This window comes from Collinsella sp. OM07-12, from assembly GCF_003438275.1.
Taxonomy (GTDB): Bacteria; Actinomycetota; Coriobacteriia; order Coriobacteriales; family Coriobacteriaceae; genus Collinsella.
This window is the reverse complement of record NZ_QSTQ01000015.1, coordinates 1-57,671: the sequence shown is the minus strand read 5'-3', so window position 1 is coordinate 57,671 and position 57,671 is coordinate 1. Positions and strand designations below refer to the sequence as shown.

Annotated in this window: 47 protein-coding genes and 1 pseudogene (1 of these 48 running past the window's edge); 11 read left to right on the top strand and 37 right to left on the bottom strand. The window is 58.9% G+C overall.

Annotated elements, in window-relative coordinates; all coding sequences use genetic code 11:
- The 8 genes from DXB98_RS10100 to DXB98_RS06775 form a co-directional block, all read right to left on the bottom strand.
- Positions 1–1,685, bottom strand: partial view of a hypothetical protein gene (locus tag DXB98_RS10100; RefSeq protein ID WP_147330309.1) — the 5' portion only. 397 nt of this gene lie to the left of the window's left edge; only the first 1,685 of its 2,082 coding nucleotides appear in the window; the start codon lies at positions 1,683–1,685; its stop codon lies off the left edge, out of view.
- Positions 1,686–2,330: 645 nt separating this feature from the next.
- Positions 2,331–5,558 (bottom strand): RICIN domain-containing protein, encoded by a 3,228-nt coding sequence (locus tag DXB98_RS06805; RefSeq protein ID WP_158553168.1) that lies wholly within the window; start codon positions 5,556–5,558, stop codon positions 2,331–2,333.
- A gap of 305 nt (positions 5,559–5,863) precedes the next feature.
- Positions 5,864–9,337, bottom strand: coding sequence for an RICIN domain-containing protein (locus DXB98_RS06800; protein ID WP_158553167.1), 3,474 nt, complete (start codon positions 9,335–9,337; stop codon positions 5,864–5,866).
- Between the two features lie 122 nt (positions 9,338–9,459).
- A complete protein-coding gene (locus DXB98_RS06795; protein WP_158553166.1) occupies positions 9,460–13,023 on the bottom strand; it encodes an RICIN domain-containing protein in 3,564 nt (1,187 codons plus the stop codon).
- Between the two features lie 207 nt (positions 13,024–13,230).
- Positions 13,231–16,629, bottom strand: coding sequence for an RICIN domain-containing protein (locus tag DXB98_RS06790; RefSeq protein ID WP_117743589.1), 3,399 nt, complete (start codon positions 16,627–16,629; stop codon positions 13,231–13,233).
- 100 nt (positions 16,630–16,729) lie between these two features.
- Positions 16,730–17,686, bottom strand: a complete 957-nt coding sequence (gene rfbB / locus DXB98_RS06785; protein WP_117743588.1) for a dTDP-glucose 4,6-dehydratase — start codon at positions 17,684–17,686, stop codon at positions 16,730–16,732.
- Between the two features lie 34 nt (positions 17,687–17,720).
- The gene (locus tag DXB98_RS06780; RefSeq protein WP_158553165.1) at positions 17,721–18,749 is read right to left on the bottom strand and encodes a glycosyltransferase; all 1,029 of its coding nucleotides are present in this window, start codon (positions 18,747–18,749) and stop codon (positions 17,721–17,723) included.
- 7 nt (positions 18,750–18,756) lie between these two features.
- Entirely contained in the window at positions 18,757–19,860 is a 1,104-nt protein-coding gene (locus tag DXB98_RS06775) for a glycosyltransferase family 2 protein (RefSeq protein ID WP_117743586.1), read from the bottom strand.
- Between the two features lie 112 nt (positions 19,861–19,972).
- On the opposite strand from DXB98_RS06775, the gene DXB98_RS06770 reads away from it, so the two are divergent.
- Positions 19,973–21,118, top strand: a complete 1,146-nt coding sequence (locus tag DXB98_RS06770) for an acyltransferase family protein (protein ID WP_117743585.1) — start codon at positions 19,973–19,975, stop codon at positions 21,116–21,118.
- Here the strand turns inward: DXB98_RS06770 and DXB98_RS06765 are convergent.
- The gene (locus DXB98_RS06765) at positions 21,115–22,455 is read right to left on the bottom strand and encodes a hypothetical protein (RefSeq protein ID WP_117743584.1); all 1,341 of its coding nucleotides are present in this window, start codon (positions 22,453–22,455) and stop codon (positions 21,115–21,117) included. The genes DXB98_RS06770 and DXB98_RS06765 overlap by 4 nt on opposite strands.
- Before the next feature lie 237 nt (positions 22,456–22,692).
- Here DXB98_RS06765 and DXB98_RS06760 point away from each other — a divergent pair, with 237 nt between their 5' ends.
- Positions 22,693–23,712, top strand: a complete 1,020-nt coding sequence (locus DXB98_RS06760; protein ID WP_117743583.1) for a glycosyltransferase — start codon at positions 22,693–22,695, stop codon at positions 23,710–23,712.
- A gap of 24 nt (positions 23,713–23,736) precedes the next feature.
- Here the strand turns inward: DXB98_RS06760 and DXB98_RS06755 are convergent, their stop codons facing one another.
- The 3 genes from DXB98_RS06755 to DXB98_RS06745 all read right to left on the bottom strand — a co-directional run bounded on the left by DXB98_RS06755 (position 23,737) and on the right by DXB98_RS06745 (position 28,106).
- A complete protein-coding gene (locus DXB98_RS06755; protein ID WP_117743582.1) occupies positions 23,737–25,533 on the bottom strand; it encodes an AAA family ATPase in 1,797 nt (598 codons plus the stop codon).
- Between the two features lie 202 nt (positions 25,534–25,735).
- Positions 25,736–27,535 (bottom strand): hypothetical protein, encoded by a 1,800-nt coding sequence (locus DXB98_RS06750; protein ID WP_117743581.1) that lies wholly within the window; start codon positions 27,533–27,535, stop codon positions 25,736–25,738.
- Between the two features lie 139 nt (positions 27,536–27,674).
- Entirely contained in the window at positions 27,675–28,106 is a 432-nt protein-coding gene (locus DXB98_RS06745; RefSeq protein ID WP_117735619.1) for an Rrf2 family transcriptional regulator, read from the bottom strand.
- Positions 28,107–28,330: 224 nt separating this feature from the next.
- Between DXB98_RS06745 and sufC the strand changes: the two genes are divergently transcribed.
- The 5 genes from sufC to sufU are packed head-to-tail and all read left to right on the top strand — an operon-like array spanning position 28,331 to position 33,576.
- Positions 28,331–29,131: a Fe-S cluster assembly ATPase SufC gene (sufC, locus tag DXB98_RS06740; protein WP_117743580.1), complete on the top strand. Its 801-nt coding sequence runs from the start codon at positions 28,331–28,333 to the stop codon at positions 29,129–29,131.
- A gap of 12 nt (positions 29,132–29,143) precedes the next feature.
- Positions 29,144–30,556, top strand: coding sequence for a Fe-S cluster assembly protein SufB (sufB, locus tag DXB98_RS06735; RefSeq protein WP_022094821.1), 1,413 nt, complete (start codon positions 29,144–29,146; stop codon positions 30,554–30,556).
- Positions 30,556–31,827 (top strand): SufD family Fe-S cluster assembly protein, encoded by a 1,272-nt coding sequence (locus tag DXB98_RS06730; RefSeq protein ID WP_117743579.1) that lies wholly within the window; start codon positions 30,556–30,558, stop codon positions 31,825–31,827. Before sufB ends, DXB98_RS06730 begins: the two co-directional genes overlap by 1 nt.
- The gene (locus tag DXB98_RS06725) at positions 31,824–33,149 is read left to right on the top strand and encodes an aminotransferase class V-fold PLP-dependent enzyme (protein WP_199407140.1); all 1,326 of its coding nucleotides are present in this window, start codon (positions 31,824–31,826) and stop codon (positions 33,147–33,149) included. Before DXB98_RS06730 ends, DXB98_RS06725 begins: the two co-directional genes overlap by 4 nt.
- Positions 33,142–33,576 carry a Fe-S cluster assembly sulfur transfer protein SufU gene (sufU, locus tag DXB98_RS06720; RefSeq protein ID WP_117736728.1) on the top strand — a complete coding sequence of 145 codons (435 nt, stop codon included), beginning with the start codon at positions 33,142–33,144 and terminating at the stop codon, positions 33,574–33,576. Before DXB98_RS06725 ends, sufU begins: the two co-directional genes overlap by 8 nt.
- Before the next feature lie 65 nt (positions 33,577–33,641).
- On the opposite strand, the gene DXB98_RS06715 is transcribed toward sufU, so the two are convergent.
- The gene (locus DXB98_RS06715; RefSeq protein ID WP_117743578.1) at positions 33,642–34,442 is read right to left on the bottom strand and encodes a transposase; all 801 of its coding nucleotides are present in this window, start codon (positions 34,440–34,442) and stop codon (positions 33,642–33,644) included.
- A 403-nt stretch (positions 34,443–34,845) separates the two neighbouring features.
- Here DXB98_RS06715 and DXB98_RS06710 point away from each other — a divergent pair, with 403 nt between their 5' ends.
- The 4 genes from DXB98_RS06710 (at position 34,846) to DXB98_RS06695 (ending at position 38,961) form a co-directional block, all read left to right on the top strand.
- On the top strand, positions 34,846–35,580 hold the full coding sequence (locus tag DXB98_RS06710; protein WP_006235554.1) for an iron-sulfur cluster assembly scaffold protein: 735 nt from the start codon (positions 34,846–34,848) through the stop codon (positions 35,578–35,580).
- Between the two features lie 18 nt (positions 35,581–35,598).
- A complete protein-coding gene (locus tag DXB98_RS06705) occupies positions 35,599–36,603 on the top strand; it encodes a GGGtGRT protein (RefSeq protein ID WP_117640944.1) in 1,005 nt (334 codons plus the stop codon).
- A 296-nt stretch (positions 36,604–36,899) separates the two neighbouring features.
- Complete coding sequence (locus tag DXB98_RS10555) at positions 36,900–38,426, top strand: FAD-dependent oxidoreductase (RefSeq protein ID WP_117743577.1); 1,527 nt, start codon at positions 36,900–36,902, stop codon at positions 38,424–38,426.
- A gap of 160 nt (positions 38,427–38,586) precedes the next feature.
- Complete coding sequence (locus tag DXB98_RS06695) at positions 38,587–38,961, top strand: BRO family protein (protein ID WP_117743576.1); 375 nt, start codon at positions 38,587–38,589, stop codon at positions 38,959–38,961.
- Between the two features lie 395 nt (positions 38,962–39,356).
- On the opposite strand, the gene DXB98_RS06690 is transcribed toward DXB98_RS06695, so the two are convergent.
- From DXB98_RS06690 to DXB98_RS10185, 24 genes and pseudogenes are all read right to left on the bottom strand, one after another.
- Positions 39,357–40,421, bottom strand: a complete 1,065-nt coding sequence (locus tag DXB98_RS06690; RefSeq protein ID WP_158553164.1) for a peptidoglycan recognition family protein — start codon at positions 40,419–40,421, stop codon at positions 39,357–39,359.
- Positions 40,421–40,726, bottom strand: coding sequence for a hypothetical protein (locus tag DXB98_RS10190; RefSeq protein WP_158553163.1), 306 nt, complete (start codon positions 40,724–40,726; stop codon positions 40,421–40,423). Before DXB98_RS10190 ends, DXB98_RS06690 begins: the two co-directional genes overlap by 1 nt.
- Before the next feature lie 10 nt (positions 40,727–40,736).
- Positions 40,737–41,150 (bottom strand): hypothetical protein, encoded by a 414-nt coding sequence (locus DXB98_RS06685; RefSeq protein ID WP_117743574.1) that lies wholly within the window; start codon positions 41,148–41,150, stop codon positions 40,737–40,739.
- 20 nt (positions 41,151–41,170) lie between these two features.
- Complete coding sequence (locus DXB98_RS06680; protein WP_117743573.1) at positions 41,171–41,338, bottom strand: XkdX family protein; 168 nt, start codon at positions 41,336–41,338, stop codon at positions 41,171–41,173.
- Positions 41,338–41,658 carry a hypothetical protein gene (locus DXB98_RS06675; RefSeq protein ID WP_117743572.1) on the bottom strand — a complete coding sequence of 107 codons (321 nt, stop codon included), beginning with the start codon at positions 41,656–41,658 and terminating at the stop codon, positions 41,338–41,340. Before DXB98_RS06675 ends, DXB98_RS06680 begins: the two co-directional genes overlap by 1 nt.
- Positions 41,648–42,868 (bottom strand): RNA-directed DNA polymerase, encoded by a 1,221-nt coding sequence (locus DXB98_RS06670; RefSeq protein ID WP_199407139.1) that lies wholly within the window; start codon positions 42,866–42,868, stop codon positions 41,648–41,650. Before DXB98_RS06670 ends, DXB98_RS06675 begins: the two co-directional genes overlap by 11 nt.
- Positions 42,865–43,206, bottom strand: a pseudogene (locus tag DXB98_RS10595) (DUF6273 domain-containing protein); the annotation flags it as partial. The pseudogene DXB98_RS10595 and the gene DXB98_RS06670, both read right to left, overlap by 4 nt.
- 36 nt (positions 43,207–43,242) lie before the next feature.
- Positions 43,243–43,665: a hypothetical protein gene (locus tag DXB98_RS06665; protein ID WP_117743571.1), complete on the bottom strand. Its 423-nt coding sequence runs from the start codon at positions 43,663–43,665 to the stop codon at positions 43,243–43,245.
- Between the two features lie 80 nt (positions 43,666–43,745).
- The gene (locus DXB98_RS06660) at positions 43,746–44,654 is read right to left on the bottom strand and encodes a DUF6273 domain-containing protein (RefSeq protein ID WP_117743570.1); all 909 of its coding nucleotides are present in this window, start codon (positions 44,652–44,654) and stop codon (positions 43,746–43,748) included.
- A gap of 9 nt (positions 44,655–44,663) precedes the next feature.
- The gene (locus DXB98_RS06655) at positions 44,664–45,302 is read right to left on the bottom strand and encodes a hypothetical protein (protein WP_117743569.1); all 639 of its coding nucleotides are present in this window, start codon (positions 45,300–45,302) and stop codon (positions 44,664–44,666) included.
- A gap of 37 nt (positions 45,303–45,339) precedes the next feature.
- Positions 45,340–45,585, bottom strand: coding sequence for a hypothetical protein (locus DXB98_RS06650; protein WP_117743568.1), 246 nt, complete (start codon positions 45,583–45,585; stop codon positions 45,340–45,342).
- A gap of 6 nt (positions 45,586–45,591) precedes the next feature.
- Complete coding sequence (locus DXB98_RS06645; protein WP_117743567.1) at positions 45,592–46,980, bottom strand: hypothetical protein; 1,389 nt, start codon at positions 46,978–46,980, stop codon at positions 45,592–45,594.
- A gap of 166 nt (positions 46,981–47,146) precedes the next feature.
- Positions 47,147–49,474 carry a fibronectin type III domain-containing protein gene (locus DXB98_RS06640; protein WP_117743566.1) on the bottom strand — a complete coding sequence of 776 codons (2,328 nt, stop codon included), beginning with the start codon at positions 49,472–49,474 and terminating at the stop codon, positions 47,147–47,149.
- A 3-nt stretch (positions 49,475–49,477) separates the two neighbouring features.
- Positions 49,478–52,636: a tape measure protein gene (locus DXB98_RS06635; RefSeq protein WP_117743565.1), complete on the bottom strand. Its 3,159-nt coding sequence runs from the start codon at positions 52,634–52,636 to the stop codon at positions 49,478–49,480.
- A complete protein-coding gene (locus tag DXB98_RS06630) occupies positions 52,629–52,889 on the bottom strand; it encodes a hypothetical protein (protein ID WP_117743564.1) in 261 nt (86 codons plus the stop codon). Before DXB98_RS06630 ends, DXB98_RS06635 begins: the two co-directional genes overlap by 8 nt.
- A 107-nt stretch (positions 52,890–52,996) precedes the next feature.
- Positions 52,997–53,386, bottom strand: a complete 390-nt coding sequence (locus DXB98_RS06625) for a hypothetical protein (RefSeq protein WP_117563918.1) — start codon at positions 53,384–53,386, stop codon at positions 52,997–52,999.
- Between the two features lie 63 nt (positions 53,387–53,449).
- Positions 53,450–54,082 carry a hypothetical protein gene (locus DXB98_RS06620; RefSeq protein WP_117743563.1) on the bottom strand — a complete coding sequence of 211 codons (633 nt, stop codon included), beginning with the start codon at positions 54,080–54,082 and terminating at the stop codon, positions 53,450–53,452.
- Positions 54,083–54,451, bottom strand: a complete 369-nt coding sequence (locus DXB98_RS06615) for a hypothetical protein (RefSeq protein WP_117743562.1) — start codon at positions 54,449–54,451, stop codon at positions 54,083–54,085.
- A 9-nt stretch (positions 54,452–54,460) separates the two neighbouring features.
- The gene (locus DXB98_RS06610) at positions 54,461–54,784 is read right to left on the bottom strand and encodes a hypothetical protein (RefSeq protein WP_117743561.1); all 324 of its coding nucleotides are present in this window, start codon (positions 54,782–54,784) and stop codon (positions 54,461–54,463) included.
- Positions 54,777–55,127, bottom strand: a complete 351-nt coding sequence (locus DXB98_RS06605; protein WP_117743560.1) for a hypothetical protein — start codon at positions 55,125–55,127, stop codon at positions 54,777–54,779. The genes DXB98_RS06610 and DXB98_RS06605 overlap by 8 nt, the downstream gene beginning before the upstream one ends.
- Positions 55,127–55,546, bottom strand: a complete 420-nt coding sequence (locus DXB98_RS06600; protein WP_117743559.1) for a hypothetical protein — start codon at positions 55,544–55,546, stop codon at positions 55,127–55,129. The genes DXB98_RS06605 and DXB98_RS06600 overlap by 1 nt, the downstream gene beginning before the upstream one ends.
- Before the next feature lie 10 nt (positions 55,547–55,556).
- Entirely contained in the window at positions 55,557–56,495 is a 939-nt protein-coding gene (locus tag DXB98_RS06595; protein WP_117743558.1) for a hypothetical protein, read from the bottom strand.
- A gap of 13 nt (positions 56,496–56,508) precedes the next feature.
- Positions 56,509–57,069, bottom strand: a complete 561-nt coding sequence (locus DXB98_RS06590) for a hypothetical protein (RefSeq protein ID WP_117743557.1) — start codon at positions 57,067–57,069, stop codon at positions 56,509–56,511.
- A 183-nt stretch (positions 57,070–57,252) separates the two neighbouring features.
- Positions 57,253–57,671, bottom strand: a 419-nt coding sequence (locus tag DXB98_RS10185; protein WP_158553162.1) for a hypothetical protein, incomplete at its 5' end; no start/stop codon positions are given.

Here is a 57,671-nt window from a genome sequence, read left to right as displayed (position 1 = left end):
GCAAATAGCCCGCCATAGTAAGGCTCAATATGGAGCTCGCCATGATAGCTAGACAGGCCGCCAATTTCAGAGAGGAACGGAAAACTAGGTTCAACCCTCAACGGCTGACAGAAAAACATATATACACCCCCGAAAGCACGCGAAAGAGGATGCGCTTGATGAACCATATCAAAACCAGTCAAATTGTAAGAAGCACCAAATTCAGTAAAGGAATCAAAGCGCAAATAGTTATAAATCAGAGCCCCAACACCAACAACAAAGAACGGCAATATCACTGCGAAAGTATTTACAAGTCCTTTTTTAGAGAAAAATAGTCGATCTTCAGTTAACTCAGTCCAAAAGATTGGAAAGGCAAATAAGCAAACCAATACATACGCAGGGCGACATTCGAGAGTGAGGGCTATGCAAAGTGAGCCCAACACAAGCTCCGTTATTTTGAGATTATTCTCAGCAGAGTGAATCCAAAACGCCAAGCCCAAGAACGAAAAGCCTAATCCAGACAGTATGGGCAGAGAGTAAACAGTTGGATAAAAAACTTGCGTCAAAAGTCCCCCTCCAAAAGAAAGCAGAAAACAGGCGAGGAGAAAAATGCCGAATGACGCAGACTTGAAATATCGCCGGATAAGTTGATAAATTAAGCACGCAGCAGAACAAATAAAGAACACGGCATATAAAACGACAGCATAATCCGTGCGTAAATCAGAACCTGTAACCAACTTAAACGGAACAAAAGTCAATAGAGCGGGGAGCACCCCAAAATATGAATAATAATGACCATTATAGTATGCATAATCCCAATACGTTGCCTCACCAGTTTCTTGTGATAAAGCGGCTCGTGCTCCTGCATCATAAGGGTTACTCATATCGTCGAGCCAAGACGGAGGGGTTAAATCTAGATATAGATGTCCTTCCAATAGAGCGTTAGACAAATGGTTGTACTGATTCTGATCTTGAATAAAGCTACCGTTCTCTGTATAGGCATCACCAGAATACAAATTAACGCCAGGCTGAATAAGTTTGCCAGTAGCAGCCGCAAAAAGAACTACCCCTAAGATCAGAGCGACCGTGAGGCGCATTTGAATCGAATCAGAAAGGTCCAAGGGCATAGCAAACAGACGCGACTTAGAGCTAAATGCATAGACTAGATATCCAAGAACACAAAGTACGACAAATCGGATTGGTGAAAAATAAAATGGCACATGTCGATTAAAGGAAATGTTTACAATCGAAAAACTATCGCCTTTAGCAACCTGTGGATAAATGTTAACCTCATCAACCTCCCCAGCTGGATGTATTCGAATATAGTGAGATGTAGATAGCAGATTACACACTGTTTGTGCCCCCACGGGCATCGGGGTTTCAGTATTTCCAGTGTCTTTTATTGATATTTTATAATTGACACCCGTTCCAACACGCAATGAGTAGGCCTCTTGCTTCAGAGGCTGAATGTGAACATTCTGGATGTTCACAGAGTTAAAGCGAAATGAAAGACGGCCGCCTTCTTCTGTCATTTTATAGGTTTGCTCATTGATTTTTTCAATGCCATTAAGGCTCACGGACGAACAAGGAACTGTTTGAAAAGCAAATGATTCCCAAAACGGAAAATTAAACAGGAACAACTCGAGTAGAAGCACGATAAATAGTGGTCTTAATTTACGTGGTATTAAATACTTCTTACTAGTCATATCTTCTCTCACATGTAACTCGTTCGATTAATGCATCGGATCGTTAGATGAAACGCCCGAAGGAGCCGTGGGGAGCTAAAATCCAGTCAAAATCAATATCATGACAAGTTATCCCCCATCGTCAAATGTCTCTCCAACCCCTAGGCCTTACAAGCGCGACCATGATTTTCATAGATAAATCTAGAGTAACATAAGAAGGAGGATTGACCGTAGTCCCCATTTGTTTGATAGACACCGAGCACCTATTCCACCTCCCAGTTTCCAACAGACTAAGCCGTATCATTAAGAACAAAGCGCTGGCGAATCTGCCTCAAAGCAGAACCGTAATGATCCGATGCTTCGCACTCACCCCAGAACATATCGTCAATCTACGAAACAATGTGAATATCGAATGGAGCGGGTGAACATTGGCGTCTGGACTAAAATTACCGCCATTTACATCAAGCGCCTTTGAGACTTTGCATTACAGATAGCATGGTGGCCATCGCAATATTCGAAGCTGAAAAGCTGAGCAAGCGTTCTATTGCTGTTGCAGGACTAAAATATCGCTTCGTTCGAGCTTATGCTACAGGCATCGCCAATGACCTTAGCGGTGGAACTGCAAGCGCGACTTAATTTGAAATAACCCTTCGGAAGGATATCGCCTCATTTTGCGACCGACGGGGACGTACCCAACAGGGCAAAGCGAGAGGCGCCCTCATTAGAGCTCAGCTCAACGTTTACACCATTGGACGCGCCGGATCCTCTCGATCCAAGATATAAACCGGGCCTCAGAGCGCTCTCAATGAGATATGTACCATCAGGCTGCTTGGCGGCAATCCACTTTTGAGCATACGTGCCGTTGGAGGCGTACTGGGCAATGTTTGTTCCAGCGGAAGCGTTTCCTCCGGCAACATCAATCACCTTATGAGAGCCAACATTAGTAAACGTAACATAGCCCTTATCGTCATGAGAAACGACCCAGCGCTGGGCATTGCTCATGTTCGACCTATACAGCTGGATATTGGCACTATTGCCTTTTGAGCCGCCAGTGACATCCAAGACAAACGAGCAGTTCTTGCTCAAGCTTACGAGATACTCGCCGTCTGCCAAATCGGAAACGTGCGCCTTGGCCTCAGCGTCTTGCTCGGAGCGCAAGCACTTAAAGCCAGAAGGTGTAAATGCGACCGAAAGTTCACGGGAATCGCCTCTGGAAACCGTGACCAGCTTACCGGAGGCGTTTGCGCCTAGAGCACAGCCAGAAACGGCGTTAACGATACGGTACGAGCCATTACCAGCGTCTTCGATAGCCCAGTAATAATTGGACGACGAGGGCGAAGCGCTCCCCTGCTTAACAGCAGCCCCGGGAACTATATCCCCGTCCTGGGCAAATAGATAGCGATAGGATTTTGCAGACTTGATTGCGTAAAGACCCTTGGCGGCATCATATTCAAAGCCAAATCCCTGCGCAATAGTCCCGTTAGGGCCATACAGCTGGATAGCGACACCGCTATCCATGCTACCGCTGGTCACATCAAAGACTCGGCCATCAGGAGCCGTTACGACAGCAGACTGAGAATCAATTATTTGACCCTTAGAAACATCTCCGGCTGTATACAGGCGAAATCGCTGGGCATCGGTACCATTATCTTCATAAACTTGAGCATTTGCTCCATTCGAAGTGGCCCCACCGGCAAGGTCCAAGACAAAATCGGTCTTAAGCGCGGAACAGATCTTAACCGAGCCGCCGCCGCAATTTACAAGAATCCACTTCTGAGCCCAAGACCCGTTAGGCGCGTATTGCTGAACATTGGCGCCGGCTTTCTTGCTGCCGCCGGAGACGTCTAAAACCTTGCCCGAACCTACATTGGTGATGGTTACATAGCCATTCTTGTCATACGTAAACGTCCAGCGCTGAGCCGGCGTGGCGTTAGATGCATACACCTGCAGATTTGCACCGGACTTCGTAGATCCGCCGGAAATATCGAGGACCTGCCGCTCGGATATGGAACCAATGGCGTATTCGACGCCCTCCCTTACAAGCCCTCTGCTGGAAGCAGCAAGATCATCAAGCTCTTGGCGAACGGTGCGCGCCGAAGCGAGCGTCCATTTTTGAGCATCAGATCCGTTATAGGTATAAATCTGCAGCGCGGACCCACTCACGTCATTAGCGCCAGGAACGTCAATGGCTTTGCCGGACTTAGAATTTATGAATGAATACTTGCCATTACCACAGTCAATAACAGACCAATGCTGAGCGCTGGTGCCATTAGAGGAGTATTGAGAGATGGCACCGCCGTTGGAAACGGAGCCCCCTTGAGCCTCAAAAGGCTTACCTGAGTTAACGTTTACGATTTCGTACAGGCCATTACCGACCTGCTTAAAAGCAAACATCTGCGCCTGGCTGTTGTTGGCAGTGTAAATCTGGAGACGCGCGCGATCGTCAGAAGACCCACCGTTGATATCCATGACCAGCTGCGGGTTGAGCGAACTCTTAATAACAAAAGCTTTGTCGGTCTCTACGGTCGAGGAAGAGGCAAAGGTAAAACGCTGGGCATTCGATTTATTCGGAGCCCAAATCCTAACCGAAGTACCATCCGAAGTGCTACCGTTGCAAAGATCGAGCGCCCAGTTACCCAGAGCGGACTGAATATAAAATCCGCTATCGGCAACACGAATATGCCAAAGTTGACGACTGTCTTGAGCATAAGCGGCCTGAACAACCGAAGAACCACTTTGTGCATTGTCGCCGGCAACGGATAGATATTGTCCAGTAGATTCGCTCTTAATTCGATAGGCCCCGGAACCAGCCGACTCAAGACGAAAGCGCTGATTTGAAGACCCTTGAGCATGGAACAAAGAAAGCTGCCCGTCATCACCAACAGTAACGCTCGAGGAATCCTGCGCTATCGAATCGATATAGTAAATCCCGTCTGCGAGAGCATAATCGGGCAGATTAACTACGTTGACAAAATCAGCCGAGGAAAAAGCATTCATGTCAACAGTGTTGGCAGTGATGCCATCAAGTCGCTCCGACGAAGTGTACTGCCATCCGTACTGTCCGGCGCAACTAAACGAAGTTCTAAGCTTGGGGCCGTATTCCGCAATCCAAGACACGCGGGGGCGCACACTTGCAGCTTTGAGATAGGTATCCGCGTACCAACGACCAGAATAAATGGATACGTTGTTAATGCCAAAACCAGAGAGCGTATTAAAATACGCATTCACGATGCCCTCGTACGCAGAGGCGCTATTAGGCGATATCGCATTACCGTTGCTGTCATAGAACGATTCAAGGTCATAAAAAATCGGCAGCGACAGATCATACAGGCTGTACTTATTTATAATCTGTCGGGTAAAGTACGCCTCGCCTGTAGCATCATTCGAATTCTGAGCCGTACTAAAGATATACACGCCAAAAGGAATTCCCAAGCGGCGAACCTCACGCAAATTGCGCTCGAACTGTTTGTCAAAATGGGTCGCCGAATAACCAAAGCGCAAAATTACAGCATCAACGCCAGAATTTTGAACCTTATTCCAGTCAATCGACCCCTGCCACTCAGAAACGTCAATGACCTTTAGTGCCGGAGACGCAAAAACCTCGCCATACCCGTTATAGAACACTTTAGAAGCGTTCGTGCCACTCCAATAGGGAGACCCGCTTGCAGAACGATCATCGAGCGCGGCGGCAAGCGGCTCACCCTCCATCGAGCTACCGGCGGTATAGTCGTTGGAATCATCCGCGGGATGCGCCTCACCATAGGCAAGACGCTCCTCTAGAGATGCATCGACCGGGAGCGAACCATCGTCGGCAAAAACAGGGGTTGCCCCCAGGCTGCAAAGCAGACCGAGGGCAACCAATAGCGACGATGCGAGACAAGTTTTCTTGCGCATAACCATCAACCTAAATCCAAACTAACAAAGGGCGATATTACGATACCAACCCCAAAGCGGCGTATACGTGGTTCCATAATAATTGACCCAGTCATTAAGCCCGCGAACGTTAACTCGACCAATGTTCTCAATAACTTTGCCATCGCCAATATAGATTGCAATATGGCCCCAAATGAACCCTGCCCACGTATTGGAGTGAGACGGAACATCAATAATCATAACAACTATCCAATTGGTTCGATCACCATCCTGCCAACATGCCCAAAACCTGTCTCAGACATATACCTCGATTTACGAAAAGAGAATTACACAAACGGACGAGCAGCACCGATCGGGTTGCCGCGCTCGTAAACGCCGTGAACACCGACACCCTGCTTGGGCCAAGAGTCAATCATGCGCCCGCCGCCCAAATAGATGGCAATATGGCCGCGGTAGTAAACGACGTCGCCGCGTTGCATGTTACCAACACTTACGGGCATAAACGTTCCGTTGTTATACCAATTCATAGAGTTGTACGTCTGCCATGCAAGCCAACGATGGTTATAGGGGTTGTAGATACCCATATCCATACCCGTGGCATAGAGGCACTGCAGCACAAAGCCAGAGCAATCGACGGCACCACCAGGCGCGGTAGAGTAAGGCTCGATATACCTCGTACCAACATACTCATAGGCACGCTGGATAAAGGCATTGACGCAGTCATCTCGTGTGGCATCGATCGCAATACGAGACGGCGTTACATAGGTGAACTCGCCCGTACAATAACTTGGAAGCCTTACCGTCAAGCTACTTACCTGGGGGTAGTTCGCAGGGTTCTGATAACCAATCTTCGCAGGACGTTCGGCAGAAAGAGCACGCCAAGACTGAGCAGCGGAGCCACTATAAGACCAGAGCTGGACATTGGCTCCATTCGCAGTGGCCCCGTCGCTTACCTCCAGGACCTTATTGCCACAAGCGGAAACAATCTTGATTCCACGCTCCCCCATTTCGAAACGCCACTTCTGCGCGTTCGACCCATTCCACTGCCACTGCTGAACGTTCGCTCCATCCGCATCAGAACAGCTATAGACGTCAAGAGGATAGGCGGAACAACAAGCCGTAAGCGAATACCAGCCGTCGCCGACGCCACGAACCCACATACGCTGACTCAGCGTACCGTTAGAAGCATAAATCTGAACGTTTGCACCATTTGCACGAGAGCCACCGGCGACATCGAGCCGCTGGTCGGTAGCATGCATGGGAGCAAACTCATAGAAACCGTCAGAAATAAGGGGGGCAGACGCGATGGTCCACCCTTGCGCCGCGGACCCATTCTCGTCGACGCAGACAACTGATCCACCAGAACCAGAGATGGACAGCACCTTACCGGTCTTTTTATTCTTAAGCTCAATCCCCTTCCCAAAGCAGATTTCAATCGACCATTTGGCCTCGTCGGCTTCATTATCAGAGATTTGAAGAATGGCACCGTCGGACTCTCGAGCCGAAAGATACTTGGCAGAATTGGCACATTGGAAGGAATAGCAGCCCTGGTCATCCTTACGAGCCCAGAATTTCTGAGCCAGGGTACCGTTTCCCGTATAAACCTGCAGCGGAGCTTCGTCTGCATAGGAACCACCGGTAACGTCGAGATATTTACCCGTAGAATCCGAACAGATGGAGTAGCAGCCCTCATCGAGCGAAACGGTAAAGACTTCGAAAGTCCAATGCTGTGCGGCACTGCCGGACTCATAGGCAGTCATCACGGAACCATCAGGTTTACGTTCCAGCACCAGATTGCTCGCAACGGAACGGATTACATAACTATCTCCATCGGGCTCAATTCGCCACTGCTGATTTGAGCCAATGCCGGGGAAATCCCACTGTTGAACTTTTGCGCCCGGGAAAATGTCGCCACTATCAAGATCAAGCCCCTTGGTAGACTTCGCCGAACGAATCGAGTAGAAACCCGTAGCGGAATCGAACGAGAGCTTAAAACACTGAGCCATTGTGCCATTTGTGGCATACGTTTGAATACGGGCGCCGTTGGAGAAGGAGCCACCCGCAACGTCAAGGCATGTGGAAGGATCGGAAACGGAATTAATCTGATACATGCCATCCGCAACCGATTGAGTGCCTGCCCCGACATGAGGATGCGCATCGATGGCAATGAAACGCTGCGCCGCAGAGCCATTTGCTGTCCAAATTTGAACATTTGCGCCATTAGAGACGCTTCCGCCGCTTACGTCTAAAACAAGGTTTCGTCCAAGGCCGGAATAAAACACGAATGACCCATTTGTCTGCTTAACAGGAATCCAACGCTGCGCGGCGGTGCCATTCACGGCATATTGCTGAACGTTGTTGCCGGACTTTTTGCCACCACCCGTAACATCGAGGGCTGAAGAGGTTCCTGCATGAGCAATCGTCACATAGCCGGTAGGCTGACCATTTGAGTCGAGCACATTCTTGATAACCCAGCGTTGAGCCGCGGTGTTGTTGGAGGCATAGATTTGGATGTTGGCGCCATTCGAAGCAGAGCCACCAGAAACATCGACAACACTTCGCGGTGATGAGTCCATACCGAGGGCGTAAGTTCCATCGGAGATCTGCAAGCCCTGCGCAGCAGCAAAGGCATCGACATCAGCCTGCGTCCAGGTAAAGCCCTTCGTCTGCGTCAAAGTCCAGGTAGCGGCATCAGTAGAGGTAACGGCAACGCCACTTTCAAACGAAAGATATAACCCATTAGCAGCGTTTTTAATGGCAAAACCCTCTCCAGAAGGCTCAAGGATCCAAAAACGATTCTTTGTATACGAACCGGTGTCATCAAGAGATCCGTAGAGGTGGGCGGCGCCGCGGGGTACGACGCTACCGTAATCGGCGTCAATCAACTTGCCCGAAACAAGCGAAGCAATCGTGTAATAACCGGATGCACTGTCATACGTAAGACGGAACGCCTGTGCAACGGTATCGTTCTTTGCATACGACTGAAGAGTCGCACCGGACTCAGCAGAAGCGCCTTTCACATCGAGCGCCAAGCCAGAAGATTCAAAACAATAAACACCGTCGGTGACATTCTTTCCTAAAGAGTCAACGACCGGATTGGAGTCAATTGCAAAAAACAGCTGCGCGGCGGTCTGATTGGCCTTATATAGCTGGACATTAGCTCCATCAGCAGAGCTACCGCCCGCGATATCGAGCACGTAATCAAAGTTGAGGGCGGAATGTATCGTCAAGCCTCCATCGGCGTCCTTAACGGCAATCCACTTTTGCGCGCGCGTACCGTTAGCCACATACTGCTGAACGTTACGACCCGATTCGGCTATACCACCAGAAACATCAAGCACCAAACCGGAACCGGTGTTTTCGAAAGTTAAAAAGCCGTTCTCGTCCTCATGTACTAACCAGCGCTGAGCTTTAGTCATATTCGAGTTGTACATCTGAACATTAGCGCCATTTGAGGAAGATCCGCCCGCAACGTCCCACACCTTGCGCGAGGCATTGCTGCAAGCAAAAACATATGTCGCACCGCCAGAAAGCGTCCCTTTGTTTTTAGCAGCTAAGTCCTCAACGCTCTCAGAATCTTGAGGCGTCGTACCATCGGCCGATTCGACGGCAGATGTCGACGAGTCTTCAGATCCCTCCTCGCTAGATAGCACAGTCGAGCTATTCGGAGCGAAGCTACCGTCACCGTCATCGGCAGCACCCAATTCGATTACTCGATTAGCATCGGATCCGTTCGTGGACACTTCATCGGCGAATAACGGAGACACTCCAACGGAGGAAACAAAAAGACCCGCAGCCAAAGCCACTACCGAAATAGCAGCTAGGCCGCGGGTATATCGGCTGCAACTCATATCAGACCCCCGATTCAAATTAACACTGAATCTATAATAGTTGATACGAGCCGCAATATTGTTGCAATTGGTTACTTAATAACGACCGCTTGCGCACCTCGTTGCTGGTAAACCCAAGCAATCCAATCGCGATCGTAGGTGGTATAGCCATCGATGGTATCGGAGATCATGACCTTGTTTGTTTGAGGGTTATAGCCCTTCAGAACAACCGTATGCGAGTTAACGCAAGCAAAATATCCACCCTGTCGGGCATAGATATTTCCAACGTTGCCCTGATGAACGGTAGTCCAAATAATGACCGGATGTCCATCATCAAGGTAATTACAGAGGTCATACAGAGAGGTTCCCGACACGTCGTACGAACGCAGGCTGCTCCCCCTGCTTGCCAGGAAATTATTGGCAGCCCTATTGAGTCCAGGAGCGCAGATCTCGTTACCGTTGTTATAGCTGTGGGGATCTCCCCAGAAGCACCAGACAAAGTCCCAGGAGCTACGGGGAATCCATCGATCGGCCATCTCGCACGGACCAACACCAAAACCGTAATAGTTAAGGACGTTGGTCAGAGCCGCAGATTCACAGCCGTTGGGAAGACCAACGGAGTACTGATTGTAAACTGGGACAGCCAGATCTACCGCCTCGGGCGTATAGCTCGTCTGGGCAAAGTAGAATCCCTGCGCGTCGGAGCCATTAGCAGCGTAAATCTGGATATTGGCTCCATCATTAAGCGCACCTCTGTTCACGTCCAAAACGAGTGAGTCGTTAAGCGCAGAACGAATGACAAAGGAGCCGCCGCCTACGTAGTCAACACGCCAGCGCTGAGCGGAGCTTCCATTCCCCTGCCACTGCTGAACGTTAGCGCCCGAAGCACCCTGAGCATTCAGGACATCGAGATATTTTTTGCTTCGGCAGTTTTGAATCGAAATGCTTCCATCCGAGTTAACGCTGACGTTCCATTTTTGAGCGCCAGAATCATTGGAAGACCAAAGCTGCACGTTGGCACCGTTGGAACGAGAGCCACTCGCCACGTCTAGCACCTTAGAACGGTTAGAAGCAGCGGCAATAACATAGGTACCCGAATCAACTAACGAGCAGGCAGATAATTTGAAAGACTGTGCCAAGGTGCCGTCAGAATCATACATCCTAATATTAGTTCCATTGCTTGTTGAGCCACCTACAGCATCGAGGACCTTGCCGGTTGCAACGTTAACGAAGTTGATACCGCCCTTGTCAATCTGGGCGGTCCAAAGCTGAACATCACCATTATCAAAAGATCGGACGCAAACGTTACCATCTTCATCTGCCGTTAAGACCTTGCCAGACACCAGGCTTTCAACGGTATACGTATTATCACGGTCGGCAACCTTGGCAACTTTCCATTTCTGAGCAATCGACTTGTTGCTTCCATAGAGCTGAACGTTAGCGCCATCACTGGCCGAGCCGCCCGCAACGTCCAAAACAGCAGAGGAGGAAGCAGAGCTCGAAATGGTAAAGAAGCCCTCGGGCAAAAGCGAAGTCAGCTTTGTAAAAGCAAGACGCTGCGACGCGGAATCAGACGGGATATCTCCGTACACATTAGAGTTGGCAACACTTAGGACCAATCCGGTTGCTTTATTCGTTGCCGTATAGGAACCGTCGTCGTTACGAACAATGGAAAACAGCTGATTTGCGTTATTGCCGTCACCGCTCCATTGGTGAACATTTGTTCCAGGGCACACATTGCCACCATCGACATCGAGAGCCTTGCCAGACTGGGCGTTCACGATTCGATAGTAGCCATTCTCATATACAAATTTAAAGACCTGAGCAAACGTGCCATTAGCAGCATAAGTCTGGACGTTTGCCCCGTTAGAAGAGGACCCTCCGGAGATATCAAACACACGAGATGAATCCGATGCCAGCGAAATAGTGAACCAGCCGTCCAAACCAAGATCGTCGGACGGGGCTACATCGGGAACGGCCGATACAAAACGAACGTTTTGGGCGGCGGTACCGTTGCTCGCATATGTTTGAATATTGGCACCATTCGAGGAAGATCCGCCTGCAACATCTAGAACAAGATCGGGCAGAACCGCGGACTGCAACCGGAACGAGCCACCAGGCACCGAGGGAACGGCGATCCAGCGCTGGGCACGCGATCCATTGGATGAATACTGTTGAATATTGGTTCCCAACGTACAAGAACCGCCCGCAATATCAAGCACCTTGCCAGAGGAAAAGTTTTTGATAATCAAATAGCCGAGTTCATCATGCGAAATATCCCACTGTTGAGCCGCTGTCATATTCGACACATACGACTGAACGTTGCCGCCGTTGACTTTAGAGCCACCGTTCACGTCCAGAACCTTAGCTCCTCCGACGCCGAGCGCCAAGACATAGCGTCCATCAGCAATATTGCCAGCATTTTGCTGGGCAAGTGCATCCAGTTGTTCGCGCTGAACGTCTAAATTGAATAATGTCCAACGTTGAGCAATCGTGCCATTATCCGACCAAGTTCGCACGTTCGTGCCGTTACTTGTATTACCGCCGGCGATATCAAGGCAGATCGACGGATCAAGCGCAGACACCAGCTTGATGGAGCCCCCATCCTTAACGGCAATCCATTTTTGCGCCGCAGAACCATTTGACGCGTATTGCTGAACATTCGTTCCAGATTGAGCGCTTCCACCAGAAACATCAAGAACAAGACCGGAACCACTGTTGGTTAATGTGACAAAGCCATTTTGGTCATGAGAAACGGTCCACGTTTGTGCACCTGTGGCGTTGAGAGCATATACTTGGACATTCGCACCCGATGACCTAGATCCGCCCGCAACATCAAGCGTCTGCCAGGAACTTTTTGCCGAGCGAATATAGTAGGTGCCGTCAGCGAGGTCGGATGCGTGGGCGGCTGCAAGCTCGGCGAGGATGGCAGCCTTGGGCTTCTCGAGCGTAAACGTCTGAGCAACGGATTCGTTGGATTGATAGAGACGGATTTCTGTTCCGTTGGAATCGCTGGCGCCAGCGATGTCGATGGCAAAATCATCATCGACGACAGGCGAAAAGACATATCCACCGCCAACCTGTCGAGCATGCCATGCAAAGCCCCAAGCGCCATCATCGCCAGTATTCTGTGTAAGACGCGGATGGTCCGTGAAACGAGAGACGTCGTTTGGGTAGCAAAGGTACAACCCCGACTTAATGTTCTTAAAAGCGTATTGACGGCTGCCAAGATCAACAAGGACAAACTGCTGTGCAGCCGTCTCATTTCTACCATACAACTGTATCGCAGCGCCGGCGCTCACCGAACCGCCTGGAACATCGAGCACTCGATGCCCCGACAAAGTCGAGGTAAGAAAATACGTACCGGCATCAAGTGCCGCGTACTTAGAAGGATCAGAAGCCGTGGTAGAAGAGTCAGATTCTTTAACTGTGTCGCTTTCGTTCGCGTTAGTGTCTTGGACTGAATCGTTCGAAGACTGGATCTGCTCGGAATTAATCCCGTCCTTTGTTTGTTCAGATTCTTCAGCGACAGGACTAGCGGAAGATTCTTCAGCAAAAGCAGTCGAGCCCGATTTGAGAACGAGGGGTAAAGCCAGAAGCAACCCCAGGAATAATCCAACTCGTAATAGAGCGCAAACGCGTTTTTTATGACGCATAACATCCCCCAGACGATCTTGCCAACACCAACAAACACAACGCATTGAAACCTCAGGCAAACGCATATCCTTATTATCGAAGCATGCGATATTGCCTGCGATGAAAATGTTTACATGTTTGGTTCATTTAATCGCTGTTCAGCGCGACATGCAACCATTTGAGCAAAAAAGGCGGCTCACAAACTGCGAGCCGCCCCATGACAAGGATTAGTAATTGACCACTTTGGTTCCGTAGGGGATGTTGTCATAGATCCATTTAGCGTGATCAGTTGTAAGCCTGATACAACCTGCCGAAGCACGCCGCCCCATTGTGTGATCCTTCACATTAAACGTTCCCGTATAACAAGGCTGCGAATGGAATAGATAATCTCCGTAGAACTGTGTGTAGTACCAGCAGGTATACCCGTGTCCAAACGAAATGCCCTTTCCGTAAACAGAGAACTCACCCAACACCGTTGGCGACCCATTTTTGCCTGGAGCACACTGCCAGAAGGACCAGAGCCTCCAATTACCACGAGAGCCACTAAAAATACCCGTACGGCATCCAACGGTATCAGTCAAAATTAGCCATTCCGTGTTGCTGTTATACCACTGTGCACGGTTATACATTGCCTGCTGGTCGGCAGGCAGCGGCTGCACGTACGTAGTAGCTCCGAAGGTAAACCGCTGCGCCCCTGAATCGTTACTTGCGTACAGAGCAACGTTCGTTCCATTCGCATTGTTACCTCCAGAAGCATCGATAACGAACGCTCCATTCAGAGCGGAAGACAACTTAAATCCACCGGGTACATAATCGATATACCAACGCTGAGCAGCACTTCCGTTCCTAGACCATTGTTGGATATTGGTTCCAGAAGATGCAGCACCGTCTTTTACATCAAGAGCCTTGCCACTGGCGGCATTTACGATGTTGTATGAGCCATCACCGTTACGAGAGAAGTTCCATTTTTGAGCACCCGAATCGTTGTTCTGCCAAATCTGAACGTTTGCACCGTCCGAGTGCGATCCGCCAGAAACATCTAAGACCGAACTCGCGCGAGAAGCCATTCGGATGAAATACGTACCATTGTCGATGGTTGCCGAAGTAGCGCGCAGGCGGAATCTCTGCGCAGCGGAGCCATTGGAGAAGTGGACTTGAATATTGGAAGTCGATGCAAAATTACCGCCCTTCACATCAAGCGAAAGGTCTTGGTCATCCGCAGACACAAACTCAATACCATTGCTATCGATTCGCGCCACCCATTGCTGCGCCTTCACATCTGCCGGTGCCATCGTGCAAACATTGGTACCGGAAACAGCAAGTCTGCTAGTTGAGCAAACGGATTCAAACGTATAGGTATTCTTCGCTCCATCCACCTTTTTAAGCAGCCATTTTTGGGCGAAGGAACCATTGCTGGCGTAGAGCTGAACGTTAGCGCCGGAGTCAACAGATGCACCCGCGACATCAAGCACATAGGAGGAATTTGCAGACGGATAGACTTCATAAAGGCCTTCGCTCAGCAGGTCTTCTTGCTCAGCAAAAACAAACGACGTCTGGACGGAATCTCCCGCCGTAGCAGCGACCAGATTTGAACCGGATACCGCGAGCATGAGCCCTGTGCCCTTATTGATAAACGAATAGCTTCCGTCTTCATTGGCTACGACGCTAAAGAGCTGATTGTCGTTGGGGCTTTCATCCCACTGCTGGACATTCGTCCCGGGGACAACGTCGCCCGCTGCAACATCGAGCACCTTACCGGAACCAGCATTACACAGAACATAGTAACCGTCTCGATACTCAGCCTTAAATAACTGGGACAGCGTGCCATTGCAGGAATATGTCTGAACGTTGCCCCCGTTCTTCAATGATCCACCGGCAACGTCAAAGGCAACAGAGGCATTTGAGGAGGGCGAAATAACGCACCAGCCCTTGTCTTTCAAAATGTCATCGCACGGGTCAACTGACGCAGGGTTTGCGGCAATAAAAGTGAAGCGCTGCGCGGCAGTTCCATTCGAAGCATATAGTTGTACGTTTGTCTGAGAGTTCAGAGAGCCACCGGCAACGTCAAGCGTGCGCAGTTGCCAAACAGCAGAAAGAAGTCGAACGCTTCCATCGCCATTCGGTACCGCAATCCACTTTTGTGCATAGTTCGCATCGCCACAAGCCGCGTACTGCTGGACGTTCGTTCCCAGAGAAGTTGAACCCGCGGAAACATCAAGTGCTTTGCCAGACTTTACATTCGTTATCGTGAGATAGCCGTCATCGTCATGCGAAACACGCCAACGCTGAGCGGCAGTCGTATTCGATTGATAGATCTGCACGTTTGCACCGTTAGAAGCAGAGCCGCCGACAACATCGAGAACCATTCGAGACAAATCCGGACCGGCAGTTATCGCAAAGTCCCCATCTTTGACAACTTCTCGGTTATCGGAAGCGAGCTTATCGAGCTCGGAACGTACAGCCGTCGGATCCACAAAGTAGAAGGATTGGGCAGCCGTTCCATTTGCACTATACAGCTGAAGTCCAGCACCAGATGCTATAGAGCCACCGGGGACGTCGGCGACCTTTTGTCCGTTCAAGCCCGACACAATCCGATAGCGCTCGCCGTCTTTCTCGATGATCCACTTTTGGGCCTTGGTTCCATTGGCGGCATAGGTCTGCAGCTTCGTGCCGTTGGCGTCTTTGCCGCCCGCCGCATCCAGAACCGCACCAGCACCATGAATCGCAATGGTGCGATACCCGTCCGACGTAGTTGAGACATCGAACGTTTGAATCCAAGAGTAAGCAAACGTATCGAATGACAAAGAGCCACTAGCCGACTTCAGAGCAAACGAGTCGTTCGAAGCCAACACAGCATATGTTCCATCGGGAAGGTCAGCGAGATGCGCCGCCGCCCGATCATCGAGTTGCTGCTGCTCAGTTTTGGCAGGCGTTAGCACCCATCGCTGAGCAGCCGTACCATTTGCCTCATACAACTGCACGGCAGAGCCATTTGCGGCAGCTCCACCCGCCACGTCAATGGCAAACGACTGGTTGAGCGCCGAAATAAAGGTGTAGCTGCCATCGGCCTCTTTAATTGCAATCCAACGCTGCGCAAGGGTGCCGTTATCGGACCAAAGCTGAACGGGATTTCTATTGCTCGCGCTGCCGCCGGGAACATCAAGCGTGCAACCCTTGACAGAAGCAATGACAACAAAGCCATTCTGATCGTGAGACACACGCCAGACCTGAGCATTCGTCTTGTTCCCACTGTACAGCTGCGGCTTTCTACCAGCGGACGCCGTACCACCAGGAACATCCAGTACAAAATTGCTGTTAACCGAAGAGTCAAAAGTGTACAACCCATCCGCAAGGTCGTCGACGTGCTCGGAAGCAAAATCATAGACAGACTTGGACTTTTCCGGTTTCACAGCATCAGTCGAATCCGATGCATTCGAATCGAACGTGTTGTCCACGCACGTAGCTTCGTTGGTAACGAGCTCGGACTCGTTAAACTGGTCTGCAGCCATGGAGGCATTTGTATCTTGGCCGGTAGCCACGTTGTCTTCAGCAAATGCGGGAACGAGACATATTCCCAACAGAAGCACGATAAACACCGAAGCAAACATAGCTTTTCGATTGCCCATGTCTGTCCCCTTTCATACGGTTGCTTACACTCTATGCCAAGAAGCGCGCCCCATCGTCGAGAGATTCGTGAGCAGCGACAGCTTAACCCCGAAAGGCTAATCAGGTTAAAAGCATGTTGCTGTGGCACAATCGCGAAATCTCTGCTGCAAAGTCACCATGGATCGGCGCCCAACCAAGCTCGCGGCGGAGCTTGCTAGCGTCTATGGCGTATCGTCGATCATGGCCGGGACGGTCCTTAACCCAGTCAATAAAGTCTTCGTCTTTGCCCATTGCTTTAAGAATGAGCTTGAGAACTTCGAGATTGCTGCGCTCGCAATTGGCTCCGACAAGATAGGTCTCCCCGATCTTCCCTTTGGTCAAGATGAGCCAAACGGCGCGAGCGTGGTCATCGACATGAATCCAATCGCGTACGTTCAGACCGTCCCCGTACAATTTGGGACGCTCCCCGCGCCGGACGCATGCAATCGAATGCGGAATGAACTTCTCGGGGTGCTGATATGGACCATAGTTATTACAGCAATTAGAAATTGTTGCCTGCAGACCATAGGTGCGAATCCAAGCTCTCACAAGCATGTCAGATGCCGCCTTGGAGCTTGAATAGGGGCTACTCGGTCGATAAGGAAACTCCTCGGTAAATCTACGCGGATCATCAAGCGCCAGGTCTCCAAACACCTCATCGGTCGAAATGTGATGAAACCTAACTTGATGCTTACGAGCGGTCTCCAACAGCCGATATGTGCCTTCAATGTTCGTCTTTACAAAAGGCTCTGGATCGATGATTGAATTGTCGTTGTGAGACTCCGCAGCATAATGAACGATTGCATCGTGCCCGGGAACCACTTGACCAAGCAAATCCGAATCGCAGATGTCACCAACAGCAAGCTTAACCCTGTCCTCCGGAATCCCAGCAATGCTACCAGGATTAGCGGCATAGGTCAGCTTATCCAAGATGGTGACACGCACATTCGGAACGTTGTTCACAACATAGCGGATAAACGCCGAACCGCAAAAACCACAACCACCCGTAACCAGGATGTTCTTATAATCAGATCCCATACGCGCAGCACTCCCAAGCCATGATAGTTGACCCCTAAACAAACCGCTCGATGCAAGCCTTCAGCCCACGGGTCGACAGATAGAGGCGAACGACATCGATGAGAGAAACGCCCGCGCCAGCTGCGATTTTTCTTGCCACGTTGCGCACGGCAATAGCAGAAGGAAGATCCGTCCAGCTGGAACCAAAGTACTGCCAGAACTCGCCTTTAACGCTCGCAACAGCCGCGGCATAATTCTCGACATCCAATCGTGCAAGGTCAAACACGACCAAATCCAAGAACCACGTGACAAGCTCTCCGGGGCACAGGTCTAAAAGACCTCGCCTACCCCAGCGCTCCAGCACTTCGTAAAGCACCAGTAAATGGGCACCGACCTTATCCATGCGCTTGGCGCCCGCATTGAACGTATGCGTCAGCGATTTCCCTTGCATCACGTAGTGATACAGCTTGTCAGGCGCAACGACCGTCTTGGCAGACAGCGGATACGATTCAAACTGAAATACAACGTCCTCGGCAAACTGGACATTTTCGGCAAAACGCAGATACTCACGCTCAACCAGCTCGCGAGAGTATGCCGCACGCCAGACATAGGGCTGCGCATTCACAGAAAACAGCAGAGCCGGATCAAATGACTCAAATGCGCGCGCTTCAGGAGAAAGTAATTGCTTGATGCGCTTAGAGGCCAACTCGGCAGGCTCGCACTCGGCTCCAAACACAACAATCTCGGGATGCTCCTTAGCAAATGCATCGACCAAGAACTCGGCAAGATTTGGCTCGATGTAATCGTCCGAATCGACGAAGTCGATAATGTCGCCGCACGCGACATCCATGCCCGCATTACGGGCAGACGACAGTCCGCCGTTAGATTTCTCGACAACACACACCCGGGAGTCCTTGCATGCATACTTGTCAATAATCGCAGCAGAGTCATCAGGCGATCCGTCGTTAACAACCACGATCTCAATATCCAGACAGGTCTGCCCCAAAAGGGAGTCAAGACAACGAGGTAAGAATTCCTGGGTGTTATAAACGGGGACGATAAATGAGACCTTCGGGTTTGCCATAATTTCCCTACTTCTTAATTGCATCCAGGACGAATGCGGCAACCACGCCCGGGCCGCCGATGCGCGCATAATGCTTCGCGCGACCCATCGCGCCGGCACTGGCAAAGTCCGAAGACTCTGCCAGCCACTTTTGCGGATCGTCGACAATAGCCTTCAAGTTTGCGCGCTTCCACGGCTTAAGGTCTGTTAACTCAAACTCATGGGCCTCAAGCGCCCCATGAAACTCCTGGGCCATACGGTCCAAAAACTCAGCGTAAAACTTGGGATTCAGGCGAATGTAGCTCCACATATACGAATCGTATTTAATGATATTTGCAAACCTAAGCAGCTTGGCAACGTCCTGCGAAGAATGCGACTCGGCGTAATCCTCAACAATCCAGCGATGAATCTCGGCATACTCATCGTTAACGCAATGAACTTTATTAGGCGAATTGACCGAAGAACCCTCGTTATCCTGACGATATGAAAGCACGGAATCATGCAGGTAAACCGCGGTATCGGCAAGGGCAAACACCTTATAGGTAAACGAGGCGTCCTGAAACGCAGCGCCAGGCGTCGGCAAGAAACGAATGGTATTACGGTTCAAGAAGTCTCGACGATACACCGCAGACCAAATCGATGGCTTAAGCGAAAAGGCATCGACGGTGTCGCTCGGGTGAACCGGCTTGCCGCAGTTCTTAGCTTTAAAGAGCTCCATCAGCTCTCGGCGCTCCTCCGGCTTCGACCAATACAGATCAAAATTCGCCTTTGCAAAGTCGGTATTGAAACGCTCGGCAGCTGCCACGAGCTTCTCCAGCGCATCGGGCGCCATAAAATCATCGGACTCCAAGATGCCAACGTACTTGCCACGCGCCATCTCCAGACCGTGGTTCATCGAGTCGCCGTAGCCGCTGTTGGCCTTGTCGATCATCTTGACGCGCTCATCGCGCTCCATATACTCGCGGATAATCGCCGGCGAGTTGTCGGTCGACCCGTCGTTGATGCAGATGATCTCAATATCCTTGAGCGTCTGCGCCAAGGCGGAATCGAGACACTCGCGCAGGTAGCGCTGAACATTGTAAATGGGAATAAGCAGCGACAGAACAGGGCTGCCAGAGGCGTTAGTAGACAAATGTGCTCCTTAGGAAATACCTGTCGTTTCATGGTATCAAAGGGTCAGCGCGGCAGCGGGCGTTTATATAATCTATGGAGCTCGCAGAGGCAAACCGATACGAAAGGACGTCATGCAGCCCAAAGCCGCACGCAACATATCCATCGAAGCGCTGCGCTTGGTCGCGGTCGCCGGGATTGCGATATTCCACACGTTTCAGTGGACCTTCCAAGCCGTCTGCGTCGGCGCCGTGGAATATGCCCCACTTGCGATGTTCCCCTACTCCGGCGCGCTCGGCTTTATCAACCTGCTGGGCTGCTGGGCCAACGAGGTCTTCTTTATGATCTCGGGGTACTTCCTTATTCCCTCGGCGGTACGCGCCCTCCAAAACGGTTCGTCCGCGCTGGACCTCGCTCGTAAATCGTTTATGCGGTTAAAGAAGATCTTCTTGCCAACGCTCTTTTATTGCACCGCGTGCCTGCTTGTCTCGATGTACGTCTATCCCCTGCCCGAAATCTCACTACACGAGATCGGCTGGCTCACGTTGGGCATCGAGTTTATCTGGGTCTACGCCGCCTCCGTATTGCTCGTCCCAGTGATTGCGCTGATACGACAGCGGATCGGCAGCAAAAGGGCCCCGTTTGTCGTAGCACTTCTCGTGCTCGCAACATTTGGAATCAACTGCTACATTGCAGCGACGGCAAACGAAGCGGCCGGTATCGTTTTGTGGCGCAAGCTCATGAGCGCCGTTACTTACCTGGTCGCGTTTATTGCAGCCGGAGAAATGCGCTTTGTCCTCGAATGCCACGGCAACGCATCCGGCGCTCAAAAATCCAAGATCGTACTCATTGGACTCATTGCCGCCACCATCGCGCTCGAGCTTCTGCTATCGGCAAATAGCCAGTACGACGCGCTCTGGATGATCTCTTACAAGTCCACGTCCGTCATATCCTTTATCTTGGCCGCCGCATCCGTTGCCGCCGCAGCGCTCCATCAGCCGCGCCACGAAACCTCAGCCGCAGATAAGACAATCGTGTCTCTCGCCGCAGGAACGCTCGCTTTCTACGCCGTACAATCATTTACCTGTAATGTCTGGCGACCCATCTTCGACAATGCAATCTACACCATGGCGACAGGCATCCAAACGGGAGAGCCCCGTCCAGCCGCCGCCATGTTGCTCGGAATCCTTATGAGCCTTTGCCTCGCGCTTGCCCTGCTCCTCATGGATATCGTACGCAGGACCGTAGTCGAGGCCATCAAGGCTCGCATGAACAGCTAAGCAGCCTTCCGACTCCGCAAGCCACGAAGTGCGCTAACACCCGAAGCAAATAGAATCGCAAAGACAATCGCCCAGTTCTTGCAGCCAAATACAGGAATATGAACAATCGCATGGTCATGCATAACAACGAAATAGGCCAGAACAACCACCAGAGGCAGCGCCATGAGCAGTGACTGGATCAACACTTTGCGACGACGACCGTCTTGCGCGCCACCCCGTATTGAGCATACGAGTACGGCAATCCAGAGCACCAATACAACAGCAAACGAAACAAGACAAACGACGTTCGAGATCATCGCATAACCAGCAGTTGAGCAAATGGCAAACAGTTGCGGGCTCATGCAATAAAACTCTTTCAAAATCTGAGGCCAGTCAGCTTGGGGCAACAGTGACGAAGTCCCATGCGCAGACCAAAGACCCATCTCGCCCAGAACGTTCGAAAAGACCTCGTCCCAGCCCAGCACAAATGCCGCGACAGCCCATTTCATCGCCCAGGTAAACACAAACGAAAGCCCAAACCCAAAGAGCGCCTGCAGCATCGTGGCAACGCAGCGCTTGGGGCGCTCACCCTCGGGGAGCGCAATGAAGGCGAAAAAGCAATACAGGGCGACAACTGCGGCAGGAATCGTTAAAAAGTCAAGAAACGAAAACACGGCGCCCGTCGCTATCGACCAAAGGACAAGGCGGCTTGTGAAAAGCCGTGCGTTTGGAGCCGAATCCAAACGAAGGCTCATGCAAGACATCATGATGAGCGCCACAAAGAACGAGATGCATAGCAGCAGATCACCGATAAAATTGAAAAACAGATTGGTCGAGAACAACAGGATTGCAAGGAAACCCAACGTCAATGGCTTTGAAAACCGCTTCCGCAAGGCAACGTAAGCGCAAGCGGAGCCGGCAATCGCCAGAGCAGCTGCGGGCGCCACGACAACGTCGATACCGCCAATAAACAGGCAGAGATTCGAAAGCAGCTGCCATCCATGCCAATACCGGTAGTACTGCTGATGCGTAATCCCGATGGATTTCGTAACGTCATCAATCTCGGCAACAGCCATCGTCTCAAACGGAGAACCCTGGTCCTTTTGCTGTGCGACTTCAATGATAAAGCGATTGTTATCAAAGCAAACGGGACCAGTTGCAACACGGTGGTCGTAGACATACATGTCAGACAATAGGGCCGAGGACTCCGAACCCTGCGCATGCGACTCGATAACGAACCGCGGAAGACAATTTGCCACCGTATTGCTCAAGACAAATGCGACCTGAAGAACCAAAAACAGCAACATGGCCTTGATGGGAAGGCTATCGGCAAAGGAGGCTAAACGAGTTTTATTCACGGGTCATCCAAACAGAAAGATTGCGTCCACAGGAATCGGCACCTATGTAATACCACAATGCGCGCTTGCAATCTCGCCACGCGCACACGTCAATCAGGCTTGTAGCAAACGTTCTTGGTGATTAGCGGAACATTACCCGCGGGCGCCCGCCTACGCTTACAATAGTCGTGTCCCATGGGACACGTTGTTTATTCCGCAGGGCCGATATGCTGCCCACGCGAAAGGATATTCTCGTTCATGACTTCAACCCTTCCCGCTCCCATCGATAAGCTCGCCATCGTCGTCGTTACGTACAAGCGCCAGGAACTCCTGGCCAACTTGTTCGACTCCATGACCGAGCTCACGGCAACGCCCTGGCGCATCGTGATTGTCGATAACGAGAATTCGCGCGAGACCGAGGCCATGTGCACCGCATTCAACGAGCGCCTGGCCAACCTGTGGGGCATCGACACCGAGCAGCCCGACGCGCAGGGCGGAACCGACCGCGTTATCTACGCGCCGCAGCTTGAAAACGGAGGCGGCGCAGGTGGCTTCTCCGCCGGCACCAAGTGCGCCTACGACCTGGGCGCTCAGTGGTTCTGGGTGATGGACGACGATGTGCTCGTAATCCCCGAGGGTATTGAGCGCCTGGCCAAGTGGACGGACCGCTACGACGTTATCCAGGGTTCGCGCCTGGACTTCGACGGCGGCGCGTTCTTTTGGCAGTACCAACTGATCCTTTCGCTTGGTATCCCCAACCCCATCGCCAAGTGGGACCTGGGCCCCGAGGGCTACCGCCCCATGAACCAGTTGTGCTTTGAGGGCGGCCTGTTCTCGCGTCGCGTAGTCGACAAGATCGGCCTGCCCGACGCGCGCTTTTTCATCTACGGCGACGATGCCTGCTACGGCTATGTTGCCAGCCAGCACTTCCCCGCCGCCGTGGTCGCCGACGTGGTGCTCAAGCGCGCCCGCGCCGTCTCCAACTGGGACATCGCCGGCAAACGACAGCTCAACTCCACGAGCGACACCAACCGCTACTACATCATGCGCAACCGAGGCTTCCTCGCTCGCTATATGCAGATCTACGGTGACTACCGCCCCATGCTGTTCCGCCTGGGCAATGCCGCGACCTTCTGCAAGGAGTTCATTCGCCTGGCAGCGGTCGACAAGTGCTTTAAGACCGGTATTCCGGCGCTGCGCCGTGGCATGAAGGACGCCCGCAAGATCATCAAGGACCCCAACTGGAAGCCCATGCCGCCCATGAAGGCCACCAAGTAACGGAAGCCGGAAACATCTCAGCGCTTAAAGCCGCTGGCACACCGTAGCCACATGCTGCCCATCAAAACCGAACCCCCAGCGCATGCGACCCACGCCGGGGCGCGGTACACGGATTTCGTCGATGCCGTCGCGCTCTATGTCGAGTAGCGACTGCACGGCCAGCAATTCCAACCCCAGCGCATCCACATCGGGGTCATACATCATATTGATCGTTATAAGCGGGCGCTCGTCCAGCATGCCAATCGTATCTGCTACGTCGAACACAGCGCCCGTAGGAAAAACCTGGATGTCCCAGCGACCCGCGCCACACTTTCGCCTCGAAGCAGGATTGGCATAGCCCGGCAATCCAAAGCAGAGTCCTTGCAAGAGTAGATGATATGGCAGCGGCGTATCTGGGTCGGTCCCACCGATTCCCGAATCTCCCAGGATGCGGCTTAGCGCCCGCCTCACGGTATCCTCGTCCCCACAGCACAACCCGTCGCGAAACGCATCGACGTCTCGAATGTCTTCGGCAGCGCACTCAAACCACTCAACAATCACTAGACGCAAGGCCTGGCGAAGCTCGTTATTGGGCAACCGCAAGGCACGGAAGCGATTGCCATGTTCTGGCTCCTCAGTCATATCCGTCGTGAGAAAACCGGACAGATACAGCGCTGTCCACATGCTATCGTCAGGCGAGACATCTGGCTCTGCAGTGCCCAAACAAAACGGGACCTCAACGCATCCATGGGCCTCGAGCAAATCAAACAAGACCGAAAGGCGGTCGAGATTCCACCCGGCAACTACTCTACTCAGGCAATCGGCATATCCATAAAGATCGGCACGCACGGGCGCCGTGCAGCCTCGGTCCAAAAACCCAATCACACGCTCTGGACTCGAGCAATAGGCCCTGCCAAACCGATACCCCTCGAGCCATTCACGCGCATCATCCAGGTATTCCTCGCGCCCAGCATGATTCAACAGAGCCTGGACCTCGGCATCCGAAAAGCCGAACCAACGGTCACACCACGTCAAAAGCGGCGTCGACAGACAATACGAGCAGCCGCGCGAAGAAAGCGCCGCTTCGGCAGGACCGGGACACTCCCCCATCAGACACGTCAGCCGCAACGAATCGCGCGCAGTGGCAATGGCGTCGAACAGCACGCGATCGAATAGCCCTGCCGGATCGGCGTCGGAAGCGTCCCTCGCGCTCGCACGGCGAGACCACGCCGCATCGTACCCATCAACGAGCAATACAACCTGCTCATCGCAGGCCATCTCCAGCAGTTCAATGAGCACACCGAGCACCGAGTCAACCTCGTCCGCGCTCGCCACGCCACGCGCAACACGTTCGATGTGACGCACCTTATCTCGAGCTAAATCAGGAGCCTCCAAGAGCGCCAACAAGCGAGCGCACTCGCCCGAAAGGGCATCGCGCACGACGTTGGCAATAGCGGCACCACGCCTCGCAGCGCCAGAAAAGTCCAGCGATATCACCGGATAGCAAGCATATTCATCCCGATAGCGCCCACCGTCTGCATCCCAAATCTGAGCATTGGCAAACGAGATCCGACCGGCGCGACCGACCGCCGGACGCTCCAGAAAAGCCCTGAGCATCGACAAGTTCATGCTCTTGCCAAAACCCTCGGGTCGACAGCACACCACAACGGACGCGTCGCAGTCCAACACATCGGCAATAAACATGGTCTTGTCAACCAGCATGCAGCAACCAAGGGCCTCCGCATAGTCGTGCATGCCAATGGGCAAAACCGCATCGTCGGCACAGCCGATCAAGCGCACGCCAAAGGCAGCAGCACAATCAACATTTGCCTGTTCAGACACCAAAACGTTCCCCCCAAATCGCAGCACGATGCCAATTGTAATGACCGCTTAGCACGTATTGATGTCGCCACGCAAACATATCGGGCAACGGTAGCAACAAGAGGTGTGAGGGGGCACAACTAATCGTTGCACAACAAAACGGGGCCCGATGCATTCGCACCGGACCCCGTCCCGACTATTTAGTTATCTGGCAACTGAGAGCCTACTCCTCAGAGTCGTCCTCTCCAGAAGCTTTCTTCTGCTGATCGAGCTTATGCTTACCACTTACGATAGACGTAGCGCCCAGTGTGGCCAAGCTCGCGCTGGCAAGGCTCGCCATCACAATCAGATCGCCCGTCTTGGGCATGTTGCCGCCAGATGACTTGGTCGTTGTAGTCGTCGTGGTCGTGGTGGTCACCGTTTTGGAGTCATTTTGCTCCTGATCCTGGTTGTCAGCACCGCTCTTGTCGTCGTCTTCGGACTGTTTCTTTTCGTCCTCGGTCTTTTTCTTTTCGCCCTCGGTTTTGCTCTTGTCCTTCTTCTGAGTGGACTTGTCGTCCTTCTCCTCCGAGCTAGAACCCTTATCGGATACGGTCTTCTCGGAAGCCTCATCCTTGGAGTCGCCCTTTGCGGCCTCGGTCTTTTCCGTGGAAACCTGATCAGAGTTGTCCTTGTTCTGGGTCGAGCCGTTATTGACACCAGCCATCAGCGAAGAGCCCAGCGTAGAACCAAGCTGCACGGAGAAAGAAGGCTTCTTGTCCGGCGAAGCAACGGGAGTGTCCGGCGCCTTATTCGAGTCGTCCTTGGAAGCATCGGAATCAGGGGTTGCGGCAGAGCCAGAGCCGTTGTTAGAGCCGGTGTCAGCGGACGAATCACTCGATCCGGTGGATGAGTCAGAGGTGTCAGCGTCGGTCGAACCAGAAGCGTCGCTGTCCGTATTGCCGGCAGAGCTTGAAGACGAATCGCCCGCAGCAGAGCCGTTCGAATCGGAGCCGTTCGAGGTAGAGCCGTCGTCGGTAGTACCACCAGCAGAACCATCACCGTCAGTATCGGTCGAGGGCGCGTCCATCCTGTCATCGTTGGCATCGTCACTCGAGTCGTCATTCGAATCAGGTGTCGGCGAGGGCGCCGGCGTAGGCTCGGGCTGCACGGGCGTCGCAGCGGCAGCCTCGTCCTCAGCGATATAAACCAAGCAGTCCTTCAGCTCATTCTTATAACGATTCTTCCAGCCCTCATGATACTGGGGCTGGCTCGAATACTTGGTGGCGACATTGTTGACCACGCTGTTGGAAAGCGCCGTCACAAACTCGCGATCGGTCATACTGTTAGAAAGGTTTGCCCAGCGGAAGAAGTCCCTGCAACCACCGGTGCCGCACATGTTGGTGATACTCCACACCATGCCCTTAACGCAATCGGCGCGGCCCGAAACATCAATGCCCAAGCCGCTCTTGAGCCACGCCTCGGTCACCGCATAGTACGAGTTGTACGCATAGGCATCTTGAAGTGCTGAGAACTCAACAGGATCGGTGTTGTACGCACCTTGGAAGGCATCTTGCGCGATATGGCCCAGCTCGGTGAGCTGGCCGTTCTCGTACATGGCATTGCTCGCGTTGGAAATCTCGCTGCCGCGATCAATCGCATCCTTGAGCATGCTGTATTTTTCGGGGCTGTAGTTGTAGACCTGCTTCATAAACGGAATGAGCGACCAGCGACGGTCGAACTGGTAATAGCCCAGCGCGTTATAGCCATCGCCATACGAAAAGCCCTGGTTATAATTACCGTGGCTCTCATATTTGGTAAAGTACTTCATCTCGGCGGTCACGTTGACAAACGAAACGCCCTGAACCGACCTCAGCACGCCCGAGAAGGACTGCTGGGTGTAAAGGCCCTTATCGATATCGGTGGCATCCGAGGCAACGCCCGGCGTGGGCTCCTCGGCAGCGGCGGGTGCCGGCGCGGAAACGGCGCCAAACGAAAGCGCCAGCGTCAGGCCCGCGACAATAGCAGAATGCTTAGGCTGCATAAGATCCTCCCTGCATTGGTGTAGTTAAAGTGCGGTCTGCAAAGATAGAGTTAAGTATTGCAGCTCACCCGTTGTTGCACAACAACCCCTCGGTAAACGGCAACAACCCTCCGCAAAATCTTAAGGAATTGCGTACAACCTACAGCTTAATGTCGAAGTTAATTTCTGGAACGGCAGCCAAGTCGGCCAACGTTACGCCGTCGACGTACTTTTCGATCACGTCGTCCAGACCGCGCCAGAACTTGACGGTCGAGCACAAATCGCTGCGGGTGCAGCTGTTGTCGATACCGTCGCACGCCACGGGCGCCGTGCTGCCCTCGACAGCGCGCAGGATGTCGCCAGCACGCACCTCGGCCGGGTCCTTGGCCATCATGTAGCCACCGCCTTTGCCGCGCACACTCTTAAGCAGACCAGCCTTCATAAGCGGACGAACCAGCTGTTCCAGATACTTCTGCGAAATGCGCTCGCGGTCGGCGACCTCGCGCAGAGCAATCTTGCCCTCGGCGTCACCGAGCGCCGCGATATAGATCATCAGCCGGAGGGCATAGCGGCCCTTGGAAGAAATGAGCATACCTACCCTCCCATCGCATCTGGGACAACATAACCAGGTTTGTTTGTCCCAAATCTTAAGTAAGTGGGACAAACACAACAGGTTATTTTGTCCCAGAATTTGAAAAGTCGAGTGGATTAGTCGGGTTTTCCCTTGACTAACGCCGAACCCATAGTAACTTTATTCCGAGAAGATTCCTAGGGTTTAGTGCACCTATGAGTACACCATATACAGAGAGGGACAGCATGAGCGCAAATCCGCTGCTTTCCATCGAAGGTCTCACCGCCTCCGTGGACGAGAAGACGATCCTCCACAACGTCAACCTCAACGTCGCCGCCGGCGAGACCCACGTGCTGATGGGCCCCAACGGCGCTGGCAAGTCCACCCTCGGCCACCTGGTCATGGGCGACCCCGTCTACACGGTCAACGGCGGCCGTATCGTCTTTGACGGCCAGGACATCACCGAGCTCACCACCGACAAGCGCTCGCGCGCCGGCTTGTTCCTGAGCTTCCAAGCGCCGGTCGAGATCCCCGGCGTGCCGCTGTCGAGCTTTTTGCGCGCCAGCATCGCCGGCCGCCCCGGCCTGGAGATGAAGGGCAAGGAGTTCCGCCGCCGCGTGAAGGAGCTCGCGGCCGAGCTCAACATGGATACCGCCTATCTCAACCGCGAGCTGGGCGTGGGCTTCTCGGGCGGCGAGAAGAAGAAGGTCGAGATGCTCCAGCTTCTGCTGCTGCAGCCCAAGCTCGCCATCCTGGACGAGACCGACTCGGGCCTGGACGTCGACGCCCTGTCCACCGTCAGCCACGGCATGGACGCCTACCGCAAGAGCTGCGACGGCTCCATGCTCATCATCACGCACAACACGCGCATCCTGGAGCACCTGGATGTCGATCGCGTCCACGTTATGGTCAAGGGCCGCATCGTGCGCGAGGACGACGCCTCGCTCATCCCCTGGATCGACAAGAACGGCTTTGAAACCTTCGAGCGCGAGGCCGCCGAGCAGCGCGCCCAGGCCGAGGCCGCCGCTGCCGAGCAGCAGGCGTAAGGGGGCGACGCAATGACCAAGAACCGCACCGAGGTCGCGGACATTGACCGCAGCCTCTACGACTTCACCTATGGCGAGGAGGGATTCGAGCGTCTTGACGCCGGCATCACGCCCGACATCGTGCGCGAGATCAGCGCCAAGAAGGACGAGCCGCAGTGGATGCTCGACCTGCGCCTCAAGTCCCTCGAGATCTTCAACCGCTTCCCCGACCCGACGTGGGGCCCCTCCATCGAGGGCCTGGACATGGACAACATCGTCACCTACGTCAAGCCCAACACCGACCAAAAGCACGACTGGGAGTCGGTGCCCGACGACATCAAGAACACCTTTGAGCGCCTGGGTATCCCCGAGGCCGAGCGTAGCTACCTGGCAGGCGTCGGCGCGCAGTACGACTCCGAGCTCGTCTACCACAACATGCAGGACACCGCGTCCAAGATGGGCATCGTCTACTCCGGCATCGAGGAGGCCCTGCACGACCCGCAGTGGGAGCCGCTCATCCACGAGAAGTTTATGACGCTTATCCCGCCCACCGACCACAAGTTTGCGGCCCTGCACGGCGCCGTGTGGTCGGGCGGCTCGTTTGTCTACGTGCCCAAGGGCACCAAGCTCGACTTCCCGCTGCAGAGCTACTTCCGCCTCAACGCCAAGGGCGCCGGCCAGTTTGAGCACACGCTCATCATCGTCGAGGACGACGCCGACCTACACTTTATCGAGGGCTGCTCCGCACCCAAGTACAACGTGGCAAACCTCCATGCCGGCGCTGTGGAGCTCTTTGTGGGCAAGCGCGCACACCTGCGCTACTCGACCATCGAGAACTGGTCCAAGAACATGTACAACCTCAACACCAAGCGTGCGCGCGTGGACGAGGACGGCGACATCGAGTGGATCAGCGGCTCTTTCGGCAGCCACGTGGGCTACCTCTACCCCATGAGCGTGCTCAACGGCCGCCGCGCCCGCTCGAGCTTTACCGGCATCACCTTTGCCGGCGCCGGGCAGAACCTCGACACCGGCTGCAAGGTCGTGCTCAACGCCCCCGAGACCTCGGCGACCGTCGAGACCAAGGGCATCTCCAAGAGCGGCGGCATCCAAACGTTCCGCAGCTCTATTGTGGCGACACCCAAGGCCGAGGGTTCCAAGGCAACCGTGAGCTGCCAGTCGCTGATGCTCGACGACCAGAGCCGCTCCGACACTATTCCGGCCATGGACATCCGCGCCAAGAACGTCGACATCGGCCACGAGGCCACCATCGGCCGCATCGGCGACGACAAGGTGTTCTACCTGATGAGCCGCGGTATCTCGGAGGAAGAGGCCCGCACCATGATCGTCAACGGCTTTGCCAACCCGGTCTCCAAGGAGCTGCCGCTTGAGTACGCCGTCGAGATGAACAACCTGATCAAGCTCGAGATGGAAGGAGCGATCGGATAATGAAACAGACCACGAACACCGCTGCTACCGCCCTTGAGCAGGTCAATGCGATGCCGGCTGCCACTTGGGGTTGGCTCAAGATGAACCAGACCAAACTCGAGCTCTCTGACGAGCTTGCCGCCGCTCCCGCCGAGACCATTGAGGTTGAGGGCTTGGACGAGCAGTTTGCTGGCGTGGCAGACGCGTTCGACGCCGCCATGGACGCCATGGCCGAGCGCTTCCCCGAGCGCCGCGCCTCCGCCCCGGGTGATGCCGCCGACCGCGCCCGCATTACGCCCGAGACCGAGCTCGACGTGCCCGCCACCTCCGTCTACCAGGCCGGTGCCATTAAGCTGGAGGAGGAGCTCTCCCCCGCTGAGGCCTTCGAGACTGGCATGGGCGAGGCTGCCTACACCTACCTGGCCGAGCACGCCACCAAGCGCGTCGTCATCGATGTGCCCGCATACAAGCACGCCACGGTTACCGTGCGCGTGAGCGGTGTCGATGCAGCCGCGGCCATCGCCGCCATCGACGTCGTCGCCCGTCCCCAGTCGACGCTCGACCTGCAGATCGCCCTGGACTCCCCCGTTGCCGGCGAGGGCGTCGTGGGTTCTGTGCTACGCGTGTGCGCCCACGAGTACGCCACCGTCAACGTGGCCTGCACGCAGACGCTCGACGATAGCTGGATCGCGCTCGACGACACCGGCCTGTTCCTGGACGAGGGCGCGCGCGTCAACGTGCAGCACACCGTTCTGGGTGCTGGCGCCAGCGCCACCGGCCTTGCCGGCGACCTGCTGGGCGATACCGCCAAGGTCACCATCGATACCGATTACCTGGGCGCCCGCGATCAGGTGCGCGATTTTAACTACGAGCTGCGCCACCGCGGTCGCAAGACCGAGTGCGAGATCGACGCCAACGGCGTGCTGACCGGCACGTCCAAGAAGGTCTACCGCGGCACCATCGACCTCGTGCACGGCTGCAAGGGTGCAACCGGCACCGAGCGCGAAACGGTGCTTTTGGCCAACAAGGGCGTCGACAACAAGACCGTTCCCGTCATCCTCTGCGACGAGGACGACGTCGCCGGTAATCACGGCGCTACCATCGGTCACGTCCGCGACGAGCAGCTGTTCTACCTCGCCTGCCGCGGCCTTGACCAAAACGCCGCCGAGGACCTGTTCATCCGCGCCAAGCTGGAGGACGCCGTGCTTTCTGCCACCGACGAGCGCGCCCGCGCCGCCGTCGTCCGCCTGGGCAACAACCTGATCGACAACTTTGAGGAGGAGCTCGCATGATCGACACCGAGCACGTTAAATGCGATACCTGTACTGCCCCCGAGCCCATGGAGCTCGACGCCAGCGACGAGGCTTCGCGCGGCTGGCCCACTGTGGACATCGAGACCAACCCCTACAAGGGCCAGTTCCCGCTGTTCCAGCAGCACCCCGAGATCGCCTTCCTCGATAGCGCCGCCACCGCGCAGCGCCCTGCCTGTGTGCTCGACGCCGAACGCGACTTCTATCAGCGCATGAACGCCAATCCCCTGCGCGGCCTGTACTCGCTGTCCGTCGAGGCCACCGACGCCATCGCAAAGGTGCGCCAGCAGATCGCCGACCTCATCGGCGCCGCCCAGGCCAACGAGGTCGTCTTCACCCGCAACACGAGCGAGTCGCTCAACCTGGTCGCCAAGAGCTTTGCGCCCACGGTCCTCGAACCGGGCGACGAGGTCGTCATCACTATCATGGAGCACCACTCCAACCTGATTCCGTGGCAGCAAGTCTGCCGCGAGACCGGCTCCAAGCTCGTCTACCTCTACCCCACCAAGACCGGCCAGCTCACCACCGAGGAGGTTCTTGCCAAGGTGGGTCCCAAGACCAAGATCCTGGCCGTGGGTCAGGTCTCTAACGTGCTGGGCGTCGAGAACCCGGTCAAGAACCTCGGCAAGCTCGTGCACAAATACGGCGGCTATCTGGTTGTCGACGGCGCGCAGTCGCTGCCGCACATGCCGGTCGATGTGGCCGACCTGGGCGCTGATTTCTTTGCCTTTAGCGCGCACAAGGCCATGGGCCCCATGGGCATTGGCGTGCTGTGGGGCAAGATGGACCTGCTCAACGCCATGCCGCCCATGCTCACCGGCGGCGAGATGATCGATTCGGTCACCGAACAGGACGCCGTCTGGGCGCCCGTCCCCGAGAAGTTCGAGGCAGGTACGCAGGACGCCGCCGGCATCTTCGCCACAGGCGCGGCGCTTGATTACCTGGTCAACACGGTAGGCTACGAAAACATCCGGGCACGCGAGCAGGCACTCGTGCACTACCTGATGGGCGAGCTCATGCAGCTCGACTTTGTCCAGATCATCGGATCCATCTATTGGGACAACCATCACGGCGTCGTGAGCTTTAACGTCCGCGGCATCCACCCGCACGACGTCGCGAGCATCATGGACATGGACGGCGTCTGCATCCGCGCCGGTCACCACTGCGCGCAGCCGCTGCTCACCTGGCTGGGCGTCGAGAACCTCGCCTGCTGCCGCGCCAGCTTGGCCTTCTACAACGACAAGGCCGACATCGACAAGTTCATCGCCGGCCTACATCACGTTTGGAGCACGTTCAATGGGTAATCTGTACACCTCCACCACATTTATGGAGCACAACTCGCACCCCGACTATAAGTACGAGATGGATGCCCCCACGCACGAGCACGACGGCATCAACCCCAGCTGCGGAGACGAGCTCACCTTGCAGCTGCGCGTCGAGAACGACGTGATCGAGGAGGCCTCGTTTACCGGTCACGGCTGCGCCATCAGTCAGGCCAGCGCCGACATCATGGCCGACCTCATCACCGGCGAGACCGTTGAGGAAGCTCGCCGCCTGGCAGAGCTCTTCCTCGCCATGATTCGCGGCGAGCAGCTCTCCGAGGAGGACCTGGAAGACCTGGACGAGGCCGCCCAGCTCCAGGACATCTCGCACATGCCTGCCCGCGTCAAATGTGCCGAGCTCGCCTGGCGCACCCTCGACGGCATGCTCACGGGACAAAATAATCAGTAGTATTTGTCCCAAATCTTAAGAATTATGTTGGCCGAATCGCATGACAAGAGTGATTCGGCCATTGTCTATTCCGAGCCCTCAGCCTGAGCCTTCACCCGAGCATAAGCGCGCACGATACGAGAGACGGTACTCTTGCTGATTCCCGTATAGCGTTCAATCTCGCGCACCGTGTAGCCGCCATCGTGCAGGACGAAAATGATTCCGTCTCGACGCGACGGTGCTACGGTCTTGAGTTCGTTGAGCGGCACGCCCAGGCGCTTCGCCATCTTGTCGGCAAACGCACGCCGCTCCCACTCCGTCTCATCCATATCGTGAATCACCGGATCGGAACCATCGGGCGTCGACAGAGAATAATCAAGAAACCCCTTGGCAGACTCAAAGAGCTCGAGCACACAAGAAGGGTCGGAAAATCCTCTCGTCATATCGTTGTCATACGCTCGCAGATACTCGGCAAAGCTGCTCCACGGATAGCGCTCGATCAGGGCGATACCCGCCTCCTGCGGATTAGCGTGAACATAGCGAATGGCAGCCATTAGATAACGGTCGGTATCGAGCGAGCGCCGGTCAAAACGGTTCTGGAACAGATGGCCCGTGCGCCCCGTGCGTTTATTGAACCGCCGCGCGTACGTCAAAAGCAGCCGGTGCATCGCCGCGCTCATCGCGTCCTCGTAATCTGCAAGCACAAGATGCACGTGATTGCCCATAAGGCACCAGGCGATAACCGTCACACCCGCCTCGCGGCAGCAGTCGCGCATCAGTTCCAAAAACTCCCACCGGTCTTCGTCGCCCTCAAAGATGAGCTGCTTGCCCGTACCGCGGGCACAGACATGGTAAAAGCCGGTAACCGTTCTCCAAACGCGCTGCATGGCGCTCCCTTCGCCGGGATCTGCTTGCCATCTAATACAGCACGATTGAAGCGTGCCATCAAAACATCCACGCAAAACAATGGACTCGCGCGGCCAAAGGCGGTAAATAGGCGGCGAACGGCACCGTTGCAACAGGTCAGCCCCCGCAACGCATACAAGAGCTGACCAAAAGCTTGCCCAAGACGAACCCCCTCTACGGAAGTTCGCGACCACAGAACATAGAGTTAAACCGTTTCAATTTAAACTTCCGGACTTCTCGCTACGAAAACTGAGCCGTTCGCCGAATATTCCGTGCATTTCGCGGTATTATAGGGGCTGCATGTCATGTCCCTTTCGAAGGGTCGCCCGGCAATCGCCAGCCACGACCCCCAGACGGGACGCCAACACGATAGAGAGGAGAGGCATGCAGTACTCACAGGAAGTGGAGAACATGTGCCCCGTTGCCAAGGGTGCATACCACGGCCCCGCACCCATCCCCGAGGAGGGCAAGTGGGTCCAGGCTAAGGAGATTTCCGACATCTCCGGTCTTACGCACGGTGTGGGTTGGTGCGCACCTCAGCAGGGCGCCTGCAAGCTCACGCTGAACGTCAAGGACGGCATCATCGAGGAGGCCCTCGTTGAGACCATCGGCTGCTCGGGCATGACCCACTCTGCCGCCATGGCTTCCGAGATCCTTCCCGGTAAGACCATCCTCGAGGCCCTCAACACCGACCTCGTCTGCGACGCCATCAACGTTGCTATGCGCGAGATCTTCCTGCAAATCGTTTACGGCCGCAGCCAGACCGCGTTCTCCGAGGGCGGCCTGCCCGTGGGCGCCTCCCTCGACGACCTCGGCAAGGGCCTTCGCTCTCAGGTCGGCACCATGTTCGGCACCAAGGCCAAGGGCGCTCGTTACCTCGAGCTCGCTCAGGGCTACGTCACCCGCATGGCTCTCAACGACAAGAACGAGATCATCGCATTCGAGTTCCTGAACCTCGGCAAGTTCACCGACGCCGTCAAGGCCGGCAAGACCCCCGAGGAGGCCATCGCTGGCGCTATGGGCCACTATGGTCAGTGGGAGAACGCTGCCAAGTACATCGACCCGCGCACCGACGAGGAGACTCACTCCGTCGCCAGCGTGTTCCCGGTTCACGAGTAGAAAGGGAGGGAAATAACTATGACTGTTACGTTCGAAGGTTACGAGCGCCGCGCTGACAAGATCAACAAGTGCCTCGCCGACAACGGCATCGCCTCCCTCGAGGAAGCTCTGCAGATCTGCACCGACAAGGGCTTCAACCCGCGTGAGATCGTCAACAACACCCAGTCCATCGCCTTCCAGAACGCCGAGTGGGCCTACACCCTCGGTTGCGCTCTCGCTGTCAAGCGTGGCGCCAAGTCCGCTTCTGAGGCTGCCGCCATCATCGGCGAGGGCATCCAGGCCTTCACCGTTCCCGGCTCCGTCGCCGAGGACCGCAAGGTTGGTCTGGGCCACGGCAACCTGGGCGCTATGCTGCTCTCCGACGACACCGAGTGCTTCGCCTTCCTGGCCGGCCACGAGTCCTTCGCTGCCGCTGAGGGCGCTATCGGCCTGGCTCTGAACGCCAACAAGGCTCGCAAGAAGCCGCTGCGCGTTATCCTCAACGGTCTGGGCAAGGACGCCGCTCAGATCATCGCCCGCATCAACGGCTTCACCTATGTGAAGACCCAGTTCGACTACTACACGGGCGAGCTCAAGGTCGTCGAGACCATCCCCTACTCCGATGGTCCCCGCGCTGCCGTTAACTGCTACGGCTCCGACGACGTCCGCGAGGGCGTTGCCATCATGTGGCACGAGAACGTCGATATCTCGATCACCGGTAACTCCACCAACCCCACGCGCTTCCAGCACCCCGTCGCTGGCACCTACAAGAAGGAGCGCATCGAGGCTGGCAAGAAGTACTTCTCCGTCGCTTCTGGTGGCGGCACTGGCCGTACCCTGCACCCGGACAATATGGGCGCCGGCCCTGCCTCTTACGGCATGACCGACACCATGGGCCGTATGCACTCCGACGCCCAGTTCGCCGGTTCTTCCTCCGTGCCTGCGCACGTTGACATGATGGGTCTCATCGGCATGGGCAACAACCCCATGGTCGGTGCCACCGTCGCCTGCGCTGTCGCCGTCGAGGAGGCCCTCAAGGCCTAATCGCGCCCGCGCGATGCTCATATAGTTGAGCTTTGGAGCCGCTACCTTTCGAGGTAGCGGCTCTTTTTTCTTCCAGAGGGGTAGCTAATTTGGGACGGGGCTATTTTAGCTACCCCGTCGCAAGACCATCTACTACCGATATATCAGCTGGAGGGGAATATGAGTTGCAGCGAGACGGAACCATCACGCGCCCATGACGCCCACCTGCCATATTTGCCCTTTACCGATTTGCCGAGTCTTTGCGGCCCCATTGCCGATCACCCATGCGACAATGCGCCGGACGAGAAAGGAATCCGATGGAATCGACTGATGTACTGGTAATTGGATCTGGCATTGCGGGCCTTTGTGCCGCTATCGAAGCGGCGAGCGCGGGCGCGACCGTTGCCGTCGCAAGCGCCGGCAAGACCATGAGCGGATCGAGCTTCTTCCCTGGCACCTGGGGCCTTGGTCTTATTGGCCCCGTCGACGAAGACGACGAACAGGACCTCATCAACTCCATCCAGACCGTTGGTGGCGGCGTCGCCGACCCTACGCTCGTCCAGACGTTCGTCCACGGCATTCCCCAGGCAATTGAATGGCTCGAGCAAGACCTAGGCGTTGAGCTCCAGCGTCCGCAAAGCGCTGAGAGCGCTCAGCAAAAGCAGTTTATCCCCTGCTTTGACCACAAGACGCGCATGTGGCGCGGCCTCACCCGCAAGCCCCTTGAGGACGCGTGTACGGCCCGGATCGAGTCGCTCGGCATTCGCCTGCTCCCCCGCCATGAGCTTATCGACCTTGTTGAGGACACAACCGGGAAGATTACCGGCGCCGTGCTCTACGACCGCGCAAGCGAGCATCTCGTGCCTATCGCAGCCAAGGCCATTATCATCGCTGCGGGCGGCACGGGCGGCCTATTCGAACGCAGCCTCACTTCCGCCGACGTGCTCAGCTCATCACAGGGAATCGCGCTGGCGCACGGTGCGTCCCTTACTAATATAGAGTTCATGCAGATGATGCCCGGCTTCATTGAACCTAAGCGCAACCTTGTCTTTAACGAGAAAACTTGGCGTTACGTACATGTAGACCAGCCGGTCGATATTGCCGACGGCAAGCTGGACGGTCTGCTTGAGCAGCGCTCCGGATATGGCCCTTTCACCTCGCGCTTAGCCTCCCGCGCCATCGACCTCGTCATAGATCAGGCAGGTGCAGGGGGCTTGGCGCTCCACTACGACTTCCCCCGCGAGGACGTCCCCGAGTTTGTGCAGACCTTTGCCACCTGGCTACAAGACGAGCACGGTATCGCGCCGAGCGACGAGATGCGCGTGGCGATGTATGCCCACGCCGCCAACGGCGGCATCAGGATCAACAAAACCGCGTACACGGGCGTTGAGGGCCTCTACGCCTGTGGCGAGGCAACAGGCGGCATGCACGGCGCCGATCGTATTGGTGGCCTGTCAAGCGCCAACGGCATCGTGTTTGGGCGGATCGCGGGCGCATCGGCAGCCCAAGCAGCACAGAATGCACTTGAGGAGGCCCCTAAGGCGGATATCGCCCTCCCCCAGTACGGCATTGCCACAACAGACGCCGAGCACCTGACCCGCAGCCTCAAACACACAATGAGCACCTACTGCATGATCAACCGCACCGAAAGGGGCCTCTCCACAGCACTACAGGAGATTGAGAGCCTAGAGACGGAAGCAACGACTCTGAGCATGCAAAACGCTCATGACAGCCAAGTCGCAGCCCTTGCCCGCCTGGACTCGCAGATTCAGCTAGCAAAAGAAATGGTCAAAGCCATGCGCAACCGAACCGAAAGTCTCGGTTCCCATTATCGAGCGGACTAAGTCGAACACCAATCTAAAACAGAGCACAGTTAATCGATATCTATAGGCCCCGTGAGCTCAAAGTGTCACGGGGCCCATTCGTGTCCGCACGGCAGCGTATCTTATTCTGAATACAGAGCGGACAAAGCCCGCATAGACAATAGACCAGCGAGGAGGAGATATGGACAGTAGAGATATCGAGAAGTGGCGTGTCGAACTTGATAGCTACGCCAATGTGGAAGACGACGTTGAGTATTGGCTCGCACGCGATTTAATGGAACCCATGGGGTACACTCGATGGGAGAACTTTGCCTTAGTTGTTAAGAGGGCAAAAGTCTCGTGCGAAACAAACAAAACTCCAGTTGATTCCCATTTTCGTGACACCACGAAAATGGTAACTGCCGGTGTCGCCGCTCGCGCGGTTAAAGACTACAAACTTACGCGCTATGCATGCTATTTAATCGCCCAGAACGGAGATTCAAACAAGCAAGAAATCGCGCTCGCACAGGCGTACTTCGCCGTGCAGACGCGCCGGTTTTACCGATCCCCAGGGTAGACTCGATCTGTGAAAGGGGCTGTGTCCTTTCGGGTTCGACCCCATGCGAGGTCAACAAAAAAGACGGCCAACCGAAGTTGACCGTCTTAACTTGCTTTGGTGGGCCGTCAGGGGGTCGAACCCTGGACCTTGGGATTAAGAGTCTTGAACGTGACGTTTTGGCGCGCGCTGTACCAGCAAAGTTGCAGGTAACAGTGCTCTCACTCGCTCCTAACTAGCTGAAGCTGCATTGGAGAACGGTTATTGACGGATATACGGCTATGCATAAACCCCTCCCCGGCAGTACCGGGGAGGGGTTCAGCGTCTATGGGCGGTTAACACTCACGATGCAAAATGCGACGGTCGTCACGATGCCGCCGAAGAGCGCGCCGAGGACGAAGTCCAACGCGATCATGCTAGTACGGGTTGCCGTCGGTGACGCAGACCTGGAGTCGGTCTAGCGGCTCGCCGTAGAAACCGGCGTAGTCGTCGCCGCCGTACGTGGAGCCGTCGTCGCACACGGTATCGAGCCATCCGGCGCGTGCGGTGGTCTGCGAGCGGTACCATGCCTGCTTGTACTCCTCGCCGCCCGGGGTCACGTAGTACATGCGCACGCCGTCGATGGTATGGCCGGCGATACCGGCGCAGCCGTTCACGGTGTCGTTTCGGTCGCCCTTGGCGACCCAGTCTAGCCAGCCGTCCTCGATGGTATGCACCTGGTACTTCAGCGTGCCGCGGTCGACGCGTGCGCACAGCAGGTCGTGCTGTCGGCACGGATACCCTGCAAAGCCGTTGTCCCCGGCGCCGAAGTCGGTCACCTCGTCCAGCCAGCCGCCGCCCTTGAGGTGGAGGGAGTAGTGGACGGGGATACGCTTGCCGGATGCCTTTGAGAAGCCGCCGGATACCGCCTGGGCGGGCTTTGCCGCGGCAGGCTTAGCGGCGGTGGAGGGGGCGGGCGCCTTGCCGCCCTTCATCGCGTCGTACCACGCTTGGGCGCGCTGCATGTAATGGTCGCGCTGGGAGCCCGCAAGCTCGCCGGGGCAAGCCGTGGCGCTCCAATAGCGGTGCGGAAACACGTTTTTGCACCACTCGGGGCGACCGAGGCCGTAGTACAGGCACAGCGCCGCCACGAGATGCGCGCCGCTCTCGATTGCGGCCTCGTGCACGGTCCACGGGCCGCGGGCGTTGTTGGCGTGCTCGATGCTGATGGTCGTGTCGTTGCCGCGTCCGGTGCCGATTCCGTCGCCGCAGGCGTAGGCGCGGTCGGTGTCGTTGACGTGCTGCACGATGTAGCCGTTGCGATCGACGGAATAGTGCGCCGAGCAGCCGTTACCCTTCCAGATGCCGTTGCACTGCTCGCCGGTGAGGTCGCCCGCCATGTGGTGGATGGTCACGCCCCTGATGCCGAACGGACGGCCAACCGAGAAGTTGCAGCCGAGCAGCATATACTTGTCCGGCTGAACGTTTGCGAAATCTGCCATTAGTCCTCCTTGATATCGCCGAGCGCCAGAAGCGCATCGAGCCATTTGTCCGTGATGCCGACTGATTTGAAAGCCGCATAGGCCACCTGCACGCCGCCGACGGCGGCGAAGATGGACGTAACCCATGCCGAGGGTTCGCTCGGGACGCCGCCCGACATGGCCGTGAGGGCGCCGCATCCTGCCGAGACGGCTATGGCCGTCCAGCGGGCGACATTGCCCGTCATCGCCTTCGTCTTGATGGCCTGCACGATGTACGGCACGACCAGCACCGTGGCGACCGTGAGGCCCGCTTGGATCTCATTCATTCGATTGCTCCTATCTGCCGGATTCCTTGCTGTAGATCAGGTCGACGCGGTCGCAGATGTGGTCGACCTTCTCGGCCATTCCCTGGCTGCGCGCTTGGCTGTTGGCCAAGTCGTTGTGCAGGACCTCGTTGGACGCCACGACCGACTCCATGAGGGTCTTCATGCCCTCCATGAGCGCGTTGCTCCGTTCCATCTGGGCGGCGATGCGCCCCTCCATCTGGGACCGTTCGCGGTCGCGATGCGCCCTCTCGTCCACCTCGGCCTGCTTTCGCTCCTCGCGCTTCAGGTCGAGCTCGCCCTTCCGCTGGTTTTGCCGTTTGTACTCCTCGAGGAACTGGCGCCCAAAATAAAAGGCGATGAGCGCCAGGAGCACGCCGCCGAGCCAGCCAGGTCCGTAAGGCGCAAAGAGCTTGAGCACTTCCATCCCGAGCGCCCTCCTTCCGCCTATTCGGCCGTGTACTCCTCGCCGGTGATCTCCTTGTACTCGTCGGCGGTGATCCACTTGCACTCGACGGCCTTGTGTACTCGCGCCTTGCTCCAAAGAGGTCGGTCGTAGTACTTCTTGACGAGCGCGAAGTGCTTGGAATGCTCGTCAGTTTTCTTCGTAGGCATTACTGGTCACCTCCGACCGTCATGAGCAGGTAGTCGATGTTCGCGGTGTTCTGTTCGGTCTGCGTCGGCTTCGACGCCTGCTCGCGCATCTGGCCGTGCAGCGCCGGCACGTCGGGCGTCTCGCCTCTGTCGTAGGCGGCGAGCGCCGCCGTATAGGCCATCTTCTTGGCCTTCTGCTCGATGTACGAGTCGTCGTCGATGACGCCCGCCTCATGGGCCGCGTCGGGGTCGCCGAGCTGCGAGAGCAGGTTTCGCAGCGCGTTCACCTCGGCCTGCGTGCCGTCGTCCACGATGTCGGGACGCTCCTCATTAGTGTCCATTCGGACTCCTTTCTGTTAGTGGGTGTAGTTGATGTACGGGCATCGTATCGGTGGCGTGAGACTGGCCGGCACCGACGACTAGCTCGACGAACAGCCGGTCGAAGTCGCGCACGACCCGGTGCACGTTCATACGGAACCTCGGCCTGCCATCGCCCCGCTTCCGCTCGAGAGACCCGCGGAACGACATGTAGGAGACGTACGCCTGCTCGAGCGTCATGCTTCCCTCGGCGACCATGCGTGCATGTATGCGCATCTTCCGGCGCTCACGCGCGAGGGACTTGGGTATCGGCGTCACGACGATCCTGCCCGACTCGGTGAAGCGGAACCGCTTCTTGAGGAACGTGAACCCGCGCGTAAGCTTCACCACCCTTGTCTTCCTCTCGTTGATGGTGATGCCGAGCGATGAGCACAGTGCGCGGGCGGCGTCGAGGAACCGCCAGAGGGTCTCCTTGTCGAGCGCTATGAAGTAGGAGTCGTCCATGTATCGGCCCGACGCCTCGATTCCGCGCCAGCGCTCGCCGAGATGGTCGAGCGGGGACGGTATGGCGACGGCCAGCGCCTGGTTCGGCTCGCTGCCGAGACCGAGCCCGATCCTTCCGTTCGCCTCTATCTGCAGGCGCATGAACTCGACGGCCGCGGGGTCTGCGAGCGTCCGCCTCACGAGGTCGAGCGCCGTTCCGTGGTCGATTGTCCCGAAGTAGTCGGAGAAGTCCATGAGCAGGACGTAGCCCTCCGCGCCGTGCCTGCGGTAATGCTCGGCGAGCTGCCCCTTCAGGCGCATGAGGGCGTAGTCCGTGCCCCTGCCGCGCATGTTGGCCGCGCATCCCGGCGTGAGCGTCGGCCACACCGCCGGGGCCATGACGGCCCTCGTGACCGCCTTCTGTATCACGCGCTCGGAGAACCGCGGCGCGGCTATCGCCCTGTCCTTCCCGCGCTCGATGACGTGGAACCGGACGAAGCCCTTGCGGATGTCGTTGCCCGCCAGGAGGTCCCGGCGTGCGTAGAGCGAGTTGCGCAGGGAGTGGATCATGTATCGCTGGACGCTCGCCTTCCAGCGGACGCCCTTGGCGGCGTCGCGTGCCGCCTCGTGGATGTTGTCGATGCGGGCGGCATTGGAGATGGTGAGGGCCGCGCAGCGCTTCGCCCTGTTCGCGGCCCTCTTCGCATCGCGCCTGGCTCTCCTTGCCTTTCGGCGCTCATCGCTATTCATGATGGCATCCCGCACGGCCTTCGCCTATGGGCGCCGGCGTTCCCAGGCCGCTTAGGGAGGAGCAATGAAACCGCGTCGAGCGCCGAAGCTCGCGGCCATGCAAGGAGCGGACTGCCCTCCCAGCGGGATGCGTCTTTACGGGCGCATGCCCGAACGTCGGCCCTTCCTTCCTCATGTGCTCGGAGCCCCACGCACCGGCGGGGCTGTCTGGCGAGTATGAGCAATCCCACGCGCGGGCGAATCCAGTCGTTCGTGGCATCGTTGTAGTTGGCGTTGCCGTTGTTGTTGACGTAGCAGACGTGCGCAGACGAGCCACCCCTGACGGAACGGAGCCACCAGTTGTAGCGGTTAACAAGGGACGACGTCCTGCCATTCTACCGCGCCCCGATCAGCTTGACGCCCTTGCGTGCGCCCTTGAGCAGCTTTATCTCGGAGTCGACGAGCCCCGCCATGCGCTCGAAGGCCCCGGCGTGCTGCGCATCTCCCTTTCTGCGGTACACCTCGAGGTACGCCTGCGCGTCCTGGTACAGCTGCTCGCAGTCGGCGACGGCCAGTGTGAGGTAGCGCTTGCGTGCCGCGACGTTCTCGGCGGTGTTCGGGTAGAACGCCTCGGACTTGACGATGTTGTAGACGACGCTGCGGGCCGTCTCGGCCATCGGGACGGCGAACGTGAAGCGCTGCGATTTCGGGATGGCGCTCGACGTGACGACGCCCAGCACCTCCACGCGCAGCTCGATGGCCGTGTTGTAGAACTCGCGCTCGCTCAGGTTTCTAAGCCTCTCGGGTACTCCGCTCAAGGCGATGCTCCTTTCTCGTGACATGAAAAGGCGCACGCGCGAGGCGTGCGCCCGATGGGTGTCCTGTACGGTCCGCTTCGCTACCCTAGGAGGAAGCCCACGCGCGGGCGAATCCAGCCGTTCGCGGCATCGGTGTAGCAGGCGCCGCCGCCGCTGTTGACGTAGCAGACGTGCGCAGACGAGCCACCCCCGACGGACCGGAGCCACCAGGGGCAGCGGGTGCCGTTGAGTCGGTGCGCCGTGTCGCGGAACAGGTCGAACTGGCAGTCGAAGCCGACGGAGAATCCGGGCGTGCCCCAGACCGGGCAGCCGTAGACCTCCATCTCGGAGAGCGACCAGATCTTGCCGATGTCCTGCCAGCTCCAGTTGTTGGAGTCGGTGAGCGCACCGGAGGCGCTGTAGCGCTCCTCGAGCAGCACGCGCTGCGTGAGGATGTACTTGGTCAGGCCCTCGGGCAGGCACGCCTCGAATGCCGTCTCCCAGCCCTTGAGCTGCGAGCACAGGTACGGGTTCTTGATGTCTGCCGTGCCCTGGTTGGTGTTCGTCTCGTTCCACGGGATGTACGAGGAGTTGGCGACACCGTCGTAGGACGAGCTGACCGCTATGGGCGCGGAGGCCACGAACGCGATGTGGTGCCCCTTGCCGCGGTCGTCGCACCACAGGTACGGGTCGATGTGCGCGATGATGAATCGCACGGACTGCTGGCCCGCCACGCCGGACGCGGAGACGAGCGGAACGTCGAGGTAGTCGCCCACGCGCAGGCCCGCGAAGTTGTTCGCCACGATGCGCTTGTGCAGCGCGTCGTAGACCGTGCCGCCGCCGATCTCGCCGGCGAGTAGCGTCGCGATGCTCTGCCCGCCGTACTTGCCGATGAGTAGCTGCCGGTTGAACTCGGTGCCGTTTAGCGCGAGCTGCGCGTTCGATCTCGCCGTCTCGTCGATGACGTTGAGTGACTGGCCGCCGACGACCAGTGTCTTTGCATTTGCCATTTATCCTCCTTATGCGAGGGTTACCGTGCTGCCCGAGACAGAGCACGTGTTCCCGAACGTCACCGTGTCACCGGACACCGACGCCTTGGATGTCGGGCAGTAGACGGTCCCGTCCATGTAGATGAATTTTCCCGTCGCGTCCGCGAGCATCGTGGCTAGCTGGCCGTTCTGCCGGCGCAGCTCGGCGACATCGGACTCTCCGGCAGCGCCCTGCGCCACCGAGTTCGCGATCTGGAGCGCCTGGTTCGCGGCGGCCTCGGCGCGAGACGCCGCGCCGTCGGCCGCGGCGGCCGCATTGCTCGCCAGCGTCGTCGATGCGCTGGCCGTCTGATTCGCGGAGTTCGCCTTCTGGACTGCTGCCTCGGCACTTTTGGTGGCAGTCGAGCACTTTGCCGCGGCCGTCCTCGCCGCCCCGGCGGCGGCGTTGGCGTCATTTGCCTGGGTCTCTGCGGTGCCCGCGGCGCTGATCGCCAGAGACGCGGCGCTCTCGGCCCTATTTCGCGCCGCCTCGACTTCGTCGTAGTTTGCCGGGCGGAACAGGTAGGTGGTGATGCTACCGTCGCTCTCCGTCACGTCGAGGCCGTCGATATAGCCGTCGTCCCCCACCCTCACGTCGTAGACGGCGGAGCCGTCGCCTTCGTTGGCCATGCGGTTTCCCTTCCGCGGGCCTGCGCCCGCACGATAATCAAGCGATGATCCCGATCGCCGTCCAGAGCGGCGGCGACCCGATGAGGACGACCCTCTGCCCGACCTTGGCAGCCGAGCAGGACGTCGTCATGCAGATGCCGGCGACAACCGAGCCCCCGATGCGCACGTCGACGGTCCTGGAGTCCGCCGCGACGACGGTGCCGTAGGCGATCGAGACGCCGGGCGCCGAAGGGCCGGCGACGATATCGGCAAGGTCCGCGGCCAGGGACGGCATGGCGCTCACGAGGCATCACCCCCTCATGTACATGCGGAGCTCGATCCTCATGGGGCATCCCATCGAGAGCTCGAGGTCCATCTTCCGGATGCAGGCGCGGGCGAGCTCGATCCCGACAGACGGCAGCCTGATGGCGCACGCCGAGTAGACGTCCGCCGACGGGTTGTAGATCGCCGTGATGATCGGACGGCGGATGACCGAGCACTCGGTGGCGAGCAGGCTCGCCGCCTTCTCGTTCGCAGCCTCGACCGCGAACTGCGTTGCCACAACGCCCTCCTCGACCTTGACCTGCGCTACGTCGATGTACGATCCGGTCGGCGCGCTAGCGGCAAGGTAGATGTAGCCCGCGCTGTATTCCTCGGACTTGGCCGGGGTGGCCGTGAGCGACAGCCTCGTCCAGCCTGGCCCGATGGCGACCGTCGCGGTCTCTCCCCCGTCGTCCTCGCGCCAGATTGGCTGGACCCTCACCTGCACCCTCTGCGACGCGTAGAGGTAAACGGACTCGGTGTACGGCTGGCCCTTCTTGAGGAATATCTTGTCCTGGGCGATGCCGATCTCGCCGGAGCCCGACCCCTTCGTGATGCGGATCGCCTGGCTGATGCCGCCGATCGGACACCCGGAAACGCCGACGGTCTCGATGGTCCCCCCGCCGCCGCTGCACCTGAAGGTCGCGCTGTCGTGGGTGCCGTCTCCGGCGAGCGGGTAGAAGCCGCCGGCGATGACGCTCTCCCCTGACGGGAGGTCGCTGTACTGGTACCGCTTCACGATGCGGCGGCCCGTGGAGACGGTCGACCACTCGCTCTGCGGGCTGTCGTCCGAGGCCGTTCCCCTGACGCTCTCGCCCTGGGTAGCGAAGTCGACGTGCACCACGTTCACCGCGTCGAAGTCGTCCTGCTCGTCGGTGAGGTCGGGAAGCACCCGGCAGTCCTCGCCCTCTGAGAAGGTGTGGTCGATCGGCCTCGCCGCCGGTTCCAGGTAACGCCTGAACAGCACGCGCCCGTAGGCGTCGGTCGACGCGCTCCTGAATCCTGCAGCGGAGAGCAGCCTATTGACCGCGCCCAGCTTGTTGTCCGGCGTGTCCGCCGTGGCGGCGATCCCGAAGACCCATGCCGTCGACAGCGTGTAGTCGCTCGGCTCCGCGACCACCTCGAGCCCGCACCCCTCCGCGATCGCCTTGGCCGCGGAGACCGCGTTTGCGCCGGCCGGCACGGTGTACGGCTCGTCGAAGTCGTCCTTCGCGAGGTCGTGGAGTCTGCCGTAGAGCGTCGCGATGCCGGTCGCCACCTCGCCGCTCACCGTGCGGGACGGCGTCGAGCACTCGAAGGTCCCCAGGCACACGGTGCGCGACGCGCCCGAGATCGGGTCCTCCGCGTCGAGGTAGATGCGCACGAAGTCGTTGCCCATGTCGAGTCTGCCGACGTAGTCCAGCGATGCGGACTCATAGGTGTCCGTGTCCTGGTTGCGGCTGATGCTCCCGCCGGTGAAGCACTCGATGGCGCCGGTCTCCAGGCCGGTCGACCGCGAAACGCGGGCGTACCGGTAGGAGGTCCTGAACGACGCGAGCCAGATATCATCCGAAACCGTTGGGCTCCCTCCATCGCTCCCTCTTCGTCGATACGGACACCCTGTAGTCCTCAGGCGCGCACCTGGTGAGCGTCCCCGTGACGGCGGCGAAGCCGCGGTCGCCCAGATGGGGTCGCACCCAGGCGCTTCCGTAGCGGCCGAACAGGCCGCGGACGCGCAGGTAGTCGTCCTCCTCGATCGTGAACTCCATCGACTCCTTCATCGAGAGGTTGCCGCTCTCGAACCCCATGGGCAGGCCGCCGCCGACGAAGTGGAACTGGTCGCGCTCGCGCTCGGGGCTCGCCGAGTACTGCGGCGGGCCGCCCATGTTCCTGTCGCCCACGACGACCTCGGAGGCGTCCGGCCCGAAGTTGAGGGCGAACCCGTCGCACGGGCACACGGTCCCCACCTCGGTCGTCGAGGTGGTTCCGGAGGCCGCGTAGCCGCGCGCGACGTAGGAGAACCCGACGTTGAGCGGCGGCAGGCGGTCGATGACGCTCTGCCCGGACTTGAGGCCGCTCGAGAGCAGGAGCCTCGAGCCGTCCGCGAGCACGCGCTCGATATCGAACGAGGCGCACGGCGGGAGGCTGTGGACGGTTGCGCGCGTCCCCTTTATGGACATGCCGCCCCTGATGCGGATGTTGCCCTCGGGCGTCATGGCCATGGGGCCGCGCAGCTTGTGGTCCCTGACGGAGAACTCCGAGATGCCGTCGCGCACCGTGACGACGGCTGCGAGCGCGTCGCTGTAGGAGACGTTGACGATGGGCGTGGCGGGCACGAGCCAGTCGGTCGAGAACGAGCGGGTGACGGTCGTGGACAGGCTCGAGCCGCCGCGGACGGTGAGCTCGAGGACGTACGCGGACCTGTTCTCCAGGCCGGAGGCGATCTCGTGCGACCGCGCGCCCGCGGCGACCGATGTGTCGATGACCGCGGAGCCGCCGCGCAGCAGCCTCAGGCGCTGGTAGGTGATGCCGGTCTCGTCGACAGCGGTCCAGGCGGCGCGCAGCGGGAGCTCGACGACGGCCTCGCCGTCCTCCGCGGGGGTCGTGAAGAACGCCTGCGGCGGGTCGGCGACCCTGAACACCGCGTACTCCGACCACGCTCCCCATGAGGGGTCGGCGCCCTTGGTGCGGACGCGTAGCCGGTAGGTGCCCTTCGCGGACAGGCTCAGGGATGTCGTCGACGCGGGCCCGGTGATGTGGTGCGGGACGGTCTTGCCATCGGGCCCGACCAGCTCAATCTGCGCCGCCGTCTGGGCTGTCCCGTCGGGGTGGTTCCGCGTCCAGCCGATGGTCGCCGTCGACCCAGTCGGGTAGGCGGGGTCGACCCCGGAGACGGCGGGCGCGTACGGCGGGCAGATCGTCGCCACTGCGTTGGATGCCGTCCACGCGGAGAAGACGGTGTCCCCCGCGCCCGCCACGGGCTCCTCGCGGTAGGTGCGGACCTCGTAGACGACCTTCTCTCCCGCCACGGCAGACGGGTCGGTCATGGTCCAGACGCCCGGCTCCTGTCTGTCGGCGGTAAGGGCGCGGGGCTTGTAGGTCCTGCCGCCGTCGGAGGTCGCGCGGACATCGAAGCCGCTAATCCAGAACGGGATATCGGGACCCCTGACGACCAGCGAGACCTCGCCGTCGCCGGAGCGCGATAGCGAGACCGATGCCGGTGGGGAGGGCGTCTTGTAGACGCGCACGGAGCTCGTTCTCTCCGACGTGCCGCCTCGCCAGCGCGCCCTTACGTCGTAGTCGTAGTAATTGTTTGCCGATGTCGACGTGTCGCGCCAGTTGGAGATCGTGACGCTGTTGTAGGGGTTCTCGGTGTCGCCGCCGTTGGTATGGCGGTAGACGTTGATGCCGTCGTAGTACTTCCTAGCATCGTCGTCCGGGTGGTTGACCCACTCGAGCTCGGTTGTCCCGTCGGTCGAGCGCGTGACCCTGAGGTCGGTCGGGGCCGCGGGCTCGTATGCCGGGACCTTGCCGATCCTGGCGCCCTCGCCGCAGGAGGTCGTCGCGCCGACCCCGCCGTAGCCGTTGACTGCCACGGACTCGGTGTACGCCTCGACCCAGACGTCGTAGTCGTTGTCCTTGCGCTCCGCGTCGGTGTACCCACTGACGGTGACGGCGCGCTTCCAGGAGGAGGTCGTGTAACCGTCGCCGCTCGCCCGCCAGACGCCGCCGACTTTGACGTGGAGGCGCACGCCGTAGTAGTACCAGTTGCCGAAGTCGACAGCGGCGCTCCAGTGGATTCGCGCGGTCGAGTCGCTGATGTTCTCGACCCAGGTCGACAGGGAGACCCCGTAGTACTTGACGTTATTTCGCTTTGTCTCCGCGTATGCCATGCCCTACCCCCTTCCGGTCCTGACGGTCCTCTTGAGCTCAGCGACCAGCGCCTTGAGCGCCTCCGCGACCCTCTCGTCGACTTCGAGGGCGGACCCGTCGAGGTAGATGTTGTAGACGTCGCCGCGCTGGCCGCCGATCCGCGCCATCTGCTCGGCGATGGTCGCCGCGAACGGCTCCGAGTACTTTCGGTTGGTGAGCGGGACGATGGCCTCGGCACCGTCCTCGCCCACCCAGTCGAGCGGATAGCCGGTGACCGGCGCGTCGACGATGGCGCCGTGCGCGTGCATGCGGATGCCGCCGTCGGCATGGCGTATGCCGCCGGCGGCCTTCTCGTTGCGCGTCCTGTTGACGGTCAGGTAGGTCGTGGTGATCGTCGCCGACCTGGAGTGGAACGGCTCGTTCATCACGGCGTGCATGGCGGACTGGCACCTTGGGAGCGTCGAGTAGCTCGCCTTGGCGGTCATCTCCTTGCTCTTGAGCTTGGTGCCGTTGAGCTTGTCCACGGCCGTCTGGGCCTTGTCGACTTCCTTCTTGTCGACCTTTGCCTTGCCGTTCTTGGACTGGAGAGCCGTGCCGTTCCAGGTCACGAGGTTGCCCTGGGCGTCGCGCAGGTCGCCGACGCTCACGTCGACGGTACCGTTCTTGTCCATCAGCTGCGCGCCGTTCCAGGTGTACACGTTTCCCTGGGCATCCATCAGCTGGGTCTGGTCGACGGTAACGTTGCCGTTCTTGTCGACGATCGGCTGCGCGTTGTAGTTCTGGACGGCCCACACCATCTGGTCGATGTTGCCGTTGAAGTTGTGCGCGAGCGCGGCGAGGTTGGCCGAACCGATGCTGTTGAGTGTCTCGGTAGAGACCCCGGCGGCGGCGCACGCGTCCGAGAACGCGCCGAAGTCGATGTTCTCCTTCGAGAACGCCTTCTTGAGCTTGCCGCCCATGTCCTCGAGCGCGGCCTGGATCTCGCTAGCCGCCCGGACGGTCGAGGCGGCGCCCTCGTCCATCGAGACGCCCCAGGCGTCGAGGTCGGAGACGATGGACCGCGCCGTGCCGTCGTAGTCCTGCGCCAGCCTGGCGAGCTGCTCGTCGCTGAGGCCCGCCAGCTGCTCGGTGTTGACGCCGAGCTGCGACAGCGACCCCGAGACTGAGGTGAGCGTCTGTCCGTTCGCCGAGAGCTGGGCCTGGAAGAGCGTGAGCTGCGCCTGGGCGAAGTGCTCGAACGTGCTGCCGGCCTCCTGCGTGGTCTGGGCGGCGTCGCCGAGCTTGCCGTTGAGCACGTCGATGCTCTCGGAGGCGGAGTCGAACTGGTCCTTAGCCTCGTGGTACTCCCTACCGACCTTCTCGGTGCAGGCTATCGCGTCCAGCTCGCCCTTGGAGAGCTCCGGGTAGGTCTTCGCGAGCTCCTTCAGGCGGTCCTGGTAGGGCTTCGTCTTGGAGGCGAGCGTGTCGGCGGCCTCGGACTGGGCCTGGTACGCCTCGGTGAGGTTCGCCGTGAGGGCGCTCACCTCGGCCTCCTTCTTCTTGGAGGCGATGAGCTCGTCGATGGACCGCTTGAGGTTCTTGACGTTGCCGTCCGCGTCGACGTACTGCCCGTTCGCCACGTCCTGCGCCGAGATGTTGAGCCCGAGCTGGTCGTTGAGCAGCTGCAGCGCCCACGTGAGCCTGCCCTGGGCGTCGGTGGACAGGTCGGTCTTGCCGGCATAGTTGTCGATGATCTGCTGCGCGGTGTTGAGCTGCGCGATCTGCGACTCGGCGGCCCTCGTGTTCTCGTTCATGGCGTCGACGTGCTTGCCGATCGACTCGGCGAGCTCGTCGACGGACATGGCGGAGAAGCTGGACTTCTTGCCTACATTCTCGACCCTGCCGGCGTAGGACTCGAGCGCCACGGTGTTTGAGGCCGCGTCGACCAGGCCGGTCGTGGCCTTGTTGAGCGCGTCCGTGCGGGCCTGCCACTCGACCTGCTTCTCGATGAGTATGCCGATGCCGGCGGCCGCGACGGTGCAGCCGATCGCGACCGGGTTGAAGCCGATGCCCACCGCCTCGAGCGACTCGGCGAACGTTCCGGCGCCCCCGCGGGCGAGTTTGAACGCCTCGGTGGCCTTGCCCACGCCGCTCGCGACGCCGGAGAGGACGGGCACCGCCTTCTGCCACGCCGCGATGCCCGCAGCCCCCGAGATTATCTCGGGGGCCAGGCTCTTGAACCCGCCGTAGAGCTGCTTGAGCATCGGCATCGACGCCGAGACCCCGCCGTTGACGACCTTGAAGAAGCCGCTCACGGCGCCCTTCGCGTCGTCGAGCACCCCGGCGATGTTGTTTCTGCCGATCGCCTCGAACGTCCCGGTGACGCCCTTGGTCACGGAGTTCGACATGTTCTGGATGCTCGTCTGGACGCCGCCGGCCGCGGTCTCGGCCTGGTCCTTGAAGGACGCGAAGCTCGCGCCGCCCTGCGTATCGAGCTCGACCATCTTGTCCATGAGCTGGTCGAGCGTGATGGTCGGGTCCTTGCCCCCGCCACCGAGCGCTGCGTACAGGTCGTTGGCGTTTGCCGTGGGGCCGAGCATGGATTTCGCCAGCTGGTCCATCTGGCCAGGCGCGGCCGTCGTAAGCGAGCGCCAGTCCTCCATCTCGGGCTTGCCCTTGGAGAGGATCTGGCGGAACTGCTCCATCGCCGCCGCGCACAGCTGGGTCGAGCTGCCCGAGGCGATGAGCATGTCGTTGAGCGCGAGTCCGACGTCGGTGGCCTTGTCGAGGTCGCCGACCGTGGCGGTGATGCCCTGGACGACCGAGACCATGTCGTCGAGCCTGGTGGGCAGGGTCGACAGGCGGTCGGACATCTTGCCGATAGACGCGTTGGCGGAATCGGCGGAGTACCCGAGGGACCGCATGACCTTCGGGTAGTTGTTGAGTGTGTCGAAGCGGCTGATCGCCGACCCGACATGGGACGAGATGGAGTCCATGGCCTTCGACGTGAGCGTCGAGAAGGCGCCTATCATCGCGCCGGAGCCGGCCAGCCCCTTCCCGAACCCGGAGCCCGTGCTCTTGCCGAGGCTGGAGCCGGACTTGCTCGCCTGCCCCTCGCACTTGCCGAGCGCGGACTCGACCGACTTGGTAAGGTTGTCGAACCTGGGGACGATCAGCAGGTCCGCGCGTCCGATCTCAGCCATCCGTCACCTCCACCCACTCGGTGTTCTCGATGCGGGCACGAACCGACGCCGCGCGCTCTACCGCGGCGCCGGCGGCGGCCACGTCCCGCGGGCGGGGCACCCTCGGGGCTTCCGATGCCTTGCCGCCGCACAGCGCGGTCGCCGCCGCGTAGACGCTGTCCACGACGTCCGCCGCCAGGTGCTGCTCCTGGGTCCAGCTGCGCTCCGGGTGGAGGGCCGCCACGGTGAGCGACCCATCCGGCAGCGTCCTCACGAGGTCGTACGCCTCGGCGGCGCCGACCTCGTCGTAGCAGCAGCCGTAGAAGACCCTGAAGTCGTGCCTGAGCAGGGGCAGGTGGCGTTCCTCAAGGTCGGCGAGCTCTAGAAGTTTTTTAGTTCGGCCGAGTAGAGCAGCTTGTTGTAGGCGTAGCCCAGCGCATCGTCGTCCTGCGTGCCGTCGTCCTCGGTCACGGCCTCCATGAGGCTCGCGTACTGCTCGTCGCCGAGGAGGAAGCGGAACGCCCCGTCGAGCTCCTCGGTCGTGCGGTCCTCCTTGTTCATGGCGTCGATGAAGCGGCGGTCGTGCGCTCGCTTGACGGGGATGCTCATGGCGATGCCGAGAACGGTCAGCTCGGCGCAGCGTCCTCGCTTCTGCTCGATGAGCTTCGCCTTGTCGGCCGCCGTCTGCGCGGCGGCGGTCGTGAAGCCGAGGACCTTGGCGTATGCCTCGAGCTCGCCCTCGTCCATCATTGCCAGGTAGTCCTTGTTCATCTTTCCTCCCAGATAAAGGGCCGCCCCGGCAGAACCGGGGCGGCGTTTTCGTTATGGCCCTGTCTACGCGGCGGGCTTAGCGCGGTAGATGTCGAACAGCGGCTTGTCCGCGGTCTTGATGACCGTGAAGGTGAAGCCGTACTGGACCAGTCCGCCGGGCTTGTGCTCGACGTCGTCGTAGGAGTCGATGGAGACGCGCGGGATGACGGTGCGGCGGAGGTTGCCAGTGTCCTCGAGCTCGTCGATGACGAGCGGGACGCGCACGTCGGAGTTGGCGACGGCCTTGATGTGGCTGAACGTTCCGTCCTCGTTCGTCTCGACGTTGTCGGCGCCGTAGCGCAGCTTGGCGACGGAGGAGCGGACGGACTCGATGAAGACCATCTTGTACTGGTGCTTCTCCTCGGAGACCTTGGTGAGCACGATGGACTGGTGCCAGCCCTTGAACTCGTTGACCGTCACGCCCTTGGAGGCCGTGAAGCCGTCGAGCGACAGGTCGCCCAGCGACACGAGGTCGGTGAGCGTGGAGATCTTGGTCGTGGCGTCGGCCGGGAGCGTCGGCTTGGCCTTGAAGCTCGTGTACACGCAGCCGCCCTCGACGGGTGAGCCGGTGGTTACGAGCGAGGGGTCGATATCGGCCGCGGGGGTCGCTTCCTCTGACGCGAGGGCAATCTTGGCCTCTTCGTTGTTGGATGCCATTTATCCTTCTTTCGGTTGGTATGTCTTCAGTCGGTACAGCGCGTACCAGCGCGGGGACCGGGCGAGGTAGTCGTAGTCGGTCCGCATCTCGAGCTCCTCGCAGGCGCAGAAGCCCCGCGCGAACGGCAGGTGCGACATCGCGTCGCCCACGAGCTCGGCGAGCTCCTCGGCCCTGGCCTCTGTCGGGGCCCACATGATGACCTCGACCTGCGGCGAGTCCACGAGCGCGTCCTGCCGCGCGCCCCCGCACCGGCGGACCACCACGACGGTCCCCGGCCGTTCCCCGGGCAGGCCGACCTGAACGGGCACGCCGCCCAGGGCGGACTCGAGGATCGCCCTGAGCTCGCCCATCACGTTGAGTCTCGGCACGTTTCCTCCTTAGAGCAGGTGGTCGAGCGTGTGGTTGCGGTTCTGGTCGAAGGCGCCTGCCGGGGTCGCGGCGCGTACGACGCCGAAGGTGTCGCAGGAGCCCGACTTGACGACGCCCACGTAGGGGGCGCTGTCGAATGTCCCCGGGTATTTCTTCTCGAGGGACCTGCGGTAGCCTGACGGCACGTGGTGTGATGCGGCCTCGGCGTTGGCCCTCGCCGCGAGACGGGCTGTCTCGATCGCCACCCAGGCGCGGACGCCCGCGCCCTTCGTGACGGCGATGACGCCCGCGTCGCTGTGGACGAAGCGCCCGAACTTGATCTTGTCAGCCATGGACCCTCCCCGCCGTCGCCGTCATGTTCCACGCCGTGGGGCAGGGGTTCGCGATGTCGGGGGAACCGACGACCAGCAGCGCGGTGTCGGGGTCGGCTGGCATGCCGCGCCCCGTCAGGGCAATGCGGCAGCGCGCCAGCGGCGGCCCCGCGTACGTCTTGGGGAACGCGATTGAGTAGCTCGCCTCGATGCCGTCAGGCCGGACGGCATCCCCCACATCAGAGCCCGCCAGGGGCCGCACGAGGCACCCCGTGACGACGGTGGCCTCCCACTCGACGACAGGCTCGCCCATGGCGTCCCTGTCCGTCTCCGTGCTCGACAGCACCGTCACCTCCTCGCCCATCACGGCCTGCCCCCGTAGCTCGGGCACACGGTGCCGATGCGCTGGCCGCGCCCGAGCAGCCTCTTGAGCGCGGCGAGCGTCGAGCGGTCGAAGTAGGCCGTGCCGCTCGGGTTCTGGAACGTGAAGCTCCCCTGGAACCCGTTGGCCGTGAAGCTCGACTGCGAGACGCCGGTGAGGTCCTCCACGCCCATGGGCGCGCAGGCCGGCTGCACGAGCTTCTTGCGGGCCGCGTCGGTCACGAGATCCCGCGCCAGCGCCGCCGCGTCCCCCGCCAGGGTGCGCGCCCGGCCGATGCCGAGCGTCGCGCGGAGCTTCGCGCTCTGCCGCGACAGCTCGGCGGCGACGCGCTCGTCGGGGGTCGCCGCGTCGCCTGTGTCGATGCGGTACTCGTCGACCGTCGCGAACGAGTATTCTTCCACGGTGGCCTCCTTACTTGGCGGAGATGGTTCCCTTCACGATGTAGTCCTGCACCTCGGGGAAGAACGTCGCGCCGGCGAGCACGTTGGTCTCGACGGACACGTGGTCGTACGCCGGGGTATGCGCGACGCCGATCAGGCCGGAGTCGGAGACCGTGTACGTGAGGCCCGAGGTCGCGAGCTCGCCGAAGTCGACGCCGAAGATGCGGATGTTGTCGGCGGGGGTGGCGATCATGGTTCCCTTGGCGACCTGGTTGGTCAGGAAGACGCCCGAGAGGCCCAGGAAGTTCTCGAGGTAGGTGAGGCCGAACAGGTTCTGGTCGGTGATGGTGGCGGCGCCGAGGTAGTCGGCGGCGTCGTCTCGGTTGATGAAGTGGACGATGCGCTCGGCGGCGTCGCCGTTGGTCTCGAGGGTGTTGCCGAGCTTGGCGTCGACGGCCGCGGCGCATGCCTGCAGGCCCTTGCCGGTCGCCGCGCCCGTTCCCTTGAGCAGGAAGGAGAAGAACTGCGAGACGATGCTGCGGCGCACGAGCGAGGCCATGTGCTTGTCGGTCTTGAGCACGGCGTTGACGTAGCCGGACTGCTGGATCGCCTTGTGCGTGGTCATGCGGCGGTACGGGAAGGCCTCGGCCTCGCCCACGGGCTCGTAGGTGGCGGTGAACTTGGACAGCGCGACCTCGTCGCCCTCGACGTAGGACGTGCCGGAGCTGGAACCAAGCTGGACGGCGGCGTCGCCGGTGGCGGACTCCTTGGAGCCGTCGGTCTTGGAGTTGTTGAGCTCGCCGGTCACCTTGAGCATCTTGAGCGTGGTGCCGGCGGCGATGGTCTCAGCACCGAAGATGCCGAGGACCTCGAGCAGGCGGTCGAGGTCGCCCTCGAAGTTGCGGATGAACTCCTGGTCCATCGAGGCGTTGATGGCCTCGGAGTCGGAGATGTTTGCGGGTACGGGCATGCTTGCCCCTTTCTTACTTGTAGAGGTCCATGTGCGCGGCGCGGGCCATGATGCGCTTGGCGGGGTCCTTGATGGACTCGATGGACTCCCTGTTCACTTTCTTTCCTCCGCCGGATCCGCCCTTGTCGAGCGGGTAGCCCGGCTGGCGCGACTCGGCGAAGTCGGCGACGGCCTTTGCCGATGCCGTCATAGACTCCTCGTCGTCGCCGTGGATGAGCGCGGCCGGCACGCCGGTGGCCTGCGACACGCGGGCCAGGGTGCGCTCGCGCTCGCGCTCGGCCTCGGACGCGGCGAGGCGTCCCTTCAGGTCGTTGAGCTCGTCGTTGAGGGACTCGACGGTGGGCGCCTGCGCGCCCTGGGCGTCCCACAGGTCGGCCTTGCCCTTGTTCTCCTTGGCCCGGGCCTCCCACTTGCGGGACTCCTTCTTGAATCGCTCGGCCTCGGCCTTCCAGTCGATCGCGGGCGGCTCCTGCGGTGCGCCGGGCTCTTGGCCGGCGCCGGGTTCCGCCGGCGCGGCGGGCTGCGGGGACTCGACGGGATCGGTCACGGTGTTGGCTTGCTGTTGGGTCGGCATCTTGCACTCCTTCCGCCCCGTGCGGGGCCCGCCTCGCGCCCCGTGCGGTGGCGCTGGCGGTGTTTGGGCATGGAAAAGGCCGCCTCCCGTGCGGGCTGCGGCCTCATGTTTCTGCCGGCGCGTTGCGTGTCTTCGCCGGCGACGCTTGATGGCGCGTCGCGCCCGCCCTCCCACGGGGCGTCCTCACTTGGCCGAGAGCCTCTTGCTCACGCTCGCCGCGGTCTGCGCGAGCGACTTGGCGTAAGGGCTCCCGGGCTTGAAGCCCATGGCCAGCCCCGCCCTGTTCGCGGTGGCCATGCGGGCCTTGAGGTCGTCCGGGGACGATGCCCCCTCCATGTACCTCTGGATGTCGCCGATGCTCCCGAACCTCTTCCCGTCCACGAACGCGGCGACTACCTTGCCGCCCCTGCGGTGGCCGCGGGACCCCGAGCGCCTGGACCCCCATTCGGGGTGCTTCGCGCGGTACTCGTCGTAGAGCGCCGCCGGGTCGTAGCCGTCGAGCGCGGGGCTGCCGGAGAAGTCGACGACCGGTATGCACCTGCAGCTCGGGTGGCGCTCGGCGCCGGCGGTCGCCGAGCTCTTGAAGACGAAGCCGCGCGAGC

Excerpts from the sequence above, each read along its gene's own strand:
- DXB98_RS06635 (WP_117743565.1), bottom strand. The coding sequence starts at position 52,636 with ATGGCTGAGATCGGACGCGCGGACCTGCTGATCGTCCCCAGGTTCGAC.
- DXB98_RS06790 (WP_117743589.1), bottom strand. The coding sequence starts at position 16,629 with ATGGGCAATCGAAAAGCTATGTTTGCTTCGGTGTTTATCGTGCTTCTG.
- DXB98_RS06695 (WP_117743576.1), top strand. The coding sequence starts at position 38,587 with ATGGACAGTAGAGATATCGAGAAGTGGCGTGTCGAACTTGATAGCTAC.
- DXB98_RS06715 (WP_117743578.1), bottom strand. The coding sequence starts at position 34,442 with ATGCAGCGCGTTTGGAGAACGGTTACCGGCTTTTACCATGTCTGTGCC.
- DXB98_RS06745 (WP_117735619.1), bottom strand. The coding sequence starts at position 28,106 with ATGCTCATTTCTTCCAAGGGCCGCTATGCCCTCCGGCTGATGATCTAT.
- DXB98_RS06780 (WP_158553165.1), bottom strand. The coding sequence starts at position 18,749 with ATGGCAAACCCGAAGGTCTCATTTATCGTCCCCGTTTATAACACCCAG.
- sufB (WP_022094821.1), top strand. The coding sequence starts at position 29,144 with ATGACCAAGAACCGCACCGAGGTCGCGGACATTGACCGCAGCCTCTAC.
- sufU (WP_117736728.1), top strand. The coding sequence starts at position 33,142 with ATGGGTAATCTGTACACCTCCACCACATTTATGGAGCACAACTCGCAC.
- DXB98_RS06680 (WP_117743573.1), bottom strand. The coding sequence starts at position 41,338 with ATGCCTACGAAGAAAACTGACGAGCATTCCAAGCACTTCGCGCTCGTC.
- DXB98_RS06655 (WP_117743569.1), bottom strand. The coding sequence starts at position 45,302 with ATGGCCAACGAAGGCGACGGCTCCGCCGTCTACGACGTGAGGGTGGGG.
- DXB98_RS10555 (WP_117743577.1), top strand. The coding sequence starts at position 36,900 with ATGGAATCGACTGATGTACTGGTAATTGGATCTGGCATTGCGGGCCTT.
- DXB98_RS06760 (WP_117743583.1), top strand. The coding sequence starts at position 22,693 with ATGACTTCAACCCTTCCCGCTCCCATCGATAAGCTCGCCATCGTCGTC.
- DXB98_RS06730 (WP_117743579.1), top strand. The coding sequence starts at position 30,556 with ATGAAACAGACCACGAACACCGCTGCTACCGCCCTTGAGCAGGTCAAT.
- DXB98_RS06590 (WP_117743557.1), bottom strand. The coding sequence starts at position 57,069 with ATGCCGACCCAACAGCAAGCCAACACCGTGACCGATCCCGTCGAGTCC.
- DXB98_RS06640 (WP_117743566.1), bottom strand. The coding sequence starts at position 49,474 with ATGGCATACGCGGAGACAAAGCGAAATAACGTCAAGTACTACGGGGTC.
- DXB98_RS06670 (WP_199407139.1), bottom strand. The coding sequence starts at position 42,868 with ATGAATAGCGATGAGCGCCGAAAGGCAAGGAGAGCCAGGCGCGATGCG.
- DXB98_RS06805 (WP_158553168.1), bottom strand. The coding sequence starts at position 5,558 with ATGCGCAAGAAAACTTGTCTCGCATCGTCGCTATTGGTTGCCCTCGGT.
- DXB98_RS06710 (WP_006235554.1), top strand. The coding sequence starts at position 34,846 with ATGCAGTACTCACAGGAAGTGGAGAACATGTGCCCCGTTGCCAAGGGT.
- DXB98_RS06725 (WP_199407140.1), top strand. The coding sequence starts at position 31,824 with ATGATCGACACCGAGCACGTTAAATGCGATACCTGTACTGCCCCCGAG.
- sufC (WP_117743580.1), top strand. The coding sequence starts at position 28,331 with ATGAGCGCAAATCCGCTGCTTTCCATCGAAGGTCTCACCGCCTCCGTG.
- DXB98_RS06605 (WP_117743560.1), bottom strand. The coding sequence starts at position 55,127 with ATGGGCGAGGAGGTGACGGTGCTGTCGAGCACGGAGACGGACAGGGAC.
- DXB98_RS06685 (WP_117743574.1), bottom strand. The coding sequence starts at position 41,150 with ATGGAAGTGCTCAAGCTCTTTGCGCCTTACGGACCTGGCTGGCTCGGC.
- rfbB (WP_117743588.1), bottom strand. The coding sequence starts at position 17,686 with ATGGGATCTGATTATAAGAACATCCTGGTTACGGGTGGTTGTGGTTTT.
- DXB98_RS06620 (WP_117743563.1), bottom strand. The coding sequence starts at position 54,082 with ATGGCATCCAACAACGAAGAGGCCAAGATTGCCCTCGCGTCAGAGGAA.
- DXB98_RS06770 (WP_117743585.1), top strand. The coding sequence starts at position 19,973 with ATGCAGCCCAAAGCCGCACGCAACATATCCATCGAAGCGCTGCGCTTG.
- DXB98_RS06675 (WP_117743572.1), bottom strand. The coding sequence starts at position 41,658 with ATGGACACTAATGAGGAGCGTCCCGACATCGTGGACGACGGCACGCAG.
- DXB98_RS06660 (WP_117743570.1), bottom strand. The coding sequence starts at position 44,654 with ATGGCAAATGCAAAGACACTGGTCGTCGGCGGCCAGTCACTCAACGTC.
- DXB98_RS06645 (WP_117743567.1), bottom strand. The coding sequence starts at position 46,980 with ATGGGCAACGACTTCGTGCGCATCTACCTCGACGCGGAGGACCCGATC.
- DXB98_RS06625 (WP_117563918.1), bottom strand. The coding sequence starts at position 53,386 with ATGAACAAGGACTACCTGGCAATGATGGACGAGGGCGAGCTCGAGGCA.
- DXB98_RS06610 (WP_117743561.1), bottom strand. The coding sequence starts at position 54,784 with ATGGCTGACAAGATCAAGTTCGGGCGCTTCGTCCACAGCGACGCGGGC.
- DXB98_RS06750 (WP_117743581.1), bottom strand. The coding sequence starts at position 27,535 with ATGCAGCCTAAGCATTCTGCTATTGTCGCGGGCCTGACGCTGGCGCTT.
- DXB98_RS06705 (WP_117640944.1), top strand. The coding sequence starts at position 35,599 with ATGACTGTTACGTTCGAAGGTTACGAGCGCCGCGCTGACAAGATCAAC.
- DXB98_RS10190 (WP_158553163.1), bottom strand. The coding sequence starts at position 40,726 with ATGAATGAGATCCAAGCGGGCCTCACGGTCGCCACGGTGCTGGTCGTG.
- DXB98_RS06795 (WP_158553166.1), bottom strand. The coding sequence starts at position 13,023 with ATGCGTCATAAAAAACGCGTTTGCGCTCTATTACGAGTTGGATTATTC.
- DXB98_RS06595 (WP_117743558.1), bottom strand. The coding sequence starts at position 56,495 with ATGCCCGTACCCGCAAACATCTCCGACTCCGAGGCCATCAACGCCTCG.
- DXB98_RS06690 (WP_158553164.1), bottom strand. The coding sequence starts at position 40,421 with ATGGCAGATTTCGCAAACGTTCAGCCGGACAAGTATATGCTGCTCGGC.